The following is a 57544-nucleotide window of genomic DNA, read 5'->3' as shown; positions in this document are numbered from 1 at the left end:
GCTCCGGCGGCGCCAGACCACCAGCGCGCCGGTGAGGAGCAGGAGCAGACCACCGACCAGCGGAGCCAGGACGTCGGGGGCACCGGTGGCGGGCAGCTGCCCGCCGGTGCCCGGCTCGTCCTGACCGAGGTCACCGGAACCGAGGTCGCCGGTGCCCTTCGGGTGCTCGGTCTCGCAGCCGATCTCGACCTCGCAGGTGCCGCGCGGGTCCTCACTGGTGACCACGTTGGCCAGCAGGTCGTCACCCTCCTCGGTCACGGTCACCGAGTAGGTGATCGTGACGACCGCACCCTCGTCGAGGTCACCGGCCCACGACAGCGTCTCGCCGTCCACGGTGACCTCACCGACCGAGGCCTCCGCGTCGCCGTTGTAGCTGGCGTCGTCGAGGACGTCGGACAGGTCGTCGACCACCGAGGCGCCGTCCACCGCGGCCTGACCGCGCTGGGTCACCGTGACGGTGTAGGTCACCACGTCACCGACCTCCACGGTCGAACCCGACTCCGGGTCGGAGACCTTGGCGTAGGAGAAGCCGCCCTTGAAGTGCTGCTCCTCACACCCGACGGCCTCGTCGCAGACCCCGCGGGGGTCGTCGCTGGTGACGACGTTGGTGACGTCGTCATCGCCCTCGTCGGTCACCGTCACCGAGTAGGTGATGGTCTCGACCGCACCCTCGGCCAGGTCACCGGTCCACGACAGCGTGTCGCCGTCCACGGTGACCTCACCGACCGAGGCCTCGGCGTCGCCGTTGTAGCTGGCGTCGTCGAGCACATCGGACAGGTCATCGACCAGCGTGGCACCGTCGACCGCGGCCTGACCCTGCTGGGTCACCGTCACGGTGTAGGTGATCACGTCACCGACCTCGACGGTCGAACCCGAGACCGGGTCGGAGACCTTGGAGAAGGTGAAGCCGCTCTTGGGGTGCGTCTCCTCACATCCGATGGTCTCGTCACACGAACCGCGGGGGTCGTCGCTGGTGACGACGTTGGTGACGTCGTCATCGCCCTCGTCGACCACGGTCACCGAGTAGGTGATCGTCTCCACCGCGCCGACCTCGAGGTCACCGGTCCAGGACAGGGTGTCCCCGTCCACGACCGCCTCGCCGACCGAGGCCTCCACGTCGCCGTTGTAGCTGGCGTCGTCGAGCACGTCGGACAGGTCGTCGACCAGCGTCGCACCCGGCACCGCCGCCTGACCCTGCTGGGTCACCGTCACGGTGTAGGTGATGACGTCACCGGTCTGGACGGTCGTCCCGGAGACCGGGTCGGAAGCCTTGGAGTAGATGAAGCGGCCCTTGAAGTGCTCCTCATCGCATCCGACCGCCTCGTCGCACGACCCACGCGGGTCCTCGCTGGTGACGACGTTGGTGACGTCGTCATCCCCGGTGTCGGTCACGGTCACCGAGTAGGTGATGGTCTCGACCGCACCCTCGGCCAGGTCACCGGTCCACGACAGCGTGTCGCCGTCCACGGTGACCTCACCGACCGAGGCCTCGGCGTCGCCGTTGTAGCTGGCGTCGTCGAGCACATCGGACAGGTCGTCGACCAGCGTGGCACCGTCGACCGCGGCCTGACCCTGCTGGGTCACCGTCACGGTGTACGTGATCACGTCACCGACCTCGACGGTCGAACCCGAGACCGGGTCGGAGACCTTGGAGTAGAGGAAGCGGCCCTTGAAGTGCTCCTCCTCACACCCGACGGTCTCGTCGCACGACCCACGCGGGTCGTCGCTGGTGACGGCGTTGGTGACGTCGTCATCACCGGTGTCGGTCACCGTGACCGAGTAGGTGATCGTCTCCACCGCGCCGACCTCGAGGTCACCGGTCCAGGACAGGGTGTCCCCGTCCACGGTGACCTCGCCGACCGAGGCCTCCACGTCACCGTTGTAGCTGGCGTCGTCGAGCACGTCGGACAGGTCGTCGGTCAGCCGCGCACCCGGCACGTCGCCCGGGCCCTGCTGGGTCACCGTCACGGTGTAGGTGATCACATCGCCCGGGGCCACGGTGGAACCCGTCTCCGGGTCGGCGATCTTGGAGTAGATGTACTCCCCGATCGGGTGGGTCGTACGGCAGTCCGGGTTCTCGTCCGGGGCCGGCACGCAGGTCGCGTTGTCGCCCAGGACGTTGTCCAGCTGCATGTCACCCTCGCCGGTCACCGTCACCGAGTAGGTGATGGTCACCACGTCGCCGACGGCCAGGTCGCCGTCCCAACGCAGGCCCTCGCCCTCGACCACCACCGCACCAGAGGTCGCGGCCGCGTCACCGTTGTAGGTGGCGTCGTTCATCACCCCCGACAGGTCGTCGGTGATGAACGCACCCGGCACGCCGGCCTCGCCGACCTGCGCCACGGTCACGCTGTAGGTGACCACGTCACCCGGACCCACCGACGAACCCGGAGCGGGGTCGGAGGTCTTGGCCTGGGTGTAGGTGCCGACCGGGTTCTCCGGCGGGTTGCAGTCGCCCTCGGCGGCGCAGCCATCGGAGAAGACCACGTTGTCCAGGACCCAGTTGCCGCCCTCGGTGATCTCCTCGTACGACTTCACCACGGCCTCGTAGGTCACGGTGGCCACCTCGCCGACACCGACGGTGCCGGACCAGGTCAGCGCGTTCCCGTCCAGCACCGCGGTGCCGGTGGAGGCCACGATCGAGTCCTCGTCGATCGTCGCGTCGTCCAGGACGTCGCTCAGGTCGTCACCCCACTCGGCCACGGCCGGGTAGGAGCCCTCCTGGGTCACGGTCACCGTGTAGGTCACCGTGTCACCCGGCTGCACGTCGGCACCCGACGGGTCGGAAGTCTTCACCACCGAGTAGTTCACCACCTCGATACCGGCCGGGTCGCAGTTGACCTGGACGGCCTCCTCCGCGTCCTCAGGCTGGTCCGCGGTCGCGCAGGCGTTGTTGACGAACGAGGTCTCGAACGAACCGTCGATCGTCGTCGTGTACTCGTGGTACTCGACCTCGCCGGGGGCGAGCTCCTCGATCAGGAACGAGCCCCCGTCGAACCGGTCGTCCTCGACCTGCACGTTGCGCAGCGTGCCCTGACCGGTGTTGGTGACACCGATCCGGTAGGTCACCTCGTCACCGATGCGGAACACCGGGTAGTCCGAGGCGTCCTGCGCGTCGTGCCACTCACCGTCGCTGTCCTGCACGTACTTCTTCAGCGACGCCGAGTACATCGTGCCCATGGTCAGCGGCTCCGACGTGCGCATCACCAGCTCGGTGTGCTCGGCCCGCGACTGCGCCCGGTTCACCCACACGTCACCCGGAGCAGCACCCTCGGTGGCGATGTCGATGTCGAAGGCGAAGGTCTCGCCTGGACCCAGCTCCCCGCCGATCACGCGGATCGCGGTCGGGTTCGCCACCGGAGTGGTTGACCAGCCCACGCTGTTGCCCGCGATGTCCCCCGCCTGGCCATTGGAGTCATCGGCCGGGTCGTCGGACAGCTCGGACACGTCGGCGGTGGTGTAGTACACCGTCGCACCCGCCGGGACGACGACATCGGTCACCGAGTAGGCGCCCTCGAAGTCGGTCCCACGCCCGTCACCGTTGTAGGGGAGGATGTCGATGGTGTCGGTGAACGCCTGCGGCAGCGGGTCCACCGAACGCAGCGTCACCGTCCAGGAGCCCTCACCGTTGCCCTCGCCGTCGGGGTTGTTGATGAACCACTGCTCGGTCGACTTCCCGATCTGGGTGTAACCGCTGGTGGAGGTGGTCACCTGCGCTGTCGCCTCAAGGGAGGTCTCGCCGCGCAGGGACGAGGTGGCCGTGTTGGTCAGCGTCTGACCCGGGGTCACGGACTCTCCCGCCACCGCCTGGTAGGTCAGCGTCTGCACAGCGTTGGTGGGCACCCCATCCAGGTTCCAGGTCAGCACCTGGCGACCCCCGTTGGTGGTCACCGTCGGCTCCGGCGTGGCCGACCCGGGCACGTAGGTCATCCCCACCGGCAGCGTGTCCACGATGCCGTAGTCGTCCACGGTGGGCGGCATGGACCCCGATCCGTTGGCGGAGTACCGCAACGTGAACGTCGCCGGCACACCCGGACGCACCACCTGGCGGTCGCTCGCCTTCTGGATCGCCGGGAGGGCGTAGATGACCTCCAGGATGTCTCGCGCATAGCCCGTGCCGTTGTACCGCTCGCCGGGAGTGTCGGAGCGCGTCTCGTTCGGCGGGAGCACGCCGCGGGCCGGGTAGGCCCACACACCGTTACGGATCATGCCACCCCAGGTCCAGATGTCCTGACCGATGGGAGCGTCCGCCTCGACGGTGGTCCCGACCTGCATGAGGAAGAACTGGTTGCCCAGGTCAGCCGCGGTGCCGACCCAGCGGACCGCCTTGACGGTGGTCTTATCAGCCGGCTCGGTGGTGACCCAGCCGGCGGTCCCGCCACAACCCCTGAAGGCGTCGGGGTTGTAGCCCCCGCTGCCGGGGGTGACGGTGGGGTCGTTGCCGACGTACCAGGCCAGCGTCCCACCGAGGCTCGTCTCCGGCTCGCCGACCGGGTCGCCGGCGGTGTAGGCGTACAGGCGTACGGCGTCGTAGTCGACGAAGGCGGTGTCGAGTACTGCGCAGTCACCCACCACCGTGCTCGGTGCGACGCCGGTGCTCGCGATGGTGTCGGAGGTGTTGTGGGCGATCGTCGACCCAGGCGCCAGCTTCAGGGTCAGATCCCACGCGGTGCCACCGAAGGGGCGGGTCCACGAGTGGGAGAAGGTGCCCGGGAAGGTCACCACCTTGTTGGAGGTGTTGTTGGCGGTCTCATCGGGGTCGGTCTGTCCCGTCACCGCCTCGTAGGTGGGGGCGCTGGCCTCCAGGGTGGCGGTGGTGGCCGCCGTGAGGCCCCGCACCTCGAGCCAGATCGCGCCAGTGGCGACCGCGACGGTGTCGGTCGGCATGGGGTTGCCGGCCGAGTCCTCCGTCGGGACCTGGGTCTGGGAGTAGTCGATCCCGGTGAGGACCATCCGGAACGAGTTCGGGCCCGTCTTGGTCAGCGTGCAGCTCTCCACGAAGGGGGCGTTTCGCTCCGCCGGACCCCAGCCGGAGTACGGGTGACCGGTAGCCGGGTTGCCGTTGCGGAAGGGCACGCACGGAGCGTCGAGCGGCGCTGTGTTCGACTGGCTGCTGAGGAACAGCTCCATGCCGTTCTCCAGCGAGACGTCGATGTCGTAGGTGACCGTGTCCGGTCCGGCGTCACTGCCCACGTCCTGGAACAGCGTCCACTCGAAGTCGAACCCCAAGGCACCGTTGGCCTTGCGGATGATCGAACCGGTGGGCGTCCCCCACAGCATGTCCATGCCGAAGGTGTTGACGATGTCGATGGGGTCGAGCTCGTCGGTCTGGCCCTCGATCTCACCGGAGGCAGTGATCTGGCTTCCGGTGGTGCCGTCGGCGACGACGGGTGTCTGGACGACGACTGCGGTGCCCTGCTCGACCGTGCCGAGGTTGCACACGAGGGTGCGGCCGTCCTCGGAGACGCTGGAAATCGGGTCCAGGCCATCTGCGGTGAGGCACAGATCCGGCAGACCACGGAACAGGCCGTTCTCGAGCGTGACGGTGAACGTGACGTCGTCGACCGGGTCGTTGGCCGGGGCCTCGGCGTCGTCGTTGACGTTGACCCGCCAGATCCCGGTCACCACGTCACCCTTGGCGACGGTGCCTGGGGTGTTGGCTTCCCAGTCCGCCTCGATCTCGTAGACGGTCGCCGCGTGGGCGACGCCCACACCGACCGTTCCCATGCTGACCAGTGCGATCACGACCGCCAGGAACAGCGCGGTCAACCTCGACCGCCCTCCTGGCCGACCGGACGCGGTACTCCCGCGTGCGGCCTGCAGCTGCTGTGTCACCCAAGCTCCTCGGTTGCAGAACGTGCCACCCCCCGGTCGAGCCGACCGGGCCGATGGACCCAACGCACGTCCTCATTCCCGGGGAAGCCGCCGACGGCAGGAATTGAGAGACGTCCACTGCATAGGTATTGCCTCCGGACCTGCCCCGGATAGGGCCAACTCGCGATTTGGCCCCTTTCGGGGTCATTCTTAGCCCCCCTTAGCCCCCCTTATAGCCCCCTGCGTAGCCCCCCTGGTCGACCACATCCCGCACACCCCCTCCATGGCCGGGGCGAGACCCGAGCGGCGTCACTCGTCCCCGACGCCACACCATCACCGGACCTGTCGCAGCGGAGGACGCGTTCCGGACCGCCGCATCGCGGCCTCTTCGCGGGCGGATCACAGGGGTCAAGCGAGCGCCTTGGCTGCATCGCGGCGGGCGGCGGCGACGGTCTCCTCGATGGTCTGCTGCCACGGCGTGGCGGTCAGGCCGAACACCGCGGTCGTCTCGCTGTCGTCGGACAGGAAGGGCCGGTCGAACTGGTAGCGCATCTCGAGCACCTCCCGCAGCCGGGCGTCAGCCAGCCCCATCATGGAGAGCATCCAGCGCGGGTAGCCCGAGACCCGAGGCTCGGGCGCCCCACCCGCGCGGGCGACGTCGGCGGCCAGCTGGCGGATCGAGCGCGGCTCGGCGTTCGGCACGTGCCAGGCCCGTCCCCAGGCGCGGTCGTCGAGGACGAGGGTGGCGGCGGTGCGGGCGATGTCGTCCACGGACGTCCACATGTGGGGGGCGTCCGGGTTGCCGACCACCCAGGCCCGGCGGCCGGCCAGCACCGGCTCGACCAGCCGACGTCCGCCGTGGGCGTTCTCGGTCTCCAGCGCCGCGGGCCCGATGTAGTCGCTCGCGCGCAGCTCCATCGTCCGCAGCCGTCCGGCCGCCTGGGCGGCGAGCAGCTCCTCCCACATCCGTGCCCGGACCGCACCCTTGCGGGTGGGCGGGTCCATCGCGACGTCGGGCGACATCACCACGTCGGCCGGGTAGGTGTAGAAGTTGCCGATCAGCGCCAGCGGTGCGCCGCTGCGCTCGGCGGCCAGCATGAGGTTGCGGTGCAGCGGCGGCCAGTCGATCGCCCAGCGGTGGTACGGCAGGTTGATGGCGTTGACGAGGACGTCGCAGCCCTGCGCCAGCTCGAGCATGTCAGGTGCGCCGGCGTCCAGGGCGACCCGGCGCACACCGGGGTGGGCGGGGCCGCGGCCGGACCGGGAGACCAGGACGACGTCGTGGCCGTCGGCGGCCATCCGGCGGGACAGGGTGGAGCCGATCGGGCCGGCTCCGGCGATCAGGACGGTGCTCATGGGTGCTCTTCCTCTCGGCCGCCTCGGGGCGGTGAGTGAACGGTGTTCTCGCTTACGAGAACAGTGTTCTCCGCGTCTGCCCGGAAGTCAAGAACGGTGTTCTCGGACCGGCTAGGCTCGGGCCGTGAGCGACGGACGCAGCACCCCCCGGCAGCAGCACCGGGACGCCCGCACGGCCGCGATCGTCGAGGTCGCGCGCCGGCTGCTCGGCGAGGTCGGGCCGGGCCAGCTGTCGCTGCGCGCGGTCGCCCGTGAGCTCGACCTCGTCCCGTCGGCGGTCTACCGCTACTTCAGCGGGCGCGACCACATCCTCACCGAGCTGATCACCGACGGCTACCGCCGCCTCGGCGGCGCGGTGGCCGGAGCCGAGGACGCCCTGCCGCGCGACGACCTGCCAGCCCGGTGGCGCTCGGTGTGGACGGCGACCCGCGACTGGGGCGTCCGGCACCCCCACGAGTGGGCCCTGCTCTACGGCTCCCCCGTGCCCGGCTACGCCGCGCCCACCGAGACCGTCGCCCCCGCGACGTTGGTGGTGGGACGGCTCGCCCGGGTGGTCTTCGACGCCCGCGAGCGCGGACGTCCGCGGCCGGAGGGGGCGCCGCCGCTCCCGCCGGGCACCCGGGCCGACGCCGAGCAGGTGACCGCGGGGCTGCCCGCGTTGGGGATCACCGCCCCTGCCCAGGTCGACCCGGTGGACGTGGTGCTGGTGCTCGACGCCTGGACCCACCTCGTCGGCACCGTCTCCTTCGAGCTCTTCGGCCACTACGTCAACGCCATCGCGCACCCGCAGGAGCACCTGGAGCTGGTTGCCGACGACTGGTCGCGCCGGCTCGGTCTGGACGCGACCGCCGCCTGATCGAGGCGTCGGCGGGAGTTCACCACGATGTCAGACCCTCGCGGCAGGGTGCCTGCCATGACCGACCCCGCGGGCTACGACCCCGAGTTCCTGGCCGTGACCGTCCCCGCGCCCGGCTCCGGCGCGCGGCCGGTCCGGCTCGACTACACCCACTTCTCGGTGGGGCTCGACCCGGCCCGGCGGCTGGCGGCCTGGACGGCGGTCAACATCGACGGCGCGGCCCTGGTCGACGTCGCGCGGGGCGGTGACGACTGGTTCCTCGACCCCCGGCTGCCCGAGGAGCAGCAGACCGGGCCGGAGGTCTACGCCCGCAACGACCTCGACCGCGGCCACCTCGTCCGCCGGCGCGACCCGGTGTGGGGGGAGGCGGCCGAGCGGGCCAACGCCGACACGTTCTGCTACACCAACGCCGCACCGCAGGCGGCCGGTTTCAACCAGTCCAAGGAGCTCTGGCTGGGGCTGGAGGACCACCTGCTCACCACGACGGACGCCGCCGACGTGCGGGTCAGCGTGCTCACCGGGTGCGTCTTCGCCGAGGACGACCCCGGCTACCGCGGCATCCGCATCCCCCGCCGGTTCTACAAGGTGGCGGCCTGGGTCGAGGCGGGCGCGCTGCTGTCGGTCGGCTACCTGCTCGACCAGTCCCGCCAGCTGGAAGACGTCGAGCTGGGCCGGGCCGGAGAGCCGCTGCTGGGCCCGTACCGCACCTTCCAGGTGCCGGTCGGGGACCTGGCGGCGCTGACCGGGCTCGACCTCGGGCCGCTGCCGGCCGCGGACGTCGCGCCGGCGGCCGGGCTCCGGCCGGGGGTGCCATGGCGGCGGCTGCACAGCACGGCCGACATCGTGGGGATCGGCTGAGCGGGGGTCCTACTGGGTGGCGGGCGCGCGGCCCGCGGGCCGGTCGGCGTCAGGTGCGCTGACCGGCCCGTCCGCGGCTCAGCGGTCCTTGGGGAGCAGGATCCAGAGCGCGATGTAGATGATGAACTGCGGGCCCGGGATCAGGCAGCTGAGCACGAAGATCAGCCGGACGAGGTTGGCCGACAGGCCGAAGCGACGGGCGAGGCCGGCGCAGACACCGCCGATCCAGGCGTTGCTGGTCGAGCGGGCCAGGGTCGTGGTGGCCATCAGGGTTCCTCCTTCACAGTGCGGCACGGTGCCCCACGCCTCCGACTGTGCCCGATCCCGGCGGCCGCAACCAGGGTGCGGACGGTGGTGCGGGGTCGGCTCAGGGGCGTCCCCGGACCCAGCACGCGGGGGTCCCGTAGGTCTGCCGACCCGGGGCCGCTGGGTCAGAGGACGTCGCCCGGGCGGTAGGTGGCGGCCTCGGGGTGCTCCTCGGCGAGCTGCTCGGCGGCGTCCACCACCGTGCGCACCTGGGAGATCGCGGCACCGGTGAGCTCCATCGGGTCGGCGACCAGGGCCCGCAGCTGCTGCTCGTCCAGCGGCAGCCGCGGGTCGGCGCCGAGGCGGGCGAACAGGTCGTTCCCGGCCAGACCCTGCTCCCGCATCTCCAGCGCGACCGCGACCGCGTGCTCCTTGATCGCCTCGTGCGCCACCTCCCGGCCGACCCCGGCGCGCACGGCCGCCATCAGCACCTTGGTGGTGGTGAGGAAGGGCAGGTAGCGGTTGAGCTCGGCCTCGATCACCGCCGGGAAGGCCCCGAAGTCGCCGAGCACGGTGAGGAAGGTCTCGAACAGCCCGTCGGTGGCGTAGCAGGCGTCCGGGAGCGCGACCCGGCGCACCACCGAGCAGGACACGTCGCCCTCGTTCCACTGGTCCCCGGCCAGCTCGCCGACCATCGACACGTAGCCGCGGACCACCACCGAGAGCCCGTTGACCCGCTCGCAGGAGCGGGTGTTCATCTTGTGCGGCATCGCCGACGAGCCCACCTGACCGGGCCGGAACCCCTCGGTGACCAGCTCGTGGCCGGCCATCAGCCGGATGCTGGTGGCCACGTTGGAGGGGGCGGCGACCACCTGGGCGAGCGCGGTCACCGCGTCGTAGTCGATCGAGCGCGGGTAGACCTGGCCGGTGCTGGTGAGCACCCGCTCGAAGCCGAGGTGGGTGGCGATCCGACGCTCCAGCTCGGCCAGCCGGTCCTCGTCCCCGTTGAGCAGGTCGAGCATGTCCTGGCTGGTGCCGACCGGACCCTTGATCCCCCGCAGCGGCAGCCGCCGCAGCAGCTCACGGACGCGCTCGTGGGCCACCAGCAGCTCGTCGGCGGCGGTGGCGAACCGCTTGCCGAGGGTGGTGATCTGGGCGGCCACGTTGTGCGAGCGTCCCGCGATGGCGGTGTCGGCGTAGGAGGCGGCCAGGCCGGCCAGCGCGGTGATGCCGGTGACGCAGCGGTCGGCCACCAGCTCCAGCGCCTGACGCAGCTGCAGCAGCTCGACGTTCTCGGTGAGGTCGCGGCTGGTCATCCCCTTGTGCACGTGCTCGCGGCCGGCGAGGGCGTTGAACTCCTCGATCCGCGCCTTGACGTCGTGCTTGGTGACCCGCTCGCGGTCCGCGATCGAGGCCAGGTCGACCGTCTCCAGCACCCGCTCGTAGTCGGCGATCACGGCGTCCGGGCCGTCACCGCCGAAGTCGACACCGAGGTCGCGCTGGGCGGCCAGCACGGCCACCCAGAGCCGGCGCTCGGCGACGATCTTGTTCTCCGGCGACCAGATCTCGCGCATCCGTGGCGAGGCGTAGCGGGTGGCGAGGACGTTCGGGATGGACACGGAGGGACCTCCTGGGACGCGGCGGGGCTGTCGCCATCGTAGGGCGCTCGGCCGGTCCGGTTCGTCCCCGCGGCCGCCCCCCTCACACACCTTCGTGGCACCGCACACCTCCTGCAGCATGGGTGCGGGGGCACGAAGGTGTGTGCCGGGTGCCAGACGGGGTCAGCCCTCGGCGGCGCGGGCGGCGATGTCGGTGCGGTAGAAGCCGCCGTCGAGGGTGATGCCGCCGAGCCGGGTGTAGGCCTGCTCGCGGGCGGCGGCGAGGTCGTCGCCGGTGCCGACCACGGCCAGCACCCGTCCGCCGGCCGCGACCAGCCGACCGTCGGCGTCCAGGGCGGTGCCGGCGTGGAAGACGCCCTCGACGTCGGCGCCGGTGATGACGTCGCCCCGGCGCGGCGTGCCGGGGTAGTTCTCGGCGGCCAGCACCACCGCGACCGCGGCACCGCTGCCCCACTCCAGGGCGGGGACGCCGGCGAGCCGTCCGGTCGCGGCGGCCTTGAGCACGCTGCCGAGCGGGGTGCGCAGCCGGCTCAGCAGCGGCTGGGTCTCGGGGTCGCCGAAGCGGGCGTTGAACTCCACCACCCGGATGCCGCGGGAGGTGAGCGCGAGCCCGGCGTAGACCAGCCCGACGAACGGGGTGCCGCGGCGGGCCAGCTCGTCCACGGTCGGCTGGACGACGGTGTGCACCACCTGCTCGACCAGTCCGGGCGGCGCCCAGGGCAGCGGGGTGTAGGCGCCCATGCCGCCGGTGTTGGGGCCGGTGTCGCCGTCGCCCACCCGCTTGAAGTCCTGGGCCGGCTCGAAGGGCAGCACCGTCGTCCCGTCGGTGACCGCGAAGAGGCTCACCTCGGGGCCGTCCAGGTACTCCTCGACCAGCACCTGCTCGCACCCGCGGGCGTGGGCGAGGGCGGCCTCCCGGTCCTCGGTGACGACCACGCCCTTGCCGGCGGCCAGCCCGTCGTCCTTGACCACGTAGGGCGCGCCGAGCTCGTCCAGGGCGGCGACCACCTCGTCCTCGGTCCGGCAGACCCGGGCGGCGGCGGTCGGGACGCCGGCGGCGGCCATCACCTCCTTGGCGAAGGCCTTCGACCCCTCCAGGCGGGCGGCTTCGCGGCCCGGTCCGAAGCAGGCGATCCCCCGCTCGCGGACGGCGTCGGCCACCCCGGCCACCAGCGGCGCCTCCGGCCCGACCACGACCAGGTCGGCGGCCAGCCGCTCGGCCAGCGCCGCCACCGCGGCGGGGTCGGTGGCCTCCACCTCGTGGTTGGTGCCGACCGCTGCGGTGCCCGGGTTCCCGGGGGCGATGTGCACCTCGGAGACGCCGGGATCGCGGCTGAGCGCCCAGGCCAGCGCGTGCTCGCGCCCGCCGGTGCCGATCACCAGCACCCGACCAACCTGCTGCTCGTTCCCCGCTGCGTCCGTCACGGCCGTCGAGCGTATCGGCCGATCTGCTGGAACGTGCCGCTGCGTGGTCGCAGCGAGATGGTCCAGCACCAGGGCTGGATCCGCCGCGTCGGTGTCCACAGGGGAGGGGCTGTGCACAGGCGGCGCCCGACCGCGACCGTGGGAACGCGGCAGGCCCACCTGCGGGGCATGTACCACCGCGTGGATCCGTCGTCGGGCCTGCTGGCCCTGGCCGAGCTGCAGGAGGGTGTGGTCTCGCTCGAGCAGGCCCACGGCCACGGCCTGGGGCGCAACTCGATCGCCCGCCTGGTGCGGGAGGGACGCTGGTCCACGGTGGGCCGCGGGATCTACCACACCGCCCCGGGTCGACCGGGCTGGCGCGGGCTCGCCTGGGCCGGCGTGCTCGTCGGCGGCGATGACAGCCGGGTCGGCGGGTCGGCGGCAGCCCACCTGCACGGGCTCACCGACCACCCGCCCGCGGTGGTGGACATCTGGGTCCCCCGCAAGCTCCGGGACGGCGACCCGTGGCGGTTCCGGCGCGAGACCTCCGATGTGCACTCGCCCCGCAGCGTGGGAGGGCCACCGTGCCTGACGGTGGAGGACACGGTGCTCGACCTGGCCGCCGAGCTCGACGAAGGGCCGCTGGTCGCCCTGCTGCTCACCACCGTGCAGACCCGGCGCAGCACGGCGACGCGGCTGCGGGAGGCCGCGGCGGGCCGACGCCTGCTGGCCCGACGGCGGCTGGTCGCCGACGTCCTCGCCGAGGCCGAGGAGGGGGTGGAGTCACCCCTGGAACGGGCCTACCTGCACCTGGTCGAGCGCGCCCACGGGCTCCCCCGTGGCCGGCGCAATCGCCCGCAGCCGGGGCTGCGCCGCGACGTGGACTACGAGCGGTACGGCCTGCTCGTCGAGCTCGACGGCCGGTCCCACGAGGGCGCCGGTCGGCACCGTGACATGAGACGCGACAACCGGGCGGCGCAGTCCAGACGTCCCACCCTGCGGTTCGGATGGCTCGACGTGCACGGTGACCCGTGCCTGGCCGCCGCCCAGGTCGCCGAGCTGCTCGTCGCCGGCGGCTGGCCGGGTCTGCCCACCCCCTGCCCACGCTGCCGGCTCCTGCCGGACCTGGCACATCTCGCTGCGTAGTCGCAGCGGCACGTGCCAGCCGGACGGCCCGGAGGCCCGTCAGAGCAGGTCGTGGCGCATGATCGACTGCTCACGGCCCGGGCCGACGCCGATGCCGGAGATGCGGGTGCCGATCAGCTCCTCCAGCCGCAGCACGTAGCGCCGGGTGGCCTCGGGCAGCTCCTCGAAGGTGCGGCAGCCGGAGATGTCCTCGGTCCAGCCCTCGAGCAGCTCGTACACCGGGGTGGCGTGGTGGAAGTCGCTCTGGGAGTAGGGCAGCCGGTCGTGGCGGACGCCGTCGACGTCGTAGGCCACGCAGACCGGGATCTTCTCCCAGCCGCCGAGGATGTCGAGCTTGGTGAGGAAGACGTCGGTCATCGCGTTGGTGCGCGCGGCGGCCTCGACCACCAGCGCGTCGAACCAGCCGCAGCGGCGCGGACGTCCGGTGGTGGCGCCGAACTCCCCGCCGATGGTGCGCAGCCGCTCGCCGTCCTCGTCGTGCAGCTCGGTCGGCATCGGGCCCTCCCCGACCCGCGTGGTGAAGGCCTTGACCACACCGACCACCCGGTCGATCCGGGTCGGGCCCACCCCGGAGCCGACGCAGGCGCCGGCCGCGCTCGGGGAGGAGGAGGTGACGTAGGGGTAGGTTCCGTGGTCGACGTCGAGGTGGTGGGCCTGGGCACCCTCGAAGAGCACCACCTTGCCCTCGTCCAGCGCGTCGTTGAGCACGCGGGAGGTGTCGATCACGTGCGGGCGCAGCCGGTCGGCGTAGGAGAGCAGGTGCTCGGTGACCTGCACCGGGTCGACGGCGCGGCGGTTGTAGACCTTGACCAGCAGCTGGTTCTTCTGGTCCAGCGCGGCCTCGACCTTCTTGGCCAGGATCGACTCGTCGAACAGGTCCTGCACCCGGATGCCGATCCGGTTGACCTTGTCGGAGTAGGCCGGGCCGACACCGCGGCCGGTGGTGCCGATCTTCGCCTTGCCGAGGAAGCGCTCGGTGAGCTTGTCCAGGGTGCGGTGGTAGCTGGTGATGATGTGCGCCGACGCCGAGATCTGCGGGTGCTGGACGTCCGCGCCGCGGACCTGCAGGGCCTCCAGCTCGGCGTAGAGCACGTCGAGGTCGATCACCACGCCGTTGCCGAGCACCGGCACGGCATTGGCGTTGAGGATGCCCGAGGGCAGCAGGTGCAGCACGTACTTCTCGCCGCCGACGACGATGGTGTGGCCCGCGTTGTTGCCCCCGGAGTAGCGGACGCAGTAGTCGATGCGGTCCCCGAGCTGGTCGGTGGCCTTGCCCTTGCCCTCGTCGCCCCACTGGGCGCCCATCACGACGATGCCAGGCATCTGTCGCCCCTCTCACCGGAGCACGACCGGCCCCGTTGCACAGACGAAGCCCTCGACTGCGCGTCGCGGGCTCTTACCTCCCAACCCTAGCCGATCAGGATGGGCGGCACCGGGGCGTCCGCGTTCAGGCCTCCAGCGGGCGTGAGCTGCTCAGCTCGGCGTAGGCGGTCTCGGAGCTGTCGCGCAGGAACTGGGCGCAGCGCTCGAACTCCGCCGTGTCGCCGATCCGCTGCGCGGCCACGGTCAGCGCCCACAGCGCGCGGAGGAAGCCGCGGTTCGGCTCGTGCTCCCACGGGATCGGGCCCGAGCCCTTCCAGCCGGCCCGGCGCAGGGCGTCCAGCCCGCGGTGGTAGCCGGTGCGGGCGTAGGCGTAGGCGGCGACGTCGGCTCCGGGGGTCCGGGCGTTGAGGGCGCCCTCGGCCAGCAGTGCCCAGCACAGCGAGGACTCCGGGTGGGCGCGGATGACCTCCTCGAAGGCGTCCTTGCCACGCTCGGCGAGCTCGGCGACGGCGGGGTCGACGGGAAGCCGGGTCTCGGGGGCGGCGTCGGCCAGCAGGTTGCGGTGGATCTCGCTCACGGGACCCATCCTGCCAGCCGTCGCGGGAGCCGCAGCCGGGGCACCGGGCGGCTGCGATGATGCCGGACGTGGAGCAGACGACGCGCACGTTCCCCTTCGGCGCCGGTGCCGTGGAGATGGCCGAGGACGGCTCGGTGCGGGCGGTACGCCACCCGTCGACCGGGCACAGCGTGCTGCTGGTCGAGGACGCCGACGGCGTCGAGGGGATGGTGCACGGGCCCGCGCACCGCTGGGGCAAGGGGTTCGCGGTGCTGGACGGCCTCGGGCACCGCTTCGACGCCCCCGCCGAGGTCGACTGGCGCGCCGACGGCGTCCGGGTGCGGCACCGGCTGGGACCGCTGGTGCTCACCCTCACCCGCACCGTCGACGACAGCTGGACCGAGACCCACGAGCTGCACAACCCCGGCGGCCAGCCGGTCCGGATCGGATCGTTCGCGGTGAGCACGCCGTGGCGCGACCTCTACGGCTCGGCCGCCGACAGCCTCACCCGGGCGGTGCACGCCCACCTCTGGACCGGCGGGGCGGACGCCTGGGTGTGGGCGGTGCCCATGAACGGCGCCGACGCCGGGCTCGGGCTGGTGCTCACCGAGGGAGAGCTGTGGGCCTACTCGGTGCAGTCCCGCGACGCGCACACCTCCAGCAACCTCCGCGGCCATCTCTACCTGCATCTCACCGACCACGCCCGCTCCCCGCACACCCTGGGCGGCCAGCCCGAGCCGGAGGTCGGGCCCGGGCAGACGCTGCGGCTGACCTGGCGCTGCCGCTGGTACGCCGACGCCGAGGCCTTCGCCGCCGACCGCTCCCCCGCCCTGGAGGCCCCCGTGCTCAGCGCCGAGGTCGGGACGCCGATGGAGCTGCGGGTCGCCGACGGCTGGACCGCCACGCCGCCGTCCCCGGTGGTCGCCGATCGTCCCGGTCTGGTGCACGTCGACGCCACCCGCGACGGCCGGCGGACCCGGGTGGTGCTGCACGCCCATCCGCCGCTGCGGCAGCTGGCCGAGCGCCGGGCGTCCTTCCTGGTCGAGCGGCAGCGCCCGCTGGAGCGCGGGGACAGCCGGCGGTGGGCGTTCGTGCCCTACGACCACCGCTCGCAGCTGACCGTGCTCGACCTGGCCTGGTCGGACTGGTCCGACACCCGCGAGCGGGTGGGCAGTGCGCTGCTGCTGCAGGAGCTGCGCCGCCGCGGCTGGGGCGAGGCGGCGGTGCTGGACGAGGCGCTGGCCGGCTACCTGCGCTTCGTCACCGAGCACGTCGTCACCCCCGACGGCACGGTCCGCGACGACACCGACGGACGCCGCCGGCCGCGGCTCTACAACTTCCCCTGGTTCGCCCGCTTCCTGCTGGACGCCGGCGAGCTCGACCTCGCCGCGGCGGTGATGAGCACCTACTACCGCTCCGGCGGCGGACGGTTCCTGGCCTTCGAGCTGGGGCCGGTGGTGCGCGACGTCGGCGCGGCGCTGCGCCGCCACGGCCGGGACGCCGAGGCCGACGAGCTGGACGCGCACCTGGTCGCCCAGGCCGCCACCTTCCTCGAGCTGGGCGCAGAGCTGCCCGGGCACGAGGTCAACTACGAGCAGTCGATGGTCGCCCCGCTGCTCGACCTGCTGCTCTCCGTGCGCCGGATCGCCCCGGACCGGGTGCCCGACGAGGCGCTGCGGGAGCGGCTGCGCTGGCTGCGCGCCTTCGCCGGCGACCAGCCCGACGTCCGGCTGCGCTCGGTGCCGATCCGGCACTGGGACGGCTACTGGTTCGGCGGGGACCGGCTGTGGGGCGACGTGTTCCCCCACTACTGGTCGATCCTCAGCGCCGGGGTGATGCTGGACTGGCCGGACGGGCTGCTGCCCGAGGAGGAGACCGCCGCACTGCGCCGGGCCGGCACCGAGGTGCTGCGGGCCAACCTCACCGGCTTCGGCGAGGACGGCTCGGCCACCTGCGCCTTCGTCTACCCCAGCTGTGTCAACGGCGCACCGGCGCACCGGGCCGACCCGCTGGCCAACGACCAGGACTGGGCGCTGGTGTACGCGCTGCGCCACGCCGACCGGCTCGGCTGAATGGCGCCGGGGACGACGACGGTGGGCGCGTCGGACGCGTCAGGCCTTCAGGGTCTGACCGGCCGAGCGCAGGGCCTCGCAGGCCTGGACCACGCGGGCGGCCATGCCGGCCTCGGCGACCTTGCCCCAGGCGCGGGGGTCGTACTGCTTCTTGTTGCCGACCTCGCCGTCGATCTTCAGCAGACCGTCGTAGTTGCGCAGCATGAAGTCGATCACCGGACGCGAGAAGGCGTACTGGGTGTCGGTGTCGATGTTCATCTTGACCACGCCGTAGTCGACGGCGTCGGAGATCTCCTGCGCGGTGGAGCCGGAGCCGCCGTGGAAGACGAGGTCGAACGGGTCCTTCTTGCCGACCTTCTCCCCGACCGCCTGCTGGATCTCCTTGAGCACCTCCGGACGCAGCTTGACCGCGCCGGGCTTGTAGACGCCGTGCACGTTGCCGAAGGTCAGCGCGGTGATGTAGCGGCCGCGCTCACCGGTGCCGAGGGCCTCCACGGTGGCCAGGCCGTCCTCGACGGTGGTGTAGAGCTTCTCGTTGATCTCGTGGGCGACGCCGTCCTCCTCACCGCCCACCACGCCGACCTCGATCTCGAGGATGATCTTGGCCTTGCTGGTGCGCTCGAGCAGCTCTGCGGCGATCTGCAGGTTCTCCTCGACCGGCACCGCCGAGCCGTCCCACATGTGCGACTGGAACAGCGGGTTCTCACCACGGGCCACACGCTCCTCCGAGATCGAGAGCAGCGGGCGGACGAAGGAGTCCAGCTTGTCCTTCGGGCAGTGGTCGGTGTGCAGCGCGATGTTGACCGGGTAGTTCTTGGCGACCTCGTGGGCGTAGGCGGCCAGCGCGACGGCGCCGGTGACCTTGTCCTTGATGGTCGGCCCGGACAGGTACTCCCCGCCGCCGGTGGAGACCTGGACGATGCCGTCCGAGCCCGCCTCGGCGAAGCCCTGCAGGGCGGCGTTCAGGGTCTGCGAGGAGCTGACGTTGATCGCGGGGTAGGCGAAGTGGTTCTGCTTCGCCCGGTCGAGCATCTCGGCGTAGACCTCGGGAGTAGCGATGGGCATGGGTGCCTCTCTTCGGTTTCGACAGACGGTGCGCTGCCCAGTCTTGCAAACCGGGACGGGTCTCTCCCGCCGGTCTCGGACTGGTTCGGACCAGTTGTGGTACTGGCGTCATACCGGTCGGCGACTGGGCTCAGCGACCTCAGTCGTCGAGGCGGGACAGGTCGACGCTGGCGCGGCCGTCGGAGTAGATCCGGGTGGCCGCCTCGACGGTCGCCGGCTTCACGTCGACGTGCTCCAGCCCGATCGTCAGCGGCGGGCCGGAGTGGCTGCGCACGGTGATGTCGGGGCCGCGGCCCAGGCCGCCGGGGCCGATCGCCAGCTGCGCCACCTCGGGCCAGGACAGCCGCACCCCGTGCAGCTCGACGCCGAAGCGCCCGATCACCAGCGCCGGCCCGACGCCGACCTTGGCCCGGTCGGCGACCGCCCGGCGCCAGCCGACCAGCCAGACCACCAGCCGGACCGCGCTGAGCACCGTGGCCAGCCCGACGAACACCCAGGGCTCCCAGCTGGTGCGGAAGGCGTCCCAGCGCCAGACGACGAAGACCGCCGAGATCACCAGGCTGAGCACCAGCGAGACGATGCCGGAGATCATCCGGCGCTTCCGGACGGCCACGGTCTCGTCGGCGACCACCGGCGTGTACTCCGCGATCAGGTAGTCCGGCGCCTGCTGCATGGCGCCCATCCTCCCACGCCACCCGAGCACCACCGGGGCTGTGACCAGACGACGACGGCCGCCGTCCCGCCACGAGGGCGGCGACGGCGGCCGGCGGTGCGGGACGTCCCGGGCTGCGGCTCAGGCGGCCTTGCCGGTCACGGTGACCGGGATGTTGCCGCGGGTGGCCTTGGAGTACGGGCAGAACTGGTGGGCCGCCTCGACGAGCTGCTGGGCGGTCTCGTCGTCGACACCGGGGATGGTCACGGTGATGTCGACGGCCAGCCCGAAGGAGTTGCTCTCGGGGCCGAAGCCGACGGCGATGTCCAGCTCGGAGCCGGAGGTGTCGATGCCCTGCTTGCCGGCCACCGCACCGAGCGCGCCCTGGAAGCAGGCGCCGTAGCCGAGGGCGAAGAGCTCCTCGGGGTTGGTGCCCTCACCCTTGCCGCCCTGCTCCTGGGGACGGTCGAGCTGCAGGTCGAGCCGGCCGCTCTCGGCGCGGGCCCGTCCGGTGCGGCCACCGGTGACGGAGGCGCGGGCGGTGTAGACGATCTTGCTCGGAGTGTTGGTCATGTCCGGCCCAACCCCGCGGCGGCGCCCGTTCTTCCCGTCCGCGGCAGAACAGTGCGGAACAGCCAGGTGGAGGGCGGGTGACCCCGGCTCAGTTGGACCTCGGCGTGTCCAGCGGGCGGATCGCCATGTGGATCCGGTACCGGTCGGCGCGGTACCACGAGGTCGCGAACTCGATCCGCCGCTCACCGGCCTTCGTGAGCCGCTCCTGGACCAGCAGCGGGGCGCGCTTGGTGGTCTCGAGGATGTGCGCCTGGTGGGCGTCGGCGGCCTCGGCCCGCACGGTCTGCTCACCGGAGGTGATGACCACGTCGTAGCGGGCGGCGAAGACGTCGTAGAGGGTGTTGAGGTCGGACTCCAGCAGGTCGGGGAACACCTCGGTCGGGTAGTAGCCGATCTCGTAGGCCATCGGGGTGCCGTCGGCCAGCCGCAGCCGCTCCACCCGGACCACCGGGTCGCGGGGGCGGATCTGCAGCTGGGAGGCCACCTCGGGGGTGGCGTCCTCCTCCCGGCCCTCGATCACCCGGGTCTCGGGCACCAGCCCGCGGGCCCGCATCTCGCGGGAGAAGGAGGTGAGGTGCAGCCGGGAGTTGACCTGGGGGCCGGAGACGAAGGTGCCCTTGCCGTGCACCCGCTCCAGGCGTCCGGACTCCACCAGGTCGGAGATGGCCTGGCGGACCGTCACCCGGCTGACGCCGAGGTCCTTGACCAGGGTGCGCTCGGACGGGATCGGGTCCCCGGGTCGGAGCTCGTGGGTGATGCGCTGGCTGAGGATGTGGCGGACCTGCGCCCGCTTCGTCGGCGAGCGGAGCGAGGTGAAGTCGTTCACCGTCATCTGCGGCCTTCCGTGTCCACTGGGCTCCGATCAGTCCAGTTGATACCACTGTAGGCCTTCCGGCCCTCCGCCGCCCCGACGAGCACCGGGGCTCAGCACCAGCGCAGCGCCCAGTGGTACATCGCGATCGCGGCCGCCGCCCCCGCGTTCAGCGACCGGGTGGACCCGTCCTGGCTGATCGCGACCAGCGCGCTGCACGCCGCCACCAGGTCCTCGCTCAGCCCGGGCCCCTCCGAGCCGAAGACCAGGCAGCAGCGCTCGGGGAGCTCGGTCGTCTCCAGCGGCACCGCCCCGGGCAGGTTGTCCACGCCGACCAGCGTGTAGCCGGCACCGGCGGCCCAACCAGCCAGCCCGGCGGCGTCCTCGTGGTGGTGCAGGTGCAGGTAGCGGTCGGTGACCATGGCCCCGCGCCGGTTCCAGCGCCGGCGTCCGACGACGTGCACACCGGCGACGTTGAAGGCGTTCGCGGTGCGCACCACCGAGCCGATGTTGAAGTCGTGGGCGAAGTTCTGGATCGCCACCTGCAGCGGTCGGCGGTGCGTGTCGAGGTCGGCCACGATGGCCTCGAGCCGCCAGTAGCGGTACCGGTCGACCACGTTGCGGGAGTCGCCGGCGGCCAGCAGCTCCGGGTCGAGCCGGGGGTCGTCCGGCCAGGGGTGCGGGTGGGGGCCGACGCCCGGACCGTCGGCGGGCGCGGGCTCGTCGCTCACCGAGGCGGCTGGTAGCCCTGCCCGGGCGGCTGCTGGCGGGGGTCCTGCTGCTGGGGCTGCTGGGGCTGCTGCCACGGCGCCGGCTGCGGCGCACCGCCCTGCGCCTGCGGCGGCTGGTAGGGGGCCTGGGCGTTCGGGTTGGGCAGGGCCTGCGGGTCGTTCTGCACCGGCGGGGCCGGGGGCGCAGCGGACGGGCGCTGCTGCTGCTCGCCGCGGTAGGCGATCTCGCCGAAGCTGACGTCGGGGGCCTGGCGGACCTGCGGGTCGTTGACCTCGAAGTAGGTGGCCTTCTCGAAGTTGAACATGCCGGCGATGATGTTGCTCGGCACCGAGTCGATCTTGGTGTTGTAGGCGCGGACGTTGGCGTTGTAGAAGCGTCGCCCGGCCGCGATCCGGTCCTCGGTCTCGGCCAGCTGCTTCTGCAGCTCGAGGAAGTTCACGTTGCTGCGCAGCTCGGGGTAGGCCTCCACGCTGACGATGAGGTTGCGCACCGCGCCCGAGAGCTGCTCCTCCACCTGCGAGCGCTGCTCCGAGGGCAGCCCCGACTCGTGGCTGGCGACCGACTGGGCTTGGTTGCGCAGCCGGGTGACGTCCTCCAGCGTGTTGCGCTCATGGGCGGCGAAGGCGCGCACGGTCTCCACCAGGTTGGGGATCAGCTCGTAGCGCCGGTTCAGCTCGACGTCGATCTGGCGCCAGGACTCCTGGATGAGGTTCCGGTTGCGGACGAAGCCGTTGTACATCGAGATGGCGGCGATCCCGAGGACCACCAGCAGCACCACGAGGACGACGATGACGATGACGAGTGCATCCATGACGCTCCAGCCTTCCGGTTTGCCGTGCGGGCAGGCGCCAGCCTATCGGCGCGGGAGGTCGCCGTCGCCGCTCCGGGCTCGTCCTACTTGTTGGAGGTCTCGACCAGCTCGGCGAAGGCGACCGACCGGTCCGGGGAGTGGAAGAAGTCCTGGCAGGTGGTGAGGGTCATGATCTCGCGGGTCGCCTCGTTGCTGCGGTTGACCGGGTCGGGCTGCAGGACCCACGTCTCGGTGTCGTTGACGGTGAGGTCGCGGGGGGCGGTGAGCAGCCGGTAGGTGTAGATCGCGTCCCGGGTCTCCACCTCGATCTCGGCGCCCTCGTCGAGGTCGAGCAGGTGGCGGAACGGCTCGCCGTGGGTGACCCGGTGCCCGGCCACGGCGAAGTTGCCCAGCTCGCCGGGCCCGACCGAGGAGTCGTACCAGCCGACGCCGCGGGTGAGGGTGTCCACGTCGGTGCCGGTGAGGATCGGCACCACGTAGTCGGGGCCGAGGTCGGGGATGCGCAGCAGCCCGATGGCGTCGCCGGGGATCCGCACCGCGGGCGTCCCGCCCTGCTGGTCCTCCTCGTCCTCGCCGGCGTCGGGTGCGGCCTCGGCCCACTCCCGCTCGAGCCGCTCGGTGGTCTCCTCGTAGGCCTGCTGGGAGGCGATGTTGGTGCCGAAGAACTGGTAGCCGACGTAGCCGAGGCAGGCCAGCCCGATCACCAGCAGACCCACCCCGAAGACGGTGAGGGCGCTGTTGCGGGGCTGGCGGCGGGCCGGGCGGCCGGCGCGGCGGGGCGCCTCCTGGACGGTCATCGGGACTCCTCGGGTCGGGACCGGAGCCAGCCTGTCACGGCGGGCGTCCACAGCAGAAGGACGCAGAGCGCGATGTAGCCGACCGGGACGCTCAGCCACACCAGCTGGTCCGGCTGCCACCACAGCAGCCAGGCCACCGCCCCGGCGCCGAGCACGGTGGTCACCAGCCGCGGCCAGGCCCGCCGCACGGGGAGGCAGAACCCGGCCACCACCGCGAGCAGGGGCAGCCCGATGAGCGGCACCCACAGCCCCTGCTGCAGGCTCAGGCTGGCGCGGGTGAGCAGGTGGTACAGGCCGGACTCGGTCGGGTCCTGGTAGTCCAGCGCGCTGGTCAGCGCGGCGAGCAGCAGCCAGACGAAGGCGACCGCACCCGCGACCTGCAGGCCGGCGGTGACGGTCAGCACGGCCGAGACGGTGAGCGCGAAGGGACGCTGCGCCGGCGCGGTGTCGGGCGTCGCGGCCGGGGCCGGGAGCGCCTGCGGCGGCGGGAGGTTGGGCGGCGGCAGGACCTGCGGAGGCTGCGGCGGCTGCGGGGGCCGCGGGGTGAGGAAGTACCCGGGCTGCGGACCGCCGGCCGTCCAGCCGGGACCGTCCGGCCCGGCGCCCGGCGGCGAGGTGCTGCTCACGCCGCACAGCGTACGCGGTCGGTGCGCTGCCGACCCGGGTCGCGGCGCGGCGGCGGCACTACCCTGGGCCCGTGCCGGAGGCCGGCTGGTTCCCCGACCCCAGCGGGCAGCGTGACCAGCTGCGCTGGTGGGACGGCCGCGCCTGGACCGGGCAGGTGCGCCCCGCCGGCCCGGACACGTCCCCGCCGCCCCGGGCGCGCGGCGTCCGCCGGTTGCTGCTGGTGCTGCTGGCCGCGGTCGCGCTGGTGGTGGCCGTGGTCGCGGTGGTCGTCACCCAGGTCGTCCGCCCACCCTCCGGCGGCACGGCGCCTGGCGGGCAGTCCACCCGCCAGGTGTGCCCGATGCCGACCGCGGTGGCCAGCCCGGCACCGCAGACCGAGCCGGGCCGGGTCACCAGCGGGCGGATGTCGGTGCCGGAGCTGGGCCCGGAGTGGAGCACCCAGCCCGACAACCGGGTGCCCTTCGGCCGGCAGATGATGCGCCAGCAGATCCTGGTGGACACCGACCCGTCCTGGATCGTCTCGCTCAACGTCGGCACGATGGTGGCCGGCGACGGCTTCTTCACCCCCGAGCAGGGCGTGCACGTGGTGATGCCGTGCCTGGTCGCGGAGTACTACTCCGGTCACGAGGTGCAGCGCACCGACCTCGTCGACGAGGCCCGCACGGTCGACGGCCACCCCGCCTGGGTGCTGGAGTCGGAGCTGACGTTCGAGATCCCCGGGCTGGACTTCACCTCCGAGCGGCTCGTGCTCATCCTGGTCGACCTGGGCGACGGCACCGCCGGCGCGGTGGTGGTCGACCTGCCCGCGATCGCCCGCGACCGCGAACCCGCCCTCCGCGCCGCCCTGGACGACATCCGCGTCACCTGACCCTGGGAACGCGTATGTCATCTCGGACACGATCGGTGTGTCGCGGCGTGGCGCGCCCTCCCGCCGCGTCGATCAACACGTTCCCAGGGTCGTGGTGACCAGCCACAGCACGGCCTCCGGCGACTCGGTGAGCATCGACCAGGTGATGTGCAGCACCGTCCACCTCGCCGCGGTCAGCTCGTTGTGCCGCCAACGGTCCGCCTCGAACCGGTCGGACCCGTGGTGCTCCCGGCCGTCGACCTCGATCGCCAGGTGCCGCTCGGGGAAGGCGATGTCGAGGTAGTACCAGTGGCCAGCGACCCGCACCGGGTGGTTGGCGACCCAGCCGCCGATGCCGGCGCTCCGCAGCAGGACGTGCGCGACCCGTTCGGCCTCCGACCACGGCTGGTCGCGTGACTCGATGAGCAGGCGGGTCCGCTCGACGTTGCCCGGACGGCTGCCCGTGGCGGCCAGTGCCTCCCAGAGCTGGTCGAGGGTGCCGCGGCGGGATCGCAGCAGGCTGTCGATGCCCGCTCCACCGAGGCTCGGGCACAGGTCGAGGGCGGTCAGCGCCGGGGTGGTGCAGCGCAGTCCGCCCCACTCCTGGACCAGGTCGGGAGGGACGTGTCGCCGGTCGACCCGGAAGCCGGGGGCGGCCCTGATCTGGCGGGTCCGGACGGAGAGGGCGACGTCGGTCACCGGTGCCTCCGGCCAGAAGGTGAGGCGGGCCGCGGTCTCCGCACGGAAGACGGCGTCCGGGGCCCACCGCCGGGCCGCGCGGACGCGGAGGGCGACGTCGTCGGCTCGGGCGGCGTCGACGTAGGTGCCGGGCAGCACCTTGAGCAGACGGCCGGACCGGGCCAGCCAGTCGAGAGCACCTCCCAGCTCGGGGCAGTCGGCGCGCAGCAGGACGCCCTCCCCCGCGGCGAGCAGCGACCAGATCTCGTGGTGTGAGCGCTTCATGGCCCTCAGATCTGCCGCGGACGCCCCCGCTGCCGCGACCGCCGCCCGCCCTGTGCACAGCCGGGCACCTGGGGACGGCCCTGGGATCGTGTCGGCAGCGGCCGCCGGAGCCGCGGACACGCCGCGACACACCGGTCGTGGCCGAGATGACATACAGCCGGGCAGGGGTCAGCTGAAGTGGGTGAGGCCGCCGCGGGGTTCCGGGGAGGGGGCGGCGTCGGCGACGGTGAACGGACGCTGGCCGCGGAGCCACCTGGCCAGCGCGTCGCCCACCACCAGCCGGTAGGGGAAGGCCGAGCCGGCGGCCTTGCGGCTGAGCTCCTCCACGGGCAGCGGGCGGGTCGAGCCGAGCATGACGAGGTTGCCCAGACGGCGGCCCTTGAGGGTGGCCGGTTCGCTGCTGACCAGCCGGTGCGGCCAGTGCTCGGCGATGCCGGCCAGCACCCGGCGGCCGTAGTCGAAGGGGGCGAGGTCGGTGAGGTTGGCCATCAGCGTGCCCCCCGGCGTCAGCACCCGCGCCACGTCGGCGAGGAACTCGGTGGTGGTCAGCTCCGGCGGCACCTGTCCGCCGACGAAGGCGTCCAGCACGACGACGTCGGCGTAGTCGGCCGGCATCGCCCCGATCCCGTTCAACCCGTCGACCGCGCGGACCTTGATCCCGCTGCTCCGGCCCAGCGGCAACCGCTCCCGGACCGCCTGGGTGAGCTCGGCGTCGGGTTCGAGCACGATCTGCGCCGAGCGGGGACGGGTGTGGGCGACGTAGCGCGGCAGGGTCATCCCGGCGCCGCCGACGTGCACCACCCGCAGCCGCTCCCCCGCCGGTGCACAGGCGTCCAGGGCGTCGGCGATCCGCTGCACGTAGTCGAACTCGAGGCGGGTGGGATCGTCCGGGTCGACCCAGGACTGCTCGGTCTCCCCGGTGCGCACCACGAAGGCCCCGGCGACGTCGCGGTCGGGCACCAGCTCGGAGCGGGGACGGTCCTCGGTCACCTGCCGCACCCTAGACCTCCGCGTCGGTCCTCCTAGGCTGGCGGCATGGCCGAGCCGATCTCCGACTACGCCCTCCTCAGCGACCGCCGTGGCGCCGCCCTGGTGAGCCGCCGGGGCAGCATCGACTGGCTGTGCCTGCCCCGCTACGACTCACCCTCGCTGCTGGCCAAGGTGCTCGGCGACGACAACCACGGGCACTGGACGCTGGCCCCCACCGACCCGGCGGCCCGCAGCTCCCGCCGCTACTCCGACGACTCCTTCACCCTGCTCACCCGTTGGGAGACCGCCGACGGGGTGGTCGAGGTGAGCGACTTCATGCCGCTCGGCGATGCCGGGCACCACGTGGTGCGTCGCATCCGCGGCCTGTCGGGGACGGTGCGGATGCGTCAGGAGGTGCGCTTCCGCTTCGACTACGCCGGCGCGGTGCCGTGGGTGCGGCAGTCCCCCGAGCTCGGCGACGACGCGCTGCTGGCCACCGCCGGGCCGGACATGGTGGTGCTGCGCGGCAGCCACCTGGACGCCGCGGGCGACCGCAGCCACTCCGCCGAGATCGACGTCGCCGCCGGTGACGTGGTCGACCTGGTGCTCACCCACCAGGCCTCGCACCTGCCGATGACGCCGCCGATCGACGTCGACGCCGCCGAGCGGGAGACGGCCGCGGCGTGGCACGCGTGGGCGGAGTCGGTGCACCACGACCACCAGCCGTGGTCGGCCGAGGTGCGCCGCTCGCTGCTGGTGCTCCGGGCGCTGACCAACGCCGACACGGGCGGGATCGTCGCCGCAGCCACCACCAGCCTGCCCGAGCAGCTGGGTGGGGTGCGCAACTGGGACTACCGCTACGTCTGGCTGCGCGACGCCGCCCTGACGATCGACGCGCTGCTCACCCACGGGGCCGTGGACGCCGCCGCCGAGTGGCGTGACTGGCTGGTCCGCGCCATCGCCGGGGACCCCGAGGCGATGCAGATCATGTACGGCATCGCCGGCGAGCGGCGGCTGCCGGAGTACGAGATCACCTCGCTGCCCGGCCACCGGGGGTCGGCCCCGGTGCGGGTCGGCAACGGTGCCTACCTGCAGCGGCAGTGGGACGTCTACGGCGAGGTCAGCTGCGCCCTGCACCGCGCGCGGGAGTCCGGGTTGGCGGTCGACGCGGTGGCCTGGCAGATGCAGCGCGCCATGCTCAGCTACCTGGCCGAGCACTGGGACGAACCCGACTGCGGGCTGTGGGAGATCCGGGGCGAGCCGCGGATGTTCACCCACTCCCGGGTGATGGTCTGGGCGGCCTTCGACCGCGGGGTGCGGGCGTGCGAGCAGTTCGGGCTGGACGGCCCGGTCGAGCAGTGGGCCGAGCTGCGGGACCGGATCCGCGCGGACGTCTGGGAGCACGGCTACGACGCCGGGGCGCGCACCTTCCGCCAGTCCTACGACCGTCCGGGGGTGGACGCCGCGCTGCTGATGCTGCCCCTGGTCGACTTCGTCGCCTGGGACGATCCGGCGATGGTCGGCACCGTCGAGGCGGTCGAGCGCGAGCTCACCCGGGACGGGATGATCCTGCGCTACGACGTGGGCGTCGCCGACGACGGGGTGGCCGGCGAGGAGAGCCCGTTCCTCATCTGCAACTTCTGGTTGGTCGAGGCGCTGGCCAGCACCGGACGGCTGGAGCGTGCCACCGAGCTGATGCAGCGGCTGGTGGCCACCGCGAACGACGTCGGGCTGCTGAGCGAGGAGTTCGAGCCCAGCACGGGCGAACAGCTCGGCAACCTGCCGCAGGCGTTCTCCCACATCGGCCTCATCCGGGCCGCGGACGCCGTCGCCCGGGCCCGCGGGGTGCAGCCCGACCAAGCCTGAGCGGGCCAGCGCTGCCCGCGGCTCCCCGCCAACCGCGGCGGACGCTCAGGCTCTTCTCAAGACCGCCGCCGTTTTGGGTGAATTCCTCAGAGATCGCCCCACCGGCGTCGGCCCCTGGCCTACTGTGTCGACTGCACCAGTCGGGGGACACGGTGTGCCTCGGGGGAGGCAGGTTCGAAGAGGACATGTCGGCATGCCACACGTCGGTTCGGCCGTATCCGCGCACGCCGCGGGCGGCCACGCATCGGTCACATCCATCACCGCTCCGCGGGCGAGCACGCCCGAGGTCGAGCCGGTCACGAGCACGGTCAGCCTGGTCGAGCGCCCGCTCGCGCCCGCCCGTCCCGGCCCGCTGAGGCACGGCCACGGCACCGCGGGGATCGCCCGCTACCGGGCGCTGCTGGTCTCCGGAGACGTCGCCGGCGCGGCCGTGGCCTGGCTGGCGACCACCCAGCTGGGCCAGCTGCTCGGGCTGGGTGTGCTGCCCACCTGGGGACTGGTCCTGCTGGCCGTGTGGTGGGTGGGGGTGCTGACGGCCAACCGCGGCTACCAGTCGTTCCGCCTCGGGGTGGGCAGTGACGAGCTGCGCTCGGTGTTCCGCGCCGCGGCGCACACGCTGATCGGCGCCGCCGTGCTGGGGGCGCTGCTGCAGAGCAGCCTGGTGCTGACCGGGGTGCTGGTCGCCACCGCGGCCGCGACCGTGCTCGCCCTGCTCACCCGGCTGGCGCTGCGCCGCTGGCTGCACGCGGCTCGCCGTCACGGCCACTACCTGCAGGACACCCTGGTGGTGGGCTCGCTCGCCCACGTCTCCGACCTGGCCGACCGGCTGCTCAGCGAGCCCGACGCCGGGATGCGGGTGGTGGGCTACTGCGTGCCGCCGCACGAGGTGGCCCAGGCCCGTGAGGCCGGGCTGACGGTGCTGGGCGACACCGAGCACGTCCGGACGGTGGTGATGGCGCTGGGGGTGCCCCGGGTGGCGGTCGCCAGCGGGCAGTCGCCGAGCTACCTGCGCGAGCTGGCCTGGTCGCTGGAGAACCTCGACACCCACCTGCTGGTGCACCCGGGTGTGGTGGAGGTGGCCGGTCCGCGGATGCACCTGCGCCCGATGATCGGGCTGCCGCTGCTGCAGATCGAGCAGCCGCACTTCTCGGGCTGGCGGCCGGTCGCCAAGCGCGCCACCGACATCGTGCTGTCGGCGTTCGGGCTGCTGGTCGGAGCGCCGCTGATGCTGGGCATCGCGCTGGCGATCCGGCTCTCGGACGGGGGCCCGGCCTTCTTCCGCCAGGTGCGGGTGGGGCGCAACGGGCGCACCTTCACGATGCTGAAGTTCCGCTCGATGCACGTCGACGCCGAGGCCATGCTGGCCCGGCTGAAGGCCGAGAACGAGGGCGCCGGACCCTTGTTCAAGATGGCCGCCGACCCGCGGATCACCCCGGTCGGGCGCCTGCTGCGGCGGACCTCCCTCGACGAGCTGCCCCAGCTGATCAACGTGCTGCTCGGCACCATGTCGCTGGTCGGTCCGCGGCCGCCTCTGCCGAGCGAGGTGACCGAGTACGAGCGCGACGTGCGCCGCCGGCTGCTGGTCGTGCCCGGGCTGACCGGGCTGTGGCAGGTGAGCGGACGCAGCGCGCTGAGCTGGGAGGACTCGGTACGCCTCGATCTGCGCTACGTCGAGAACTGGTCGCTCGGCTCGGACCTCCTGATCCTGTGGAAGACCGCCTTCGCGGTCCTCGCCCGCCACGGGGCGTACTGATACCGAAGCCGACCGGCGTCGCCCGTGGGGGGCGTGCCACGCCAGTCATCCAGACCCACCAGCGGGGCCGACTCCGTTCCCCCCAGGACGACGCCCCGCTGGTGGCCATCGCCGGCGAGCGCTGGCCATCGTGCGCCGGCCACCCCAACGCCCTGAGCCTGCCGGAGGGCCGACCGCGGTGACCGGTGCGCTGACGCACCCCAGCGCCTGTCGAAGGGCGAGCATCCGCACCCGTCCGCAGCGGCGCCCGAGCGCTCGGTGGCGTCGCCCCGACGGCCGCGAGAGCGCTACCGGTCCGACCATCGGCTCGAACGCCCTGACGCGCGCAGAGGGACCTGGCGGCTGACGGTGCTGCTCCTTCCCGGGACGGCCGGCTGGAAGCTGCAGTACCTGCCGCCACACCGTCCTCTCCGCGGGCACGCCATCGTGCACCGCGCGTCCCGCCCGCACACGCCACAGGGAAGTCGCGGGTGGACCTGACCATCGAGACCCACGGTGGGCCCTCGAGCCGGGCGCCACGGACGCAGGACGGGGTGCCCGTTGGCCTGATAGCGGTTCGGCGCGGGTGCTCGCCCTTCGACAGGATTAGGGCGCTGGGGTGAGCCGGCGCAGCGGTGACACCGATCGCCCTCCGACAGGCTCAGGGCGTTGGCGTGATCCGGTCCGGACGGCAGCCCGAGGCGTGGTGGGACGCACCAGCGGGGCCGCCCTCCTTCCCCCCGGGAGGGAGACCCCGCCGGCGTCCAGACCCGTCACCCGAGGTGACAGGCAGTCTCAGACCCGGCTCCGCGCGGCCAGCGGACTGGCGGGCCAGAAGAGCCTGCGCCGACCGGTGCCGGTGGCGCTCGCCCTGGCACGCCGGCGCGGCTGGCGGTCGCCGACGGCGCCGCGCAGCAACGTGCTGGAGACGTCCTGGGTGTAGGGGAAGTACTGCACCTGCACGCCGACCGAGGCCATGTCGCGCTCGAGCTGCTCCCCCTTGGGCGAGCCCTTCCAGTCGTCACCCTTGAAGATCACGTCGAAACCGACCCGTCGCCAGGCGAGCAGCTTGTCGCTGGACTCGTCCACCACCACGTCGTCGACCACGTCGATCGCCGAGACCACCCGCATCCGCTCGGCGAGCGGCACGACCACCGTCTTGTTCTTGGCCTGCGCCAGCGCCTCGTCGGTGACCACACCGACGACCAGCCGCTGGCACAGCTCACGGGCCTTCAGCAAGATGTTGAGGTGCCCGACGTGGAACATGTCCCAGGCCCCCGGCACGTACCCGACCTCGGGCAGCGCGAGGGGCTGCGCCAGGGCCGTCATGCCGGCTGCGGGACGGGTCGGAGCGCGCGGCGCAGCGCACGCGAACGGCTGATCACCCGGGGACGCAGCACGACGTGCGCGTCGATCCCCGGGCCGTCGGACTGCTGGGCCACCGTCAGGATGGTGGTGCCGTCGTCACCGGCCGACACCACGGTGTCGTCGTGGACCACCACCTCGTCCACCGCGCGCAGGTGCCTGGCCACCTCCAACCGGGACGCCAGGTTCATCACGGGCGCACGGCCCGTCCGGCGCTGCACGTCCTCGTCGGACAGCACGCCGAGCACCAGTCGGTCGCCGTAGTGGCGAGCCTGCGCGATGAGATCGAGATCGCCCACGTTGATCATGTCCAGGGCGCACGCCAAGTACACACGTCGCATTTTTCAGACCTTCCCCCGAAGATCAGGACGATGAGAACCACCGTCCTTCAGCGTCCGGCGCGAACGTACCCTCTGGTCACCGGACCCGCTAAGTCTGGGTGGCACGACCGCGAGAAGGAAGCGAGAATCCGACATTCTCAGCGAAGTTTTTGACTAAGATCTCCGCAGTCAAGAAGTTGTACCGATTTTGACAGATCTGACCACTTCCGGGCCCGCGGATGCGTGCCGGCCGGGCAGCGCCGGCCGGCACGGGACGGCCGTCAGGACACCGCCGGGACCTCCTCGAGCACCCGCAGACCGTCGCCCTCGGGGTCGAGGTCGAAGGTGACCACGTCGCCGTCCCCGACCTCTCCCGACAGCACCCTTCGGGCCAGTGCGTCCTCGATCGAGGACTGCACCAGTCGCCGCAGCGGACGGGCCCCGTAGACCGGGTCGAAGCCGGTGAGCGCCAGCCAGTCCTTGGCCGCTGGGGTCAGCTCGACCCGCAGCCGGCGGTCGGCCAGCCGGGCGTTGAGCCGGTCGAGGTTGATGTCGACGATCCGGGTCAGCTCCTCGGTACCGAGGGTGTCGAACAGCACCACCTCGTCCAGCCGGTTGAGGAACTCCGGCTTGAAGGCCTGCCGCACCACACCCATCACGGCGTCCCGCTTCACCTGCTGCTCCAGGCTCTGGTCGGCCAGGAACTGCGAGCCCAGGTTGGAGGTGAGGATCAGCAGCACGTTGCGGAAGTCGACCGTGCGGCCCTGGCCGTCGGTGAGCCGGCCGTCGTCGAGCACCTGCAGCAGCACGTCGAACACCTCGGGGTGGGCCTTCTCGACCTCGTCCAGCAGCACCACCGAGTACGGACGCCGCCGCACCGCCTCGGTCAGCTGGCCGCCGGCCTCGTAGCCGACGTAGCCCGGAGGCGCACCGACCAGTCGCGACACCGAGTGCTTCTCGCCGTACTCGCTCATGTCGATCCGCACCATGGCGTGCTCGTCGTCGAAGAGGAAGTCGGCCAGCGACTTGGCCAGCTCGGTCTTGCCCACCCCGGTCGGGCCGAGGAAGAGGAAGGAGCCGGTGGGACGGTTGGGGTCGGAGATGCCGGCCCGCGAGCGGCGCACCGCGTCGGAGACGGCGCGGACGGCGTCACGCTGACCGATCAGCCGCTCGCCGATGCGCTCCTCCATGTGCAGCAGCTTCTCGCTCTCGCCCTCCATCATCCGGCCGACCGGGATGCCGGTCCAGGCGGCGACGACCTCGGCGATGTCGGCCGCACCGACCTCGTCGGCCACCATCGGCGTGCTCTGCCGCTCGGCCTCGTCGGCCGCCGCCAGCTCACGCTCCATCGCCGGGATGTCCTCGTAGTTGATCTTCGACGCCCGCGCCAGGTCGCCCTCGCGCAGCGCCCGGTCGGCCTCCGACCGCAGCGCGTCGATCTCCTGCTTGAGCTCACCGACCCGGTTCAGCCCCTGCTTCTCGGCCTCCCAGCGCTGCTCCAGGGCGCGCAGCTCCTCCTCGGCGTCGGCCAGCTCGGAGGTGAGCCGGCCCAGCCGCTCGCGGCTGGCGGGGTCGTCCTCCTTCTCCAGCGCGAAGTGCTGCATCCGCATCCGGTCGACGTTGCGGCGCAGCTGGTCGATCTCGACCGGGGAGGAGTCGATCTCCATCCGCAGCCGGCTGGCCGCCTCGTCCACCAGGTCGATCGCCTTGTCGGGCAGCTGGCGGGAGGTGATGTAGCGGTGCGACAGACTCGCGGCGGCCACCAGGGCACCGTCGGTGATGGCGACCTTGTGGTGGGCCTCGTAGCGCTCACGCAGACCGCGCAGGATCGCGATGGTGTCCTCCACCGTCGGCTCACCCACGAAGACCTGCTGGAAGCGTCGCTCCAGCGCCGGGTCCTTCTCGATCCGCTGGCGGTACTCGTCCAGGGTGGTGGCGCCGATCATCCGCAGCTCGCCGCGCGCCAGCATCGGCTTGAGCATGTTGCCGGCATCCATCGAGCCCTCGGCCGCACCCGCACCCACGACGGTGTGCAGCTCGTCGATGAAGGTGATCACCTGGCCCTCGGCCTCACGGATCTCGGTCAGCACGGCCTTCAGCCGCTCCTCGAACTCGCCGCGGTACTTGGCCCCGGCCACCATCGAGGTGAGGTCGAGCGAGACCAGCCGTCGGCCCTTGAGCGAGTCGGGCACATCGCCGTCGACCAGCCGCTGGGCCAGGCCCTCGACGACGGCGGTCTTGCCGACGCCGGGCTCACCGATCAGCACGGGGTTGTTCTTGGTGCGCCGGGCCAGCACCTGCACCACCCGGCGGATCTCGGTGTCGCGGCCGATCACCGGGTCGAGGCGACCCTCGCGGGCCCGCTCGGTGAGGTCGACGCCGTACTGGTCGAGCGCGGAGCTGGTGCCTTCGGACTCCGCGGAGGTGACCCGCTTGCCGCCGCGGGCCTGCGCGAACGCCTCCTCCAGCGCCTTCGGGGTGACGCCGAGGTCGGCCAGCAGCGTGCTGACGTTGGAGCGCACCGCGGCGAGCGCGATCAGCAGGTGCTCGGTCGCGACGAAGGAGTCGCCGAGCTTCTCCGCCCGGGTCTCGGCGTCGGCCAGCACGCGGGCGAAGGCGCCGGAGAGCTGGGGCTGGGCCACCGAGGAGCCGGACGCCGAGGGCAGCTTGGTCAGCGCGCCCTGGGCGGCCGCGTCCACCGTGGCGGGGTCGGCCCCGACGCCCTGCAGCAGCGGGCCGACGGTGTTGTCGGGGACCATCAGCAGCGCCCGCAGCAGGTGCTCGGGCTCGGCGGTCGGGTTCTGGTTGGTCAGCGCCAGCCGGACCGCAGTGGTCACCGCGTCGCGGCTGCGCGTCGTCAGCTTCTCAGTGTTCATGCAGCGTTCCTCGTACGCAGGGATGGGCCCACCTTGAGCCCACCCGACTCAACTCCTGTACGAGACGCAGTATTCCTCCTTGAGCCGACCCGACTCAACCCCGCTCAGGGGGAACTGCGGACACCCCCTGACCGACCCTCGGTCACCGGCTGCCGAAGACCCGGCGGGCGATGAGCAGGCCGACGACCCCCCGAACTCGGGGAACAAGAGGCCATCGGACGGCGTGGACGACGACGTCGAACCACTCCATCGCGTTACCCAGCGAGGCCGCCACCACGGCTCGCCGGGACGGGCCCCCTCAGCAGGTCAGCGCTGCTCCTGCGGGCACCAGAAGGTGGTGCGCGAGCCGACGGTGGCCCGGGCCATCTCCGTCCCGCAGCGGGGGCAGTGGGCGCCGACGACGCGATGGGCCATGACATCGAGGGTGTGCACGCCGCCGCGGCGGATCGCGGTGCGCACGCCCTCGTGGACGGCGCCGTGCAGGGTCGTCAGCTCCTCGGCGGCCAGCTGGTCGGCGGGACGCCGGGGGCCGATCCGGGCCCGCCAGAGCACCTCGTCGGCCAGCAGGTTGCCGATGCCGGCGAGCACCGACTGGTCGAGCAGCCGGGCCTTGACCGGGGCCGTCCCACGGCCGACCCGCTCGCGGAAGTCGGCCACGCCGATGCGCTCGGCGTCGGGGCCGAGAGCGCTGAGGTCGGGGTCGAGCCGGACCCGGCCGAGGCGGCGCTTGTCGAACAGCCGCAGCGTGCCGCCGTCGGCGAAGGTGAGGGTGAAGCGGTCCCACTCGGGCTTGCGGTCGGGCTGCTCGGTGATCGAGGCGTAGCGGGTGCCAAGGTAGTCCCCGCCCTCGGTGGAGGTGCCGTCGGCGTCGGTGACGAGGATGCGTCCACTCATCCCGAGGTGCAGGCCGAGGTCGGGCCCGTCCTCCGAGGTCTCGCACCACATCGACTTGCCGGTGCGGGAGGCGCCGGTCAGCTCGCGACCGAGCAGGGCCGCCCGGATCTCCCCGGCCGGGTGCGGGCGGCACTCGTAGCGGTCGGAGTCGTCGACCTCGACGATCCGGCGACCCAGCGCGGCCGCCTCGATGGTGGTGCGGGCACTCTCGACCTCGGGCAGCTCGGGCACCCCGCGAGTCTGCCCCACCGCGGCGGACCGACCGTCGGCGGTCGGGTGGGGCGTGGTGGGATGAGCCGGTGAGCGAGCAGGTGAGCCGAGCCAGCGTGGGGCTGCGGTCCGAGCGCGGGCCCGTCCTGCTCGGGGTGATGCTCGGCACCGGCCTGGTGGCGATCGACTCCACCATCCTGGCCACGGCCGTCCCGGCACTGGTGGCCGACCTCGGCGGGTTCAGCCAGTTCCCGTGGCTGTTCTCGATCTACCTGCTGGCCTCGGCCGTCGTCACCCCCGTCTGCGGCAAGCTGGCCGACCTGGTCGGGCGGCGCACCGTGGTGCTGGCCGGGATCGGCGTGTTCGTGCTCGGCTCGGTGCTGTGCGGGCTGGCCTGGAGCATGCCGGCGCTGATCGCCTTCCGTGCCGTCCAGGGCCTGGGTGCGGGGGCGGTGCAGCCGATGACCATGACGATCGTCGGCGACCTGTACTCGGTCGCCGAGCGGGCGAAGGTGCAGGGCTACGTCGCCAGCGTGTGGGCGGCGTCCTCGGTGGTCGGGCCCACCCTCGGCGGGCTCTTCGTCGACCTGCTGGACTGGCGCTGGATCTTCTTCGTCAACGTGCCGCTGGGCGCGCTGGCCGCGTGGATGCTGGCGCGCAACCTGCGCGAACCGGCGCGCACCGGCGACCGTCGGATCGACTGGGCGGGGGCGGCGCTGCTCACCGCGGGCGCCTCCCTGCTCATCCTCGGGCTGCTGTCGGGCGGCGTGCAGTGGGAGTGGGTGTCAGCACCTTCGCTGCTCTCCCTCGGCGGCGGCGTGGCGGCCCTGCTCGCGCTGTGGCGGGTGGAGCGGCGGGCGGCCGAGCCGATCCTGCCCGGGTGGGCCTTCACCCGCCGGGTGCTCAACGGCACCTACCTCAGCAACGTGGGCGTCGGCGTCCTGCTGATCGGGCTGACGTCGTACCTGCCGGTGTTCTCCCAGGAGGTGCTCGGCACCAGCGCACTGGTCGCCGGGTTCGCCCTCGCCGCCCTCACGCTGGGCTGGCCGATCGCGGCTGCCAACGCCGCCCGGCTCTACCTGCGGGTCGGGTTCCGCGACACGGGGCTGGTCGGCAGCGTGCTGGCGCTGGCCGGGACCGCCTCGATGCTGGTGCTGGACGTCGACAGCTCGGTCTGGCAGGTGGCCGCCGGGTGCTTCGGGGTCGGCCTGGGCCTCGGGCTGATCGCCGCGCCGACGCTGATCGCGGCGCAGTCGACGGTGGGCTGGGAGCAGCGCGGGGTGGTCACCGGGGTGACGACCTTCGCCCGCTCCATGGGCAGCGCGCTCGGGCTGGCGGTGTTCGGGGCGGTGGTCAACGCCCGGGTCGGGACGGCCGTCGGCGGGCACGGCGGCGGCGCGTCGGACGTGCCGCCGGAGCTGCTGGCCGCGGGCGTCCACGACGTGCTGCTGGTCTCCACCGGGGTCGCGCTGGCCATGCTGGTGGCGCTGCTAGTGCTGCCGCGGCGCATCGACACCGCCGGGCCGCCGGCTCAGGTCCAGTAGAGGACGCGGCAGCGGGGCAGCCGGGCGGCCAGCTGCTCGGTGAACCAGCCGCGCAGCTCGGCCATCACCTCGCGCGGGTAGACGTGCTTGGCCGAGCCGAACCTGCCCCGCTTGACCGTCCGGCGGGCCTCGTCCATCTCCAGGGTGGTGCGCGGGTACCAGCCCTGCAGCACCTGCTTGCTGCTGGCGGTGAACCGGTGCGTGATCAGCTCGGCGGTGAGGTCGAGGCCGGCGATGTCGGCGGTGGCCTGCTCGACCAGGGTGAGCAGCTCGGAGTAGTGCTCCCGCCAGCCCTCCAGCGGCATGATCGGGGCGATGGTGAGCCCGACCGGGTAGCCGACCACGGCCAGTCGCCGCAGCGCGGTGATGCGCTCGACGAGCCCGCTGGTGCCGCCCTCCCAGCGGTCGGTGACGGGACGGCAGTTGACGCTGAACCGCACCCGGGTGCGTCCGCCGTGGGGCAGGTCGAGGAAGCGGTCGACATCGTCGTACTTGGTGGTCCAGCGCAGCTGCACCGGGGCGTCCCAGGTGCCGAAGTGCTCGACGGCGCGCTGCCAGCTGCCGGTGAGGTGGTCCAGGGCCAGCGGGTCGCTGTAGCAGGACGCCTCGAAGGTGGTGCCCTCGGCGCTGCGGGCGGTCGACCGGCTGGTGACGGTGCCGGTCCCGACGTAGCCGTGGAGGTTGTCGAGGATCTCGTCGAGGTCGGCGTACACGCGGGTCACCGGCGGCCCGGACAACGACCCGGCCAGGTAGCAGTACTGGCAGTGCGCCGGGCACCCCTCGGCCAGGTCGACCCGCCAGTCCGCGCTCGGTGAGATGGGCTGCAGCCTCCGGCGGCTGGGAGGACTGACCACCACCGCCAGCGTGGCCTTGGCCCGGGCGTAGGTCTGGCGCTCGTCGTCGCCGCGGACACCGGTCAGGCGGTTGGCGCGCAGCCGCTCGACCTCGATCCCCAGCGCCTCCACCCGCTCGACGATGCGCCGGCCGTGGGCGTGCTCGAGGGCGTCGGGGGTGATGACGACCCGGCGCGGCACCCAGCGGCGGCTACGGCGGGGCGCCGGGGCGAGCCGGGAGAGGTCGCGTTCCTGCGCCTCCTCGCCGCTCGCGCTGTGCGGGGCGCCGACCTCGAGCGGGGCCAGCGGACGGTCCAGGTCGAGGTCGTCGCCCGCGGTCTGCTGCTCGGCTGCCACGTCGCTCCCCTACCCCCGGTCGGGGCGGGCACGCAGTGGGGGGAGAGCCCTCTTCCACGAGCCAGAGGCGCTGGGCGGTGCGGCGCTCGGGTGCGGAGTCGTCAGCGGCCGATGGCGCGCGGCGGGGTGAAGATCCGGCGGGCGCGCTCTGCCATCTGCACCCGTCCGCCGGCATCGGCGGCGAAGAGGCGGTCCGCGGGGGCGACGCGGGCGACCCGGAGCAGCTCGGCCAGCTCGGCGTTGCGGGTGCGCAGGGTGTCGATCTCGTCCTGCATCGCGAGGATCCGCCGGATCCCCTCGAGGTTGACCCCCTCGTCCTGGCTGAGCCGCTGGATCAGCCGCAGCCGGGCCACGTCGCGGGGGGAGTACCGGCGTCCCCGGCCGCGAGTGCGGCGCGGGGACACCAGCCCCATCCGGTCGTAGCTGCGCAGCGTCTGCGGGTGCATGCCCGCCAGGTGCGCGGCGACGCTGATCGCGAAGACCGGGGCGTCACCGTCGAGCACCTGCGGCAGGTTCTGCTCGCTCACGACCTCACCTTCCGCTCAGCCGCGGGCCCGCGCCACCAGGTCGGCCCGCGGGTCCGGCGACGGCGCCGCCTCGACGAAGGCCTGCAGCGCCGCCCGGGCGGCGTCGTCGAGCTCGGTGGGCACCACCACGTCGACAGTCACCAGCAGGTCGCCCAGCGTCCCGTCGCTGCGTCGCACCCCCTTGCCGCGCACCCGCAGGGTGCGGCCGCTGGGCGTCCCGGCCGGCAGCCGGAGCCGCACGGTCTGGCCCTGCAGGGTGGGCACGGTGATGTCGGCTCCGAGCGTCGCCTCGGCGAAGGTCACCGGGACGTGCAGGGTGAGGTTGTTGCCCTGGCGCCCGAACAGCGCGTGCGGGCGGACGTGCACGGTGACGTAGAGGTCGCCGTTGGCACCGCCGTTCTCACCGGCTCCGCCCTTGCCCTTGAGCCGGATCTTCTGCCCGTCGGTGACCCCGGCCGGGATCCGCACCGACATGTTCTTCGTCGACCGTCCGCGGCCCGAGCCGTGGCAGTCCGGGCAGGGGTCCTCGACCACCAGGCCGCGACCGCGGCACTCGGTGCAGGGCTCGCTCACCGCGAACACCCCGCCCGAGGTCGAGGTCTGCATGCCCGAGCCCTGGCACCTGGGGCACACGGTGGGCACCGAGCCGCTGCGCGCCCCGGTGCCGTGGCAGGTGGGGCAGGCGGTGTCGGAGACCATCTGCATGGACACCGTCACGCCCTCGACCGCCTCGACGAAGTCGATCGTCACCTCGCCCTCGACGTCGCTGCCCCGCCGCGGCCCGCGCCCGGCGGCGCCACCGCGCCGCCCGGCGCTGTTGAACAGCCCGCCGAACAGGTCGGAGAAGTCCGCCGACCCGGCACCGGAGGCCGCGTTGCGGAACAGGTCGTCCACCCCGGGCCCGCCGGCGCTGCCGCCGCCGGAGGGGAACCGGAAGCCGCCGAAGCGGCTGCGGGTGGCGTCGTACTCCTTGCGCTGCTTGGGGTCCGACAGCACCGAGTTGGCCTCGGCGGCGTCCTTGAACCTCCGCTCGGCCTCGGTGTTGCCGGGGTTGGCGTCGGGGTGGTTCTCGCGGGCGATCTTGCGGAACGCCTTCTTGATCTCCTCGGGCTTGGCGTCCTTGGAGACGCCCAGCACCTTGTAGTAGTCCTTCTCGAGCCAGTCCTTGGTGCTCATCGGTGGACGTCTCCTTCCTGGCTCAGGCCCCGGTCGTGCCGGGGTCGGTGGCGCCGGCGGCGGGGGCGCTGGGCTCGGCGACGGCCACCCGGGCCGGTCGCAGCACCCGCTCCCCCAGCCGGTAGCCCGGCTGCAGGATCTGCACGCAGGTCGGCTCGGTGACGTCCTCGGAGTAGGAGTGCATCAGCGCCTCGTGCACCATCGGGTCGAACGGCTCCCCGACCTCGCCGAAGACCACCAGGCCCTGCCGGCTGGTCACCTTCTCCACCGCCTCGCCGACGGCCTTGAAGGCGCCGGTCAGCTCGCCGTGCTCGCGAGCCGAGCGCAGGTCGTCCAGCACCGGCAGCAGCTCGCGCAGCACCGACTCCACCCCCTGGCCGCGGCTCAGCTCGCGGTCGCGGTCGACCCGGCGCTTGTAGTTGACGTACTCGGCCTGCAGCCGCTTCAGGTCCTGGGTGCGCTCGAGCAGGGCCTGCTCCAGCTGGGCGGCGCGGTCGTCGGCCGGTGCACCGTCCGGCACCCCCTCGACCGGCTCGGGGGACTCGGGAGCCGCCCCGGCGGCGGGCAGGTCGTCGACCGTGCCCGCCACCGCGCCCGGGTCGCCCCCGGGCTCGGGCTGGGCCTCGGGCGCCCCGGGGCCGGGAGCCGCAGCGGCCTGCGGCTCCCGGACCTCACCCGTCTCGGGGTCGATCCGGCGCCGGTCGCGGATGGTCGGCCCCTGCGCGGGGTCGACGGGTCCGTGATCGGGATCGGTCACTTGTTCTCGCCCTTCTCCTCGTCGACGATCTCGGCGTCCACCACGTCGTCGTCACCGGCGGTGGAGCCCGCATCGGCGCCGTCGGTGCTGCCGGCCTCGGACGTCCCCGCCGACTGCTGCTGCTGGGCGGCGGCGTAGACGGCCTGGCCCATCGCGGCGGCGGCGGAGTTCAGCTTGTCCATGCTGGCCTTGATCGCGGCGTCGTCCTCGCCCTCGAGCGCGGTCTTCAGCTCCGCGACCGCCTCCTCGACCGGCTTCTTGACGTCGTCGGTCAGGGTCTCGGAGTTGTCGGCGAGCAGCTTCTCGGTGCGGAACACCAGGGCGTCGGCCTCGTTGCGCTGCTCGACGGCCTCGCGACGGCGGCGGTCCTCCTCGGCGTGGGCCTCGGCCTCCTTGACCATGCGGTCGATGTCCTCCTTGCCGAGGGCCGACCCGCCGGTCACCGTCATCGACTGCTCCTTGCCGGTGGCGGTGTCCTTCGCGTGCACGTGGACGATGCCGTTGGCGTCGATGTCGAAGGCGACCTCGATCTGCGGCATGCCGCGCGGGGCCGGCATCAGACCGGTCAGCTCGAAGTTGCCGAGCGACTTGTTGTCGCGGGCGAAGTCGCGCTCGCCCTGGTAGACCTGGATCATCACCGAGGGCTGGTTGTCCTCGGCGGTGGTGAAGATCTCCGAGCGCTTGGTCGGGATCGTCGTGTTGCGCTCGATGATCTTGGTCATCACGCCGCCCTTGGTCTCGATGCCGAGGCTCAGCGGGGTGACATCGAGCAGCAGGACGTCCTTGACCTCACCCTTGAGCACACCGGCCTGCAGGCTGGCGCCCAGGGCGACGACCTCGTCCGGGTTCACGCCCTTGTTGGGCTCCTTGCCGCCGGTGAGCTCCTTGACCAGCTCGGCGACGGCCGGCATCCGGGTGGAGCCACCGACGAGGATGACGTGGTCGATCGAGCCGACCGAGGTCTTGGCGTCCTCGATCACGGAGTGGAACGGGGCGCGGCAGCGGTCGAGCAGGTCCTGGGTCATCCGCTGGAACTCGGCGCGGGTGAGCCGCTCCTCCAGGTGCAGCGGGCCGGACTCGCCCAGGGTGATGTAGGGCAGGTTGATGCTGGTCTCCGAGGCCGAGGAGAGCTCGATCTTGGCCTTCTCGGCGGCCTCCTGCAGACGCTGGCGGGCGATCTTGTCCGCGCCCAGGTCGGTGCCGTTCTTGTTCTTGAACTGCTTGACCAGCCACTCCACGATGCGGGAGTCCCAGTCGTCACCACCGAGCCGGTTGTCGCCCTTGGTCGCCTTCACCTCGAAGACGCCCTCGCTGATCTCCAGCAGGGAGACGTCGAAGGTGCCACCACCGAGGTCGAAGACGAGGATGGTCTGCTCGGTCTCACCCTTGTCCAGGCCGTAGGCCAGCGCGGCGGCGGTCGGCTCGTTGATGATCCGGTCGACCTTCAGACCGGCGATCTCACCGGCCTCCTTGGTGGCCTGGCGCTCGGCGTCGGAGAAGTAGGCGGGGACGGTGATGACCGCGTTGGTGACGGTCTCACCGAGGTAGGCCTCGGCGTCGCGCTTGAGCTTCTGCAGCACGAAGGCGCTGACCTGCTGGGGACGGTAGGACTTGTCGTCGATGTCGACCTTCCAGTCCGTGCCCATGTGGCGCTTGACGGAGCGGATGGTCCGGTCGACGTTGGTGACGGCCTGGCGCTTGGCGACCTCACCGACCAGCACCTCGCCACCCTTGGCGAAGGCGACGACCGACGGCGTCGTCCTGGCGCCCTCGGCGTTGGGGATGACGGTGGGCTCGCCACCCTCGAGAACAGCGACCACCGAGTTGGTGGTGCCCAGGTCGATTCCGACTGAACGTGCCATGTGTCTGTCTTCCTCCAGAGGTTCTGACCCGCCACGGGTCGTGTCTGAGTCATGACGGCTCAACTTCGTTCTTGAGCCCGACGGACTCAACTATGCACGCCGCTTCCCCATTCCGCCAATCAGGGTTGAGCCTGGTTCACTCAAGGCGGCGCTCAGGGTCGGGATGGCGGCCGACGGGGACCGTTAGGCTCGGCCGGTGCTCGTCCTGCTGCCGCCCTCGGAGTCCAAGCACGCCCGCACCCGGGGGCGTCCGATGGACCTCGACGCGCTCAGCTGGCCCGAGCTCACCGCGACCAGGGAGCGGCTGCTCAACACCCTCGGCGAGGCCAGCGGTCGGCCGGACGCCGGCGAGCTGCTGAAGGTCAGCCCCGGGCTGGGCGAGGAGATCGCCCGCAACACCCGGCTGCGGACCGCGCCGGCCGTCCCGGTGGCCGAGCTGTACACCGGGGTGCTCTACGACGCGCTGTCGCTGTCCACCCTGAGCAGCGCCGGACGCCGGCGGGCCACCCGGACGCTCGTGGTCGCCTCCGCGCTGCACGGAGCGCTGCGGCTCGGTGACCGGGTCAGCCCCTACCGGTTGTCGATGTCGGCCCGGCTGCCCGGGGTCGGCCCACTGGCGGCGTGCTGGCGCCCGGCGCTGGGTCCGGTGCTGGACGCGGCGGCCGGGGACGGGCTGGTGGTCGACTGCCGCAGCGGCAGCTACGCCGCGGCCTGGACGCCGGCCCGCTCCGAGCGGTGGGTGCGGGTGGAGGTGCCGGGCGCCACCCACCTCGCCAAGCACACCCGCGGGCTGGTCGCCCGGGCGTTGTGCGAGCAGCCCGGACGTCCGCGGACCGCGGAGCAGCTGGCCGACGCCCTGGCCGGCGAGTTCAGCGTCGCGCTGGAGCGCACGGCCAAGGGCTGGGCGCTGCGCGTCGGGCGCTGAGGGTCCCGCTCCCCCGACCCTGGGAACGTGTTCGCCGCGCCCGCCGGAGGCCGGGACGCGCCGCGACACACCGGTCGTGACGGCGATGAGATACACGGTCCCAGGGCGGGGCGGCGAGACAGGCGCGGGGACTGGCCGGCTCGCCTACGATGGCGGGGCCGTACCACTGAGCGAGGGACAGCCGATGACCGCCACCGCCAAGGGCTCCGACCGCGAGCTGCGCGACGTCGACCCCGCCGTCGACGAGCTCGACGACGCCGACGACCTCGAGGACGACCTGTCCACCGAGGCGCCGAGCCGGGGCTGGGGGCTGCTGCTGATCATCACCTCGGCGCTGGGCTTCCTGGCCTCGATGGTGCTGACCATCGACCGGATCACCATCGCGGGCAACCCCGACGCCACCTTCGCCTGCGACATCAGCCCGTTCGTGGCCTGCGGGCCGGCGATGACCTCGGAGGCCGGGGCGATCTTCGGCTTCCCCAACCCGCTGCTCGGCATCGCCGGGTTCGCGATCACCGGCACCACCGGCGTGCTGCTGGCGAGCGGGCTGCGCCCGCCGCGGTGGTACCTGCTCTGCCTGCAGGCCGGCGTGCTCGGCGCGGCGGTGCTCATCACCTACCTGCAGTACCAGATCATCAACGTGGTCAACGCGCTGTGCCTGTGGTGCTTCCTGGTCTGGCTGGTGACCATCCCGATCGTCGTCACCACGACGATCACCAACCTGCGGGTGGGCGTCTTCGGCGCCGGTCTGCAGCGGATCGGGCGGGAGCTGGCGCACTGGCAGGTGCTGGTGGTGACCATCTGGTACGTCGCGCTGCTGGTCGCCCTGGGGCTGCGGTTCTACGCCGAGTTCGCCCGGTACTGGTTCGGCGTCAGCCTCTGACCTCCCCGGGCGCCACCCCGTCCGACGTGCTTGGCAGGATGCCGGGCATGGACACCACCCGCCTCGGTCCCACCGGTCTGCGCGTCAGCCGCATCGCGCTCGGCTGCATGAGCTACGGCGACGCCTCCCGCGGCGGCCACCCCTGGGTGCTGGACGAGGAGGCGGCCCAGCCGTTCTTCCGGCAGGCGGTCGAGCTCGGCATCACCTTCTGGGACACCGCCAACGTCTACAGCCTCGGCTCCTCGGAGGAGTTCACCGGACGGGCGCTGCGCCGCTACAGCCGGCGCGAGGACATCGTGCTGGCCACCAAGCTCAACGGCCGGATGCACGACGGACCGGGCGGGTCGGGGCTGTCCCGACGGGCGGTGATGGAGCAGGTGGACGCCTCGCTGACCCGGCTCGGCACCGACTTCATCGACCTCTACCAGATCCACCGCTTCGACCCCGAGACGCCGGTCGAGGAGACGATGGAGGCCCTGCACGACGTGGTGCGGGCGGGCAAGGTCCGCTACCTCGGGGCGTCCTCGATGTACGCCTGGCAGTTCGCCAAGATGCAGCACGCCGCCGACCTCGGCGGCTGGACCCGGTTCGTCACCATGCAGGACCAGTACAGCCTGCTGATGCGCGAGGAGGAGCGGGAGATGTTCGGTCTGCTCGCCGACAGCGGCGTCGGCTCGCTGCCGTGGAGCCCGCTGGCCCGCGGCCGGCTGGCCCGGCCGTGGGGTGAGCAGACCAACCGCTCCGGCACGGACGAGTTCGGCAAGAAGCTGTTCCAGGAGTCCGACCGGGCCATCGTCGAGGCCGTCGAGCAGGTGGCCTCGGGTCGTGGGGTGCCGATGGCGCAGGTCGCGCTGGCGTGGGTGCTCCGCAACCCGGTGGTGGACGCCCCGATCGTCGGTGCCACCAAGCCGCACCACCTCGACGACGCCGTGGCCGCGCTCGAGCTGGAAATGACCGAGGACGAGGTCGCGACCCTGGAGGCGCCCTACACCCCGAGAGAGCCCGTCGGGTTCTGAGCCTGCTACCGGCCGTCGGTGTCGTAACCGGCGGCGCGCAGCTCCATCAGGTACTCGCTGTCGGCGGGACGCAGGTAGTACGCCTCGGAGTGGTCGTCGGTCGAGCCGCGGCGGACCGGCAGGCCACCGGCGGTGATGACCGCGTCGAAGGAGTGCCCGTTGAGGGCAGCGTGCGGGTCGCTCAGCAGCCAGTCCTGCACGCGCTTCTCGCAGCGGGCGAACCAGTGCTGGCCGTCGCTCGTCGTCATGGGGCCCATCGCACACCATGTCCCCGGGACACGGTCAAGGCCCTTCGACGGGCTCCGGAGGCATCCACGCCCCGCGGTCAGTCGCCGACGGCGCTGCGGCCACGGCGCACGATGAGGCCGTCGGGCGGACGGACGACGTCGGTGTCCTTGCCGGCATAGTCGAACTGGGAGAGGAAGAAGCGCATCGCGTTGATCCGGGCGCGCTTCTTGTCGTTGCTCTTGATCGTCGTCCACTGCGCGTGGTCGGTGTCGGTGCGCAGGAACATCGCCTCCTTGGCGGCGGTGTAGTCGTCCCACCTGTCCAGCGACTCCACGTCCATCGGCGACAGCTTCCACTGCCGGACCGGGTCGAGCTGGCGGATCGCGAAGCGGGTGCGCTGCTCGGTCTGGGTGACCGAGAACCACAGCTTGGTCAGCGAGATGCCGGCGTCGACCAGCATCTGCTCGAACTGCGGCGCCTGGTGCATGAACAGCTCGTACTCCTCGGGCGTGCAGAAGCCCATCACCCGCTCGACCCCGGCGCGGTTGTACCAGGAGCGGTCGAACAGCACGATCTCCCCGGCGGTCGGCAGGTGCTGCACGTAGCGCTGGAAGTACCACTGGCCCTGCTCGGTCTCGGTCGGCTTGGTCAGCGCGACCACGCGGGCGGAGCGGGGGTTGAGGTGCTCGGTGAACCGCTTGATGGTGCCACCCTTGCCGGCGGCGTCGCGGCCCTCGAAGAGCACCACGTGCTTGCGGCCGGCGTCCTGGGTCCAGTACTGGAACTTCAGCAGCTCGATCTGCAGCAGGTACTTCTCCGCCTCGTACTCGTCGCGGCTCATCCGCTCCTCGTAGGGGTACTGCTCGCGCCAGCTCTCCACGGCCTTGCCGCCCGGGTCGATGAGGTCGGGGTCGGAGCCGTGCTCGTCGTGGCGGACGCTGAACCCGTCCTCCTGGAGCGAGTCCAGGTACTGCCGGAAATCCATGGTGCTCATCTGTCTCCCCTCGCCGCGGGCCGCAGTGCTGCGCCAGCCGCCACCCGCGCCGGCCGGCGCCACGCCGATCCTGACCGGTGCCGGTGAACACCGGGTGACACCCGTCGACCCCCACCGGGCGTGCTACGCGGCCGCCCGGCGTCCCGAACCGCCGCCCAGCCCGCCGGAGCGGAACTCACCAGACCAGCACCACGGCGTCGTCGCCGCCGGTGCAGGTGATCAGGCCGGCGCTGGCCGAGCAGCTGAGGTCGTAGGTCTGCTCGGTGACCGGGCTGGTGACGTCGACGCGCTGGGTCGCGAACGGGTCGGGCGTACCGGCCAGCACCACCCGGGCGGCCTCGGCGAAACCGCAGGAGGTGTTCGCGTTGCCCGACGCCGACCGCGAGAGCCCGCCGGCCGGTCCGGTCGCGGCCTCGCACACGGTCGCGCCGGCGGGCAGCGCGGGCGGGGCGGCGCTGCCGCCCGGCGTCGGGGTCGGAGTCGCACTCGGGGCGGCCGAGCGGTCCTGGCTCGGGCTCGCCACGGCCGTGGGTGGCGCCGACGGCCCGACCGCGCGCGGCGGGTCGGGGCGGAGCAGCAGGTAGCCGAGCAGGCCGAGCAGCCCGACCGTGAGCACGACCAGCACCACGAACAGCCCGAGCAGCCCGGAGCCGCGTGACGGCCGCTCCGCACCGCCGGGCGGCCGCGACGGCGGGGCATCCGGACGGGCGTGCCCCACGACCGCGGTGGTGCGGGGCGGACCGGGCGGACGGGTGGCGCCCGGGTCGGTCGGCCGTCCGGGCCGCGGCAGCAGCTCGAGCTCGGCGAGCGGCTCGGCGGCGGCGAAGCGGGCCATCCGGACCAGCTCGCCCGGGGAGCCCGGACGCTGGTCGACCGGGCCCTGCGCGCGCTGCAGCAGCCCGACCAGGGCCGGGCTGGTCCGAAGCGGGCGCGCTGCCGGGCCCAGCCCGGTGAGGCAGTCGTGCAGCAGCGCCGCCAGCGACCAGACGTCGGCGCGCTGCCCGGCCCGCGGCGTCCAACCGCCGGCGAGGGCGCCGTCGAGCACCTCCGGTGCGACCCAGCGGGCCTCGTCGGGGTCGGACCGGACCCCGGCCTGCACCAGGGCCGCGGCCACGCCGAGGTCGGTCAGCACCGGATGTCCCTGCAGGTCGACCACCACGGTGGAGGGGCTCAGCCCGAGGTGCGGCAGGCCGCGGGCGTGCGCGGCCTCCAGCGCGTCGGCGAGCCGGGCGGCCAGGTCGAGGGCCTGCGGCACCGGCATCGGCTCGTGCTCGAGCAGGGTGCGCAGACCCGTCCCGGCCACCACGCCGAGCTCGGCGTGCAGCAGGCCGTCGGTCTCGTCCCAGTGCCGCAGCGCGACCACGTGCCGCTCGAGGACGCCGGCCGCCTGGCGCATCCGCGCGTCGAACACCGCCGGCAGGTGCGGGACGGCCGACACCCGGGGGTCGAGGACGAGCAGCAGGCCGACCCGTCCGTCCCCGTGCTCGACGGCGCGGAAGATCGACCGGTTCGCCGTCTGGTGGAGCAGGTCGGTGAGCAGGTGCCGGCCGAACCAGCTGCCGGCGTGCGGCATCGCTGGCTGCTGCCCGGCCATGCCCACCCTCCGCTCCGTCGGTCGCCACCGCGGTGGCAGATCCTCGACAGTGTCCCCCAGCGGACCGCCGTGCCCAAGCCGGCGGGCCGGGCGTGGCGGGGTCAGGCGCGGTCGAGCCGGTCCAGCAGGTCACGGGCCGCGACGCTGCGGGGTTCGCCGTCGACCAGGCCGTTGGCGACCCGGCGCAGGAGGTCGTTGGCCGGGGCCTCCCGGCCCAGCCCGTGCGCCAGGGAGACGATCTCGCCGTTCAGCCAGTCGACCTCCAGCGAGCCGGTGCGGCGGGCCAGGCTCTGGTAGGTGGAGCTGCCGGGCCCGCGCTGGGTGGTGCGGAGCAGGTCGCCGCGGCGTTCCCGGTCGGTCTCGGCCGGCACGACCTCGATCCCGGCCGCCGCGAGCACCTCCTCACCCTCGGCCCGGACCCGGCGGGCGAGCTCCTTCGCGTCGTCGTCCTGCCGGCAGGCGGCGTCCACGGCGTTGCCGAGGTTGGAGACGAGCTTGCGGTACTTCCAGGCCATGATGTCGGCCCGCGGCTCGGAGACGATGCCGGCGCTGGTGTAGGCGGCGGCCACCTCCTCGGCGAGCGGGTCGACCCGGCCGTCGGGCAGCGCCGGCACCCGGCCGATGTCGAGGATCGCCGGGACGTTCTCCGAGCCGGCCGACACCTCGCCCGGGGACAGGTGGGTGGCGGGCAGCATCACGCAGACCCCGAGCACGGTGCCGAACCAGCGCAGAGCGGCGCGTTCGTTGTGCACCCCGTTCTGCAGGCAGACCACCGCGGTCCGCGTCGGCGCGGCGGCGTGCAGGCGTCCGAGCACGGTGGCGGTGGCGTCGCTCTTCACCGCGACGTGCACGACCTCCTCGCCGGTGAGGTCGAGCTCCTCCGGCCCCTCCACCGCGGGGACGTCCAGGGTCTCGTCCAGGTGCGGGGTGACCAGGTGCAGGCCGTGGCTGAGGATCGCCTCGAGGTGCTCGCCCCGGGCGATGAGGGTGACGCGGTGGCCGGCGCGGTGCAGCAGCCCGCCCACCACCCCACCGACGGCACCCGCTCCGTAGATGATGTGGTGGCGGCTCACGGGAGGTCGACCACCTCGTTCTCGCCCTGCGGGGCGTCGCTGCCGGTGAGCCGGGCCTTGAGCAGCGAGACGACGGTGCGGACCCGTCCGCCGCCCTCCCAGTACTCGGCGGTGTCGCCGTCGACCTTGACCAGCACCGCACCGAGGTCGGCCGGCCCGGGCTGCTTCTCGTCGGTGCTGGCGGAGCCCTCGGCGGCGAACCAGGCGGCCACCACGTCGTTCCACAGCTCGTCGGCCCGCGCGGGATCGTCGACCGGTGCGGCGGCGCCGGCGACCGAGACCCAGGCACCCTCGCCCTGGAGGGCCACGTTGACCTGCGGGTTGGCCTGGATCTGGGTGAGCAGGTCGGCCTCGCGGTCGACGAAGAACCACAGGTCGCCGTCGAACTCGACCTCCTGCACCGACAGCGGCCGGGAGACCAGCCGGCCACCGGCGTCGACCGAGGTGACCATGGCGATGCGGATCCCCCGCATCAGCTCGGCGACCTTCTCGACCGTTCCTGCGGGACGTTCGGACACGATGCCTCCTCCGGTGGCGGGATCGGGACGACCCCACCCGTACCCGGGACGGCCGCCGTGACACCCACGCTACGGAGCCTCCCCGCCGGCGTGCCGGGCAGGTCTCAGGAGACGGAGGAGAGGATGCTGAGCAGGCCCTTGGCGTAGACGCACTCCACGTCGTTGTCGATCAGTCGGACCTCGGCGTCGTCGGCCTCGAGGGTGAGCACCCAGGAGTCGTAGACCCGGGTCAGCGAGAGGAAGGTCTCCCCCAGGGCGTGGCGCAGCTGGTCCTCCCGCGGCAGCCAGACGACGTCGCCCTGGGCGATGCTGTCCAGCGCCCACTCGGTGGTGCCGTTGAACTTGACCAACCCGCCCACCACGCGTTGGTCGACCTCGATCGTCATGTCGCTGACGATGAAGACCTCGCCCTCGAGGTCGGGTTTGGGGATCATGAAGCGGTCGCCGTTGGCGGGGGTCCAGCCCAGTCCCGCGTCGCGTAGCTCCATCGCCAGCTGCCGGGTGATCATGGCGCCCATCCCACCACGCCGGGCCAAGCCCGCGGCAGGGTGGCGGTCGCGGGCTGCGCGGGACGCGGACCGGGAACGGGCCGGGCACTAGGGTGCGGTCGTGCCTGACTACGGCCTCGAGCTCCAGTTCGGACTGTTCCCCACGCCGTCGGCGGCCTCCCCCGAGACGGTGGTCGAACTCGGGGTGCTCGCCGACGTCAGCGGGCTGGACCTGGTCAGCGTCCAGGACCACCCCTACCAGGCGGCCCACCTCGACAGCTGGACGCTGCTGTCGTTCCTGGCGGCGCGCACCACCAGCGTCCGGCTCGCCCCGAACGTCGCCAACCTGCCGCTGCGACCGCCGGTGGTGCTGGCCCGCTCGGTGGCGACCCTCGACCTGCTCTCGACCGGACGGGCCGAGCTCGGGCTGGGCGCCGGTGCGTTCTGGGACGCCGTGGTCGCCGCCGGCGGTCCGCGCCGCTCACCCCGGGAGGCGGTGGACGCCCTGGTCGAGGCGATCGAGGTCGTCCGGGCGGTCTGGCGCGGGCAGGGCTCGGTGCGGGTCGACGGCGAGCACTACCGCGTGCGCGGGCTCCGCTCGGGCCCCGCGCCGGCGCACCCGGTGCCGATCTGGGTCGGTGCCTACGGCCCGCGGATGCTGGCGGTGACCGGGAGGCTCGGCGACGCCTGGATCCCGAGCATGGCCTACGCCGGCCCGGAGCGGCTGCCGGAGATGAACGCCCGCATCGACGAGGCGGCGGTCGCGGCCGGGCGCGCGCCGGAGGACGTCCGCCGGCTCTACAACGTCTCGGGACGCTTCGACCGCGCCCGGACGTCCGCGGCCGACGGCCTGCTGCAGGGGACGCCGTCGGAGTGGGCCGAGCAGCTGGCCGAGCTGGCGCTGGAGGAGGGGATGTCGGGGTTCGTGCTGGCCACCGACGACCCCGACGACGTGCGCCGCTTCGCCACCGAGGTGACGCCGGCGGTCCGCGACCTGGTCGCCGCCGAGCGCGAGCTGCGGTCGTCCCGGGGTGGGCGCCCGGTGGCGGCCGGGCTGGCCGGGTCCGCCCTTCGACAGGCTCGGGGCGGGACGACCGAGGACGCGGGCGGGACGAGCGCGGATGAGCGGGACCAGGCGGAGGCAGGAACCCGGGTCCAGCGCGCTGAGCCTGTCGAAGCGCGGGCAGCCGCCGACGGCACCGGCCCGCTGACCGTCCGCCCGACGCCGGACGACGGCACCCGGCTCAGCGGCGGACCCGACTGGGACGAGGCCAGCCGTCCGCGCTACGGCGGACCGCGGGCCACCCGCTACACGCCGGCCCAGCAGGCCCAGCCGCAGCACCTCATCGACGTCCACGACCACCTCCGCGCCGAGCTCGCCCAGGTGCGCGACGTCGTGCGCCAGGTCGCCGAGGGCCACACCCAGGTCGGGGCGGCGCGGTCGGTGATCAACACCATGACGATGCGCCAGAACAACTGGACGCTGGGGGCCTACTGCGAGTCCTACTGCCGGGTGGTGACCGGTCACCACAGCCTGGAGGACCGCAGCGTGTTCCCGCGGCTGCGCGCCCTCGACCCCGACGCCGCGCCGGTGCTGGACCGGCTCGAGGCCGAGCACGTCACCATCCACGACCTGCTCGACGGCCTCGACCGCGCCCTGGTCGGGCTGGTCGGGCAGGAGCGACCCGGTGACCCGGCGCTGGCCGAGCTGCAGCGCTCGGTCGACCTGCTCACCGACGCGATGCTCTCCCATCTCTCCTACGAGGAGCGGGAGCTGCTGCACCCGCTGGCCCGGTTCGGGCTCGCCTGAGCGGGTCCCCCAGCGCGTCGGCGGGGCGGGCGACCCGCTCGCGCGCCACCATCGGGGTGTGCGTGGATCAGCGGTGCGGTACCTGGGAGCGTCGGCGGTGGGCCTGCTGGTCGGGGTGGTGCTCGCCCTGACCGGGGTGCTGGTCGCGCGCTCGGTGCCGCCGCGGCCCGAGGCCACCGCGGAGCGGTGCGACGTCGATCCCAGCCGGTCGGGCTACCAGGGCGTGTGCGTCCAGCGTCGGCACGCCGCGCCCGGCCTGTTCACCGAGGCCGTGGACGAGGTGTGGGTGCTGAGCGTCTACGACGGGGCGCCGATCGACCGCTACACCTACGTCCCGATCCCGGCCCAGCGCAGCCACGACCCGTTCGAGGTGGTGGTGACCGGGGACGGGATCGAGGTGACGCTGGACGACGGGATCCGGGTCTGGCTGCCCGCGGAGTACTACGCGGTGCAGTGACCCCTGCCGGTCCTCAGGCGCCGCGGGAAGCCAGCACACCGGCAGCTGAAGACGCCCGACCGGGGCACGGCAAGACATCCAGGGTGACACTGTACCTACAGGTAGGTATAGAGTGACCGCATGGGGTCACGTGAGCGGCTCGTCGAGACGATGAGCGAGCTGATGTGGGAGCGCGGCTACGCCGACACGAGCCCCCGCGAGGTGCGGCAGCGGTCCGGGGTCGGCCAGGGCAGCATGTACCACCACTTCCCGACGAAACGCGACCTGGCGCTCGCCGCCCTGGAACGCAACGTCGCCGACCTGCTGCCGGCTGCGTCCGAGCTGGACGGGCGCGGCGACCCGCTGGCCCGGATCGAGGCCTACCTGATGCGGTCGCGGGACGCCCTCAAGGGGTGCAAGGTCGGCCGGATGACCCAGGACCCGCAGGTCCGAGAGGACCCGGTGCTGCTCGCCCCGGTGGCGGCTGCCTTCGCCCGGGTCCACGCCAGCTGGGTGGCGGCGCTCCGGGAGGCGGTCGCGGCCGGCGAGCTCCGCGACGACCTCGACCCCGAGCGTCTCGCCCACACCCTGATGGCCGTCCTGCAGGGCGGCTACGTGCTGGCGATCGCCCAGCAGGACCCCGGCCCCTTCGACGACGCCCGCGCCGGCGCCCTCGACCTCCTCCGGGCGGCCGCACCGCCCGGCCGGGACGACACCACCCAGACCGACAGGAAGTAGACGTCATGACGGTACGCATCGGCATCAACGGCTTCGGACGGATCGGGCGCAGCTACCTGCGCGCCGCCCTGGCCAACGGCTCCGACGTCGAGGTGGTCGCGGTCAACGACCTCACCGACGCCCGCACGCTGGCCACCCTGCTGGAGTGGGACTCGGTCTCCGGCCACCTCGCCGGGGTCGCCGTGGAGGATGACGCGCTCGTCGTCCACGGCCGGCGCATCGCGGTGCTCGCCCAGCCGGACCCGGCCGCCATCCCCTGGGGCGAGGTCGGCGCCGACGTCATCATCGAGTCGACCGGCCGTTTCACCGACGGGGTCGCGGCGGCGGCCCACCTCCGGGGCGGGGCACGCAAGGTGCTGATCTCGGCACCGGCGAAGGGGGACGTCCCCACCGTCGTCCTCGGGGTCAACGACGACCAGCTCGACCCAGGCAGCCACGACGTCTTCTCGAACGGCTCGTGCACCACCAACTCCCTCGCACCGCTGGCCAAGGTGCTGCACGACTCGTTCGGGATCGAGTCCGGGCTGATGACGACCGTCCACGCCTACACCGGCGACCAGCGGCTGCACGACGCCCCGCACGCGGACCTGCGCCGCGCCCGCGCCGCCGGTGTCTCGATCATCCCGGCCTCCTCGGGCGCGGCGAAGGCGATCGGCAAGGTCCTGCCCGAGCTCGACGGGCGGCTGACCGGTGCCGCGCTGCGCGTCCCGGTGCCGGTCGGGTCGATCACCGACCTCACCGTGGTCCTGCGCCAGAGCGTGGGCGTCGAGGACGTCAACGCCGCCTTCGGCGAGGCGGCCTCGTCCTCACGGCTGCAGCACTACCTGCAGTACTCCGAGGCGCCCCTGGTCTCTGCCGACATCGTCGGCAACCCCCACTCCTCGATCTTCGACGCACCGCTGACCCAGGCGGTGGGTCACCAGGTGAAGGTGCACGGCTGGTACGACAACGAGTGGGGCTTCTCCAACCGCCTGGTGGAGTTCTCCGAGCGGATCGGCGCCGCCCTCTGACGCCCGCGCCCCGGCGCGCCCGGCACCTCACCGGGCGGGCCGCGGGGCGGCGACCGGCTCGGGCTCCCGAGGGCGCCGCATGGCACGGAAGGACGGCACGGCGAAGGGAGCCGCCGTGGTCAGCAGGTAGAGCGCACCGCCGAGCAGCAGGGCGACGTCCAGACCGGCCCGGGTGACCAGCACCCCGCCGAGCAGGGCGCCCAGCGGCATCAGCGACCAGGCCGATGCGCTGACCAGACCACTGACCCGGCCGAGCAGCCGGGACGGGATCCGCTCCACCAGCAGGGCGCCGATGATCGGGTTGAGGAAGCCGCTGGCCAGACCTCCGACGACGACCACCGCGACGACCAGCGCCACCGAGTCGGTCAGCGCGAAGGCCCAGAACCGTGGCGCACCGGCGATGAGGAACGCCACGGCGTAGACGACCAGCCGGGGCAGCCGGTGCCCCTTCCAGGCCGCCAGCGCCGACCCGGCCACCGCCGAGCCGGTCATCGCGGCGAACACCAGCCCGAGCACCTCCGGGCCGTGTGCGTGGGTGGTCACCCACACCGGCACCAGCACCGCGGAGTAGGCCTGGTCGAGCAGGTTGGTGACGGCCACCATCGCCACGATCGACAGCAGCAGCGAGTCCCCGCGCAGGAAGCGCAGGCCCTCCGCCAGCGAGCGGCCGTACCCCTGCGGCGGGCCGGCGTCGACGACCGGACGTCCCACCTGCGCCGGGAGCAGCCCTGCCACCACCACCGCCGAGCAGAGCAGGGCGACGGCGGTGACCAGCAGGGCGTCGTCGCCGCCGACAGCGGCGATCACGACGCCGGCGGCGGCCGCGCCGGTGGTGGAGGCGAGCCGCTCGACCATGCTGGCCAGCCCCGTCACCCGCTCCAGCGGCGACCCGGAGTGCTCGGCGACAGCCGGGATCATGGCCTGCTTGGCCACGTCGGCCGGGCCCCGCAGCGCACCGACCACGGCGACCAGCCCCACCAGCACCGGCACGGAGAGACCACCGGCGCGGAAGCTCAGCCAGACCCCGACCACGGCGACCGCGCTGAGCAGGTCACCGGCGATCGCGATCCGCCGGCCACCCCAGCGGTCGACCCACGGACCGGCGACCACCTTGGCCAGCACGTAGGGGGCGAGCTCGGCGGCCGCGACCAGACCGGTCGCGGTGGCGCTGCCGGTGCCCTGCAGGACGAGCCAGGGGATGGCGATCATGGAGAACCGGGTGCCGAGGTAGGAGCACACCTCGGCGAGCAGCCAGCTCCACAGGGCCCGGCCCTGCCGCAGCCGACCACGCGCACCGCCGGCCGACGTCGGGTTCACCGCTCGTCCCCGGTCGGCTGCGGGCGGCGCGGCGCCCGGCCCGGACGCGGGAAGGCGTGGGTCTGCACCATGTACTGCACCCGCTGGTCGGAGGGGTCGTGCGGGCGCTCGCGGTCGGGGACGTCGTACTCGTCGAGCAGGTCGGCGACCAGCCGGTCGACCCGCTCCCGCACCTCCAGTGCCTGCTCGGGCGTCAGCACCAGGGTCAGGTCGCTGTGGGTGACCGTCTGCTGCCAGTCGGGGGCGATCTCGTCGGCCTCCGCCGCGCCGTGGACGAGGTTCTGCACCTGGGCGGTGACGGCGGCCTGGCCGAACCCGGCCCACAGGGCCTGGGCCTCCGGTTCCTCCGACCAGCGGGAGGAGGTGACCGACTGGGCGGCCCGCCACCAGCGCTCGCGACGGTCGCCGAGGTCGTCGGCGTCCTCGACCAGGCCGTGGGCGGCCAGCTGACGCAGGTGGTAGCTGGTGGCGCCGCTGTTGAGGTCGAGCCGCTGCGCGAGCTGGCTGGCCGTGGCCGGGCCGTCCAGCCGCAGCAGGCCGAGCATCCGCAACCGGACGGGGTGGGAGAGGGCCCGCAGCGCGGCGGGACCAGGGATGAAGTACTCGGGCACATCCCCACGCTAGACCGCAAAGAAGTATTTGCAAAGGACTCTTTGCGGAGTGGGCTGAGGAGACTCGTAGCCGGGCCAGGGTGAGCCCGCGCCCGGTCAGCCGCGACTCCAGCCGGCGACGCAGCTCCCGCATCCCCAGCGCCGGACGTCCGACGAGGCAGGTCTCCTCCAGCAGGGTCCTGCTCGGAGCAGGGGGACGGCGTAGAGGAAGGTGGGCGGCGCCTCGGGCGGGGCGTCCTGGTCGCGCCGCCAGTCGATCAGCCAGGGCCGCCCAGCTCCTCCTCGGCCCGCTGCCGCGGAACGGCTCGGCCCAGCCTCGTCCGCCGTCGGTGCGGGCCCGAGAGTGCCTTCGAGCCAGCGTTCCGGCTTGTTCGAGAGAGCCTCCACCACGCACACCAGCGCTGTCCCGACCGGTGGCAACACGCCGTGGGGATTGGATTTTCCCGCTACTGGGCGTATACAAGCCCTACCGACTACCGTGGCCAGGTGGGTCCTCTGGGCTCGTGACCAGTCGCAGGGTCGGCTCCCCCTGGAGGCACTCTTGCCCCGTCCTGCCCCCGGCCCTGCCTTTCGTGCCGGTCGCCATCCGATCTCCTCACTGGTCGCCGCCGCGACCCTCACCCTGAGCGGGGTGCTGGTCCTCGCTGCGGTGGCCCCGCAGGCCCACGCCGCCGAGGCCCCCGTGGACCTGGCGACCGCCGGGGACTTCTCGGTGCTCGCCGGAGCCACCGTCACCAACACCGGACCGAGCGTGGTCGACCGCGACCTGGGCGTCTCACCCGGCAGCGCCGTCACGGGCTTCCCGCCCGGCCGGGTGCTGGGCACCGTCTACGCCGCCGACGCGGAGGGCGTGGCGCTCCGTGCGCAGGACGACCTGCGCGTGGCCTACGTCGACGCGGCGGGCCGCACCCCGACCGGTGCGGTCACCGCCGACCTCTCCGGTCAGACGCTGGTGGGAGGCGTCTACCGCGCCGACACCACCATGGGCCTCACCGGCACCGTGACGCTGGACGCCGAGGGGAACGAGGACGCGGTCTTCATCTTCCAGGCCGGTTCGTCCCTCATCACCGGTTCCGGGTCCGCCGTCGAGCTGATCGGTGGCGCCCAGGCGTGCAACGTCTACTGGCAGGTGGGTTCCTCGGCCACGATCGGCACCACGAGCAGGTTCGTCGGCACAGTGATGGCGCTGACCTCCGTGACGGTGCAGACCGGCACGACCGTCGACGGGCGCATGCTCGCCCGCAACGGCCAGGTCAGCCTCGACAGCGTGGTGTTCGCCAGCTCCGCCTGCGACGAAACCTCGCCCAGCGCCAGCCCGTCCCCCACCGACAGCCCGAGCCCGACCGACAGCCCGAGCCCGACCGACAGCCCGAGCCCGACCGACAGCCCGTCCCCCACCGACAGCCCGTCCCCCACCAACAGCCCGTCCCCCACCAACAGCCCGAGCCCCACCAACAGCCCGTCCCCCACCAACAGCCCGAGCCCCA

At 72.9% G+C, this 57544-nt stretch carries 50 protein-coding genes (1 of these 50 cut by a window edge); 16 read left to right on the top strand and 34 right to left on the bottom strand.

Annotation, left to right across the window (positions count from 1 at the left end; translation table 11 throughout):
* Positions 1–5769, bottom strand: partial view of a DUF7927 domain-containing protein gene (locus DT076_RS18755; RefSeq protein ID WP_114128228.1) — the 5' portion only. It extends 24 nt beyond the left edge of the window; the window shows 5769 of its 5793 coding nt (coding positions 1–5769); it begins with the start codon at positions 5767–5769; the stop codon falls past the left edge of the window.
* A 453-nt stretch (positions 5770–6222) separates the two neighbouring features.
* A complete protein-coding gene (locus DT076_RS18750; protein ID WP_114128227.1) occupies positions 6223–7170 on the bottom strand; it encodes an NAD-dependent epimerase/dehydratase family protein in 948 nt (315 codons plus the stop codon).
* A gap of 124 nt (positions 7171–7294) precedes the next feature.
* On the opposite strand from DT076_RS18750, the gene DT076_RS18745 reads away from it, so the two are divergent.
* Both DT076_RS18745 and DT076_RS18740 read left to right on the top strand, forming a co-directional pair.
* Complete coding sequence (locus DT076_RS18745; RefSeq protein ID WP_114128226.1) at positions 7295–8026, top strand: TetR/AcrR family transcriptional regulator; 732 nt, start codon at positions 7295–7297, stop codon at positions 8024–8026.
* Between the two features lie 57 nt (positions 8027–8083).
* The gene (locus DT076_RS18740) at positions 8084–8884 is read left to right on the top strand and encodes a DNA/RNA non-specific endonuclease (RefSeq protein ID WP_114128225.1); all 801 of its coding nucleotides are present in this window, start codon (positions 8084–8086) and stop codon (positions 8882–8884) included.
* 78 nt (positions 8885–8962) lie between these two features.
* Here the strand turns inward: DT076_RS18740 and DT076_RS18735 are convergent, their stop codons facing one another.
* The 3 genes from DT076_RS18735 to purD all read right to left on the bottom strand — a co-directional run bounded on the left by DT076_RS18735 (position 8963) and on the right by purD (position 12174).
* Positions 8963–9151, bottom strand: coding sequence for a PspC domain-containing protein (locus tag DT076_RS18735; RefSeq protein ID WP_114128224.1), 189 nt, complete (start codon positions 9149–9151; stop codon positions 8963–8965).
* Positions 9152–9315: 164 nt separating this feature from the next.
* Positions 9316–10749, bottom strand: coding sequence for an adenylosuccinate lyase (gene purB / locus DT076_RS18730; protein WP_199539297.1), 1434 nt, complete (start codon positions 10747–10749; stop codon positions 9316–9318).
* 162 nt (positions 10750–10911) lie between these two features.
* Entirely contained in the window at positions 10912–12174 is a 1263-nt protein-coding gene (gene purD, locus DT076_RS18725; protein ID WP_114128222.1) for a phosphoribosylamine--glycine ligase, read from the bottom strand.
* A gap of 168 nt (positions 12175–12342) precedes the next feature.
* On the opposite strand from purD, the gene DT076_RS18720 reads away from it, so the two are divergent.
* Positions 12343–13299, top strand: a complete 957-nt coding sequence (locus DT076_RS18720; RefSeq protein WP_158548206.1) for a type IV toxin-antitoxin system AbiEi family antitoxin domain-containing protein — start codon at positions 12343–12345, stop codon at positions 13297–13299.
* Positions 13300–13338: 39 nt separating this feature from the next.
* Here the strand turns inward: DT076_RS18720 and DT076_RS18715 are convergent, their stop codons facing one another.
* On the bottom strand, positions 13339–14622 hold the full coding sequence (locus tag DT076_RS18715) for an adenylosuccinate synthase (protein WP_114128220.1): 1284 nt from the start codon (positions 14620–14622) through the stop codon (positions 13339–13341).
* A gap of 124 nt (positions 14623–14746) precedes the next feature.
* A complete protein-coding gene (locus DT076_RS18710) occupies positions 14747–15208 on the bottom strand; it encodes a DUF3151 domain-containing protein (protein ID WP_114128219.1) in 462 nt (153 codons plus the stop codon).
* 59 nt (positions 15209–15267) lie between these two features.
* On the opposite strand from DT076_RS18710, the gene DT076_RS18705 reads away from it, so the two are divergent.
* A complete protein-coding gene (locus tag DT076_RS18705) occupies positions 15268–17250 on the top strand; it encodes a hypothetical protein (RefSeq protein ID WP_233494075.1) in 1983 nt (660 codons plus the stop codon).
* A 39-nt stretch (positions 17251–17289) separates the two neighbouring features.
* On the opposite strand, the gene fbaA is transcribed toward DT076_RS18705, so the two are convergent.
* The 8 genes from fbaA to DT076_RS18665 form a co-directional block, all read right to left on the bottom strand.
* Positions 17290–18315 (bottom strand): class II fructose-bisphosphate aldolase, encoded by a 1026-nt coding sequence (fbaA, locus tag DT076_RS18700; protein WP_114128218.1) that lies wholly within the window; start codon positions 18313–18315, stop codon positions 17290–17292.
* A gap of 139 nt (positions 18316–18454) precedes the next feature.
* Positions 18455–18988 carry a hypothetical protein gene (locus DT076_RS18695; RefSeq protein ID WP_114128217.1) on the bottom strand — a complete coding sequence of 178 codons (534 nt, stop codon included), beginning with the start codon at positions 18986–18988 and terminating at the stop codon, positions 18455–18457.
* 120 nt (positions 18989–19108) lie between these two features.
* Positions 19109–19540: an organic hydroperoxide resistance protein gene (locus DT076_RS18690; RefSeq protein WP_114128216.1), complete on the bottom strand. Its 432-nt coding sequence runs from the start codon at positions 19538–19540 to the stop codon at positions 19109–19111.
* 88 nt (positions 19541–19628) lie between these two features.
* Positions 19629–20372, bottom strand: coding sequence for a GntR family transcriptional regulator (locus DT076_RS18685; protein WP_114128215.1), 744 nt, complete (start codon positions 20370–20372; stop codon positions 19629–19631).
* Positions 20373–20464: 92 nt separating this feature from the next.
* On the bottom strand, positions 20465–21082 hold the full coding sequence (locus tag DT076_RS18680; RefSeq protein WP_114128214.1) for a TrmH family RNA methyltransferase: 618 nt from the start codon (positions 21080–21082) through the stop codon (positions 20465–20467).
* Positions 21079–21894, bottom strand: a complete 816-nt coding sequence (locus tag DT076_RS18675; protein ID WP_114128213.1) for a LemA family protein — start codon at positions 21892–21894, stop codon at positions 21079–21081. The genes DT076_RS18680 and DT076_RS18675 overlap by 4 nt, the downstream gene beginning before the upstream one ends.
* Before the next feature lie 83 nt (positions 21895–21977).
* Positions 21978–22691, bottom strand: a complete 714-nt coding sequence (locus DT076_RS18670; RefSeq protein WP_114128212.1) for a class E sortase — start codon at positions 22689–22691, stop codon at positions 21978–21980.
* Complete coding sequence (locus tag DT076_RS18665; protein WP_114128211.1) at positions 22688–23317, bottom strand: hypothetical protein; 630 nt, start codon at positions 23315–23317, stop codon at positions 22688–22690. The genes DT076_RS18670 and DT076_RS18665 overlap by 4 nt, the downstream gene beginning before the upstream one ends.
* A gap of 71 nt (positions 23318–23388) precedes the next feature.
* Between DT076_RS18665 and DT076_RS19735 the strand changes: the two genes are divergently transcribed.
* Complete coding sequence (locus DT076_RS19735; protein WP_199539296.1) at positions 23389–24186, top strand: DUF2510 domain-containing protein; 798 nt, start codon at positions 23389–23391, stop codon at positions 24184–24186.
* A gap of 72 nt (positions 24187–24258) precedes the next feature.
* Here the strand turns inward: DT076_RS19735 and DT076_RS18655 are convergent, their stop codons facing one another.
* A complete protein-coding gene (locus tag DT076_RS18655; protein WP_158548205.1) occupies positions 24259–25128 on the bottom strand; it encodes a DUF559 domain-containing protein in 870 nt (289 codons plus the stop codon).
* Positions 25129–25296: 168 nt separating this feature from the next.
* The gene (locus DT076_RS18650) at positions 25297–26118 is read right to left on the bottom strand and encodes a spermidine synthase (protein ID WP_114128235.1); all 822 of its coding nucleotides are present in this window, start codon (positions 26116–26118) and stop codon (positions 25297–25299) included.
* Between the two features lie 45 nt (positions 26119–26163).
* Here DT076_RS18650 and DT076_RS18645 point away from each other — a divergent pair, with 45 nt between their 5' ends.
* Positions 26164–27963, top strand: a complete 1800-nt coding sequence (locus tag DT076_RS18645; RefSeq protein ID WP_114128209.1) for a glycoside hydrolase family 15 protein — start codon at positions 26164–26166, stop codon at positions 27961–27963.
* Positions 27964–28156: 193 nt separating this feature from the next.
* Positions 28157–29716, top strand: a complete 1560-nt coding sequence (locus DT076_RS18640; protein ID WP_114128208.1) for a sugar transferase — start codon at positions 28157–28159, stop codon at positions 29714–29716.
* Positions 29717–30490: 774 nt separating this feature from the next.
* On the opposite strand, the gene DT076_RS18635 is transcribed toward DT076_RS18640, so the two are convergent.
* The 4 genes from DT076_RS18635 to DT076_RS18620 form a co-directional block, all read right to left on the bottom strand.
* Positions 30491–31024 (bottom strand): adenylyltransferase/cytidyltransferase family protein, encoded by a 534-nt coding sequence (locus tag DT076_RS18635; protein WP_114128207.1) that lies wholly within the window; start codon positions 31022–31024, stop codon positions 30491–30493.
* A complete protein-coding gene (locus tag DT076_RS18630; RefSeq protein WP_114128206.1) occupies positions 31021–31401 on the bottom strand; it encodes a hypothetical protein in 381 nt (126 codons plus the stop codon). Before DT076_RS18630 ends, DT076_RS18635 begins: the two co-directional genes overlap by 4 nt.
* 260 nt (positions 31402–31661) lie before the next feature.
* On the bottom strand, positions 31662–34256 hold the full coding sequence (gene clpB, locus DT076_RS18625) for an ATP-dependent chaperone ClpB (protein ID WP_114128205.1): 2595 nt from the start codon (positions 34254–34256) through the stop codon (positions 31662–31664).
* Positions 34257–34562: 306 nt separating this feature from the next.
* The gene (locus DT076_RS18620; RefSeq protein WP_114128204.1) at positions 34563–35381 is read right to left on the bottom strand and encodes an Fpg/Nei family DNA glycosylase; all 819 of its coding nucleotides are present in this window, start codon (positions 35379–35381) and stop codon (positions 34563–34565) included.
* Between the two features lie 68 nt (positions 35382–35449).
* On the opposite strand from DT076_RS18620, the gene DT076_RS18615 reads away from it, so the two are divergent.
* A complete protein-coding gene (locus tag DT076_RS18615) occupies positions 35450–36904 on the top strand; it encodes an MDR family MFS transporter (RefSeq protein WP_233494074.1) in 1455 nt (484 codons plus the stop codon).
* Here the strand turns inward: DT076_RS18615 and DT076_RS18610 are convergent.
* The 5 genes from DT076_RS18610 to dnaK all read right to left on the bottom strand — a co-directional run bounded on the left by DT076_RS18610 (position 36892) and on the right by dnaK (position 42416).
* Entirely contained in the window at positions 36892–38094 is a 1203-nt protein-coding gene (locus DT076_RS18610; protein WP_233494073.1) for an SPL family radical SAM protein, read from the bottom strand. The two genes, DT076_RS18615 and DT076_RS18610, sit on opposite strands and share 13 nt — an antisense overlap.
* A gap of 101 nt (positions 38095–38195) precedes the next feature.
* Positions 38196–38621, bottom strand: a complete 426-nt coding sequence (locus tag DT076_RS18605; RefSeq protein WP_114128203.1) for a heat shock protein transcriptional repressor HspR — start codon at positions 38619–38621, stop codon at positions 38196–38198.
* Between the two features lie 15 nt (positions 38622–38636).
* Entirely contained in the window at positions 38637–39797 is a 1161-nt protein-coding gene (gene dnaJ, locus DT076_RS18600; RefSeq protein ID WP_114128202.1) for a molecular chaperone DnaJ, read from the bottom strand.
* Between the two features lie 22 nt (positions 39798–39819).
* A complete protein-coding gene (gene grpE, locus DT076_RS18595) occupies positions 39820–40554 on the bottom strand; it encodes a nucleotide exchange factor GrpE (protein ID WP_114128201.1) in 735 nt (244 codons plus the stop codon).
* A complete protein-coding gene (dnaK, locus tag DT076_RS18590) occupies positions 40551–42416 on the bottom strand; it encodes a molecular chaperone DnaK (protein ID WP_114128200.1) in 1866 nt (621 codons plus the stop codon). The genes grpE and dnaK overlap by 4 nt, the downstream gene beginning before the upstream one ends.
* Positions 42417–42612: 196 nt before the next feature.
* On the opposite strand from dnaK, the gene DT076_RS18585 reads away from it, so the two are divergent.
* From DT076_RS18585 to DT076_RS18575, 3 genes are all read left to right on the top strand, one after another.
* Positions 42613–43341: a YaaA family protein gene (locus DT076_RS18585; RefSeq protein WP_114128199.1), complete on the top strand. Its 729-nt coding sequence runs from the start codon at positions 42613–42615 to the stop codon at positions 43339–43341.
* A gap of 184 nt (positions 43342–43525) precedes the next feature.
* The gene (locus DT076_RS18580; RefSeq protein ID WP_158548204.1) at positions 43526–44224 is read left to right on the top strand and encodes a vitamin K epoxide reductase family protein; all 699 of its coding nucleotides are present in this window, start codon (positions 43526–43528) and stop codon (positions 44222–44224) included.
* A gap of 47 nt (positions 44225–44271) precedes the next feature.
* Positions 44272–45240 carry an aldo/keto reductase gene (locus tag DT076_RS18575; protein ID WP_114128197.1) on the top strand — a complete coding sequence of 323 codons (969 nt, stop codon included), beginning with the start codon at positions 44272–44274 and terminating at the stop codon, positions 45238–45240.
* Positions 45241–45245: 5 nt separating this feature from the next.
* On the opposite strand, the gene DT076_RS18570 is transcribed toward DT076_RS18575, so the two are convergent.
* From DT076_RS18570 to DT076_RS18545, 6 genes are all read right to left on the bottom strand, one after another.
* A complete protein-coding gene (locus tag DT076_RS18570; protein WP_147264196.1) occupies positions 45246–45488 on the bottom strand; it encodes a hypothetical protein in 243 nt (80 codons plus the stop codon).
* Positions 45489–45565: 77 nt separating this feature from the next.
* Positions 45566–46462 (bottom strand): polyphosphate kinase 2, encoded by an 897-nt coding sequence (ppk2, locus tag DT076_RS18565; protein WP_114128195.1) that lies wholly within the window; start codon positions 46460–46462, stop codon positions 45566–45568.
* A gap of 175 nt (positions 46463–46637) precedes the next feature.
* Positions 46638–48056 (bottom strand): serine/threonine protein kinase, encoded by a 1419-nt coding sequence (locus tag DT076_RS18560; protein ID WP_114128194.1) that lies wholly within the window; start codon positions 48054–48056, stop codon positions 46638–46640.
* 101 nt (positions 48057–48157) lie between these two features.
* Positions 48158–49129 (bottom strand): ketopantoate reductase family protein, encoded by a 972-nt coding sequence (locus tag DT076_RS18555; RefSeq protein WP_158548203.1) that lies wholly within the window; start codon positions 49127–49129, stop codon positions 48158–48160.
* Positions 49126–49647 (bottom strand): pyridoxamine 5'-phosphate oxidase family protein, encoded by a 522-nt coding sequence (locus DT076_RS18550; protein ID WP_199539295.1) that lies wholly within the window; start codon positions 49645–49647, stop codon positions 49126–49128. The genes DT076_RS18555 and DT076_RS18550 overlap by 4 nt, the downstream gene beginning before the upstream one ends.
* A 104-nt stretch (positions 49648–49751) precedes the next feature.
* Complete coding sequence (locus DT076_RS18545; RefSeq protein ID WP_114128231.1) at positions 49752–50156, bottom strand: pilus assembly protein CpaE; 405 nt, start codon at positions 50154–50156, stop codon at positions 49752–49754.
* A gap of 100 nt (positions 50157–50256) precedes the next feature.
* Between DT076_RS18545 and DT076_RS18540 the strand changes: the two genes are divergently transcribed.
* The 4 genes from DT076_RS18540 (at position 50257) to gap (ending at position 54129) form a co-directional block, all read left to right on the top strand.
* Positions 50257–51945, top strand: coding sequence for an LLM class flavin-dependent oxidoreductase (locus tag DT076_RS18540; RefSeq protein ID WP_114128192.1), 1689 nt, complete (start codon positions 50257–50259; stop codon positions 51943–51945).
* A 58-nt stretch (positions 51946–52003) separates the two neighbouring features.
* The gene (locus tag DT076_RS18535; protein ID WP_158548202.1) at positions 52004–52402 is read left to right on the top strand and encodes a hypothetical protein; all 399 of its coding nucleotides are present in this window, start codon (positions 52004–52006) and stop codon (positions 52400–52402) included.
* Between the two features lie 120 nt (positions 52403–52522).
* Complete coding sequence (locus DT076_RS18530; RefSeq protein WP_114128190.1) at positions 52523–53119, top strand: TetR/AcrR family transcriptional regulator; 597 nt, start codon at positions 52523–52525, stop codon at positions 53117–53119.
* 5 nt (positions 53120–53124) lie between these two features.
* Positions 53125–54129 carry a type I glyceraldehyde-3-phosphate dehydrogenase gene (gene gap / locus DT076_RS18525; protein ID WP_114128189.1) on the top strand — a complete coding sequence of 335 codons (1005 nt, stop codon included), beginning with the start codon at positions 53125–53127 and terminating at the stop codon, positions 54127–54129.
* A gap of 27 nt (positions 54130–54156) precedes the next feature.
* On the opposite strand, the gene DT076_RS18520 is transcribed toward gap, so the two are convergent.
* Together DT076_RS18520 and DT076_RS18515 are read right to left on the bottom strand one after the other, a co-directional pair.
* A complete protein-coding gene (locus tag DT076_RS18520; protein WP_199539294.1) occupies positions 54157–55446 on the bottom strand; it encodes an MFS transporter in 1290 nt (429 codons plus the stop codon).
* Complete coding sequence (locus DT076_RS18515; protein WP_233494072.1) at positions 55443–56057, bottom strand: winged helix-turn-helix domain-containing protein; 615 nt, start codon at positions 56055–56057, stop codon at positions 55443–55445. The genes DT076_RS18520 and DT076_RS18515 overlap by 4 nt, the downstream gene beginning before the upstream one ends.
* Before the next feature lie 631 nt (positions 56058–56688).
* Here DT076_RS18515 and DT076_RS18510 point away from each other — a divergent pair.
* On the top strand, positions 56689–57544 hold an 856-nt coding region (locus DT076_RS18510), incomplete at its 3' end, for an ice-binding family protein (RefSeq protein ID WP_199539293.1).

The sequence above is a fragment of the Desertihabitans brevis genome (assembly GCF_003327535.1).
Classification (GTDB): Bacteria; Actinomycetota; Actinomycetes; order Propionibacteriales; family Propionibacteriaceae; genus Desertihabitans; species Desertihabitans brevis.
Note: the sequence above shows the minus strand (reverse complement) of the source record. Positions and strands in the feature narration are given on the sequence as shown.

What these genes read in the sequence shown, in the direction of transcription:
- clpB (WP_114128205.1), bottom strand. Translation starts at nt 34,256, where the DNA reads ATGAACACTGAGAAGCTGACGACGCGCAGCCGCGACGCGGTGACCACT.
- DT076_RS18715 (WP_114128220.1), bottom strand. Translation starts at nt 14,622, where the DNA reads ATGCCTGGCATCGTCGTGATGGGCGCCCAGTGGGGCGACGAGGGCAAG.
- DT076_RS18710 (WP_114128219.1), bottom strand. Translation starts at nt 15,208, where the DNA reads ATGGGTCCCGTGAGCGAGATCCACCGCAACCTGCTGGCCGACGCCGCC.
- dnaJ (WP_114128202.1), bottom strand. Translation starts at nt 39,797, where the DNA reads ATGAGCACCAAGGACTGGCTCGAGAAGGACTACTACAAGGTGCTGGGC.
- dnaK (WP_114128200.1), bottom strand. Translation starts at nt 42,416, where the DNA reads ATGGCACGTTCAGTCGGAATCGACCTGGGCACCACCAACTCGGTGGTC.
- DT076_RS18655 (WP_158548205.1), bottom strand. Translation starts at nt 25,128, where the DNA reads ATGAAGCGCTCACACCACGAGATCTGGTCGCTGCTCGCCGCGGGGGAG.
- DT076_RS18580 (WP_158548204.1), top strand. Translation starts at nt 43,526, where the DNA reads ATGACCGCCACCGCCAAGGGCTCCGACCGCGAGCTGCGCGACGTCGAC.
- DT076_RS18675 (WP_114128213.1), bottom strand. Translation starts at nt 21,894, where the DNA reads ATGGATGCACTCGTCATCGTCATCGTCGTCCTCGTGGTGCTGCTGGTG.
- DT076_RS18545 (WP_114128231.1), bottom strand. Translation starts at nt 50,156, where the DNA reads ATGATCACCCGGCAGCTGGCGATGGAGCTACGCGACGCGGGACTGGGC.
- ppk2 (WP_114128195.1), bottom strand. Translation starts at nt 46,462, where the DNA reads ATGAGCACCATGGATTTCCGGCAGTACCTGGACTCGCTCCAGGAGGAC.
- DT076_RS18735 (WP_114128224.1), bottom strand. Translation starts at nt 9,151, where the DNA reads ATGGCCACCACGACCCTGGCCCGCTCGACCAGCAACGCCTGGATCGGC.
- DT076_RS18575 (WP_114128197.1), top strand. Translation starts at nt 44,272, where the DNA reads ATGGACACCACCCGCCTCGGTCCCACCGGTCTGCGCGTCAGCCGCATC.
- DT076_RS18530 (WP_114128190.1), top strand. Translation starts at nt 52,523, where the DNA reads ATGGGGTCACGTGAGCGGCTCGTCGAGACGATGAGCGAGCTGATGTGG.
- DT076_RS18690 (WP_114128216.1), bottom strand. Translation starts at nt 19,540, where the DNA reads ATGACCAACACTCCGAGCAAGATCGTCTACACCGCCCGCGCCTCCGTC.
- DT076_RS18750 (WP_114128227.1), bottom strand. Translation starts at nt 7,170, where the DNA reads ATGAGCACCGTCCTGATCGCCGGAGCCGGCCCGATCGGCTCCACCCTG.
- DT076_RS18695 (WP_114128217.1), bottom strand. Translation starts at nt 18,988, where the DNA reads ATGCAGCAGGCGCCGGACTACCTGATCGCGGAGTACACGCCGGTGGTC.
- DT076_RS18670 (WP_114128212.1), bottom strand. Translation starts at nt 22,691, where the DNA reads ATGACCGTCCAGGAGGCGCCCCGCCGCGCCGGCCGCCCGGCCCGCCGC.
- DT076_RS18635 (WP_114128207.1), bottom strand. Translation starts at nt 31,024, where the DNA reads ATGACGGCCCTGGCGCAGCCCCTCGCGCTGCCCGAGGTCGGGTACGTG.
- gap (WP_114128189.1), top strand. Translation starts at nt 53,125, where the DNA reads ATGACGGTACGCATCGGCATCAACGGCTTCGGACGGATCGGGCGCAGC.
- DT076_RS18560 (WP_114128194.1), bottom strand. Translation starts at nt 48,056, where the DNA reads ATGGCCGGGCAGCAGCCAGCGATGCCGCACGCCGGCAGCTGGTTCGGC.
- DT076_RS18685 (WP_114128215.1), bottom strand. Translation starts at nt 20,372, where the DNA reads ATGACGGTGAACGACTTCACCTCGCTCCGCTCGCCGACGAAGCGGGCG.
- DT076_RS18640 (WP_114128208.1), top strand. Translation starts at nt 28,157, where the DNA reads ATGCCACACGTCGGTTCGGCCGTATCCGCGCACGCCGCGGGCGGCCAC.
- DT076_RS18630 (WP_114128206.1), bottom strand. Translation starts at nt 31,401, where the DNA reads ATGCGACGTGTGTACTTGGCGTGCGCCCTGGACATGATCAACGTGGGC.
- DT076_RS18645 (WP_114128209.1), top strand. Translation starts at nt 26,164, where the DNA reads ATGGCCGAGCCGATCTCCGACTACGCCCTCCTCAGCGACCGCCGTGGC.
- DT076_RS18570 (WP_147264196.1), bottom strand. Translation starts at nt 45,488, where the DNA reads ATGACGACGAGCGACGGCCAGCACTGGTTCGCCCGCTGCGAGAAGCGC.
- DT076_RS18720 (WP_158548206.1), top strand. Translation starts at nt 12,343, where the DNA reads ATGTACCACCGCGTGGATCCGTCGTCGGGCCTGCTGGCCCTGGCCGAG.
- DT076_RS18740 (WP_114128225.1), top strand. Translation starts at nt 8,084, where the DNA reads ATGACCGACCCCGCGGGCTACGACCCCGAGTTCCTGGCCGTGACCGTC.
- fbaA (WP_114128218.1), bottom strand. Translation starts at nt 18,315, where the DNA reads ATGCCCATCGCTACTCCCGAGGTCTACGCCGAGATGCTCGACCGGGCG.